Here is a 55,421-nt window from a genome sequence, read left to right as displayed (position 1 = left end):
ATCGGTGCCCTGGCCGACGTCGTCGAGGGCGAGGACGGAGAAGAGCTCTGGGTGAGGGCCGTGGCCCTCTCACCCGACGGGTCGCTCTCGGTGCGGATGTCCGCATCGGGCGACCTGGCCGACGCCGCTGGCGTCGGAGAACGATTGGCGAGCGAGATGCTCGCCGACGGGGCAGGACAACTCACATCATCAGCAGAGGTGCAGAACGCATGACGCGAGCCAAGACCGCTTCTCCTTCCGCCGCTAGCGCCGCCACGCGCGTAGCCGACAGGATCGCCCGGAGCTGGGTGTCCTTCGTCGGAAGCGGGCCGGGTGACCCCGACCTGTTGACCGTCAGAGCCGTCGACCTGCTCCGTCAGGCCGACGTCGTGATCACCGAGGTGCCCGAGCACGCCGCGATGGTGCGTCATCTGCTCGGCCTGCCGGAGCCGGTCCCCGCGACCGAGGCCTCCGAGGAGGCCGACGGCGCCGACGCGGAGGCCGCCGCCGACGTCGAGCCCGTGGGCCCCGAGTTCGTGGACGGCGGGTTCGGCGAGGACGGCCAGCCCCTCACGCACGCCGCCCGCGCCAAGGTCGTCGTCAAGCAGGCCAAGCGCGGACTGCGGATCGTCCGCCTGCTCGCCGGTGACCCCTTCCTCTACGCCTCCGGCCCCGAGGAGGCCCAGGCCTGCGCCAAGGCCGGACTCGGCTTCGAGATCGTGCCCGGCGTCTCGTCGGTCGCCGCGGTGCCGGCGTACGCCGGGATCCCGCTGACCAACAAGGACCACCGCGAGGTCTCGGTCGTCACGTGCGGCGACAAGGTCGACTGGCGCGAGTACGCCGACAAGCGCACCCTCGTGCTGCTCTCGGCCGTCGGTCAGATCGGCGAGATCGCCGAGGCGCTCGTCGCCGCCGGCCGCGCGCCGCAGACGCCGGTCGCGATGACCCGCGTCGGCACGACGACCGAGCAGCAGACGCTGGTCTCCACCCTCGAGACCGTCGCCGCCGACGCCCGCTCGGCGCGGATGGCTCCGCCGGCGATCACCGTGATCGGCGACGTCGTCGACCTGCGCGAGGAGCTGTCGTGGTTCGAGACCAAGCCGCTCTTCGGCTGGCGGGTCCTGGTGCCGCGCACCAAGGACCAGGCCGCGTCGCTCTCGGTTGGCCTGCGCGGCTACGGCGGGGTGCCCGAGGAGGTCCCGACGATCTCGGTCGAGCCGCCGCGCAACCCGCTGCAGATGGACAAGGCCGTACGCGGACTCGTCGAGGGCCGCTACGAGTGGATCGCGTTCACCTCGGTCAACGCCGTCAAGGCGGTGCGCGAGAAGTTCGAGGAGTACGGCCTCGACGCCCGTGCCTTCTCCGGCCTCAAGATCGCCGCGGTCGGGGACAAGACCGCCGCCGCGATCGCGGCCTGGGGCCTGCGCGCCGACCTGATGCCGTCGGGCGAGCAGTCCGCCGCCGGCCTCCTGGCCGACTGGCCCGAGTACGACGAGGTCCTCGACCCGATCAACCGGGTCTTCCTGCCCCGGGCCGACATCGCGACCGAGACCCTCGTCGCCGGTCTGATCGACCTCGGGTGGGAGTGCGACGACGTCACCGCCTACCGGACGGTGCGGGCCACCCCGCCGCCGGCTCCGGTGCGCGACGCGATCAAGAGCGGCAAGTTCGACGCGGTCGTCTTCACCTCGTCCTCGACGGTGCGCAACCTCGTCGGCATCGCCGGCAAGCCGCACCCCTCGACCGTGATCGCGGTGATCGGGCCGGCGACGGCCAAGACCGCCGAGGAGCACGGCCTGCGCGTCGACGTCCTCTCGCCGAAGCCCGACGTGGACGCCCTGGTCAGCGCCCTGGCCGACTTCGGTGCCTCGCGGCGCCAGTCGATGGTCGAGGCCGGTGAGCCGGTCACCAAGCCCTCGGAGCGCAAGCCGTCGGCTCGCCGCAAGGCTCGAGCGAAGTAGTCGTGGAACCGCCCGTCGTCCGGCCGCGGCGGCTGCGCTCGACCGCTGCCGTACGACGCCTCGTCGCCGAGACCTCGCTCGAGGCCCGCCAGCTGGTGCTGCCGGTCTTCGTGCGCGAGGGCCTCTCGGACGGCGAGGGCCCCCGGCCGATCTCCTCGATGCCCGGGGTCGTCCAGCACACCCGCTCCTCGCTGCTGGCCGCGGCCACCGAGGCGGCCGAGCTGGGGCTGGGCGGGATCATGCTCTTCGGCATCCCCGAGCACAAGGACGCCGTCGGGTCCGGGGCGGTGGACCCCGACGGCATCCTCAACCGGGCGATCCGCGACGTCGTGGGCGAGGTCGGCGAGACGCTGCCGGTGATGGCCGACCTGTGCCTCGACGAGTTCACCGACCACGGGCACTGCGGGGTGCTGACGTCCGACGGGCGTGTCGACAACGACGCCACGCTGGAGATCTACGCCGAGATGGCGCGCGCCCAGGCCGCCGCCGGGGTCGACCTGGTCGGCCCGAGCGGGATGATGGACGGCCAGGTGGCCGTCGTACGGGCTGCGCTGGACGAGGCCTCGCACCAGGACGTCGCGGTCCTGGCCTACTCCGCGAAGTACGCCTCGGCCTTCTACGGTCCCTTCCGCGAGGCCGTCGACTCCTCGCTCCAGGGCGATCGACGCACCTACCAGCAGGACCCCGCCAACGCCCGCGAAGGCCTGCGCGAGGTGCTGCTGGACATCGAGCAGGGCGCCGACATCGTGATGGTCAAGCCGGCCCTGCCTTACCTCGACGTGCTGCGCCAAGTGCGCGACGCCGTCGACGTCCCGGTCGCGGCGTACAACATCTCCGGCGAGTACGCGATGGTCGAGGCGGCGGCCGCCAACGGTTGGATCGACCGCGAGGCCGCCATCCTCGAGACGCTGCTCTCGATCCGTCGGGCCGGCGCCGACGTGGTGCTGACCTACTGGGCGGCCGAGGCCGCCCGGCTGCTCGCGCGCTGACAGGTCCAGCACGCGGCCGCGGGCCCGGCCCCCGGGTGCACGACTACCCGCCGGACAGCGCCTGGCGGGTCGTGGTGGTGACGAGCGGGTCGGGCTACTTCTTGCCCGGGTTCATGTAGTCCTCGACGCACTCCGCGAGCCCGGCGACGTCGAGGGCGGGGACGCCGTCGATGGCGCACTGCACGAGGGCCTCGGCCCGGGTGAGGGCCTCGGCGACCGGCCCAGTGACCTCGTCGACAACGTCACCGACGCCGTCGACGACGTCTTCGACGGTGTCCTGCACGTCGCCGAGGCCGCCGGGCAGCTTCGGTCCGTTGCCCTTGTCGCCACCGTTGCCGTTGGGCGCGGGGGTGGGGGCCGGGGTCGGCTCGGGGGCTGGGTCGTCGGAGGCGTCGGGGCCGTCGACCTGGGGCGCGGGGTCGGCGTCGGGTGCGGGTTGGGTCGTGGGGCCGGTCTCGGCGGGTCCGTTGACGGTGAAGCCGGGCAGCGGGGTGAGGAACCCGGCTGCGGTGGTGCCGTTGGGCACGGAGGTGAAGTCGCCGGAGAGGTAGTTGTCGGCCACGGACAGGACGAGGTTCACGTAGGAGTCGGAGTGGTTGTAGCGGTAGACCGAGGTCCGCTGGCCGGACAGGGTGGAGAGGTCGTCGGTGCCGGAGCAGAGGTAGACCGCGGTGGCCAGGGAGGCGTCGTCGATGTCTTGGGGGTTGCGGACGCCGTCGGAGTCGGCGTCGACTCCGACGACCGACCAGGTCGAGGGGATGAACTGCATCGGGCCCACGGCCCGGTCGTAGGTGGTGTCGTTGTCGTACTGCCCGGCGTCGGTGTCGCGGATGACGGCGGTGTTGTTCTTCCCGTTCAGTGCGATGCCGTAGATGCCGGGGGTCGCGATGCCCTGGGCGTTGAGTGCGTTGCCGGCGTAGCGGCCGTGGTCGGACTCCACGCGGCCGATGGCGGCGATGAGCTGCCAGGACAGGTTGCAGGACTTGTCGGCGGAGTTGATCACGGCCTCGGCGCGTTGGTAGGCCGAGAGTGCGGCGGCGGGGATGCCGTTGGTCGAGGACGTCGAGACGATCTGCTCGATCTCGGCCTCGGTGCCCTCGAAGCCGGGCGAGACCTCCTCGGGGGCCGAGACCGACGCCGGAGCCTCGATCGCCCGGGACGGCACTGTCGCTCCGCTGGGGAGGGTGCCCTCCTCCGGCGTGGTCGTGGTGGCGGCGACGGTCGTCGCGGCAGGACCAAGACCCGTCAGGCTCGCGGTCCAGGCGGCCGAGAGCAGGGCCAGCGGCACGATGGTCGTGGCCTTCCGGACTCGGCCGTTGCGCGTGGCGGACATGTCAACTCCTGAGATTGCGGTGGGTCGGCACCCCTACCCCATGGCGAGCCGACACACACCTCAACGACTCGTGTGACCACGACGTTACGCGACCGACCAGAAAAATGTGACGGTCGGCACGTACTGGGACGGCCCCCGCCCGATGGTGCTTCGACGTTGGGAGACACTGAGGGGGTGACCGACATCGACGACATCGACACCGACACGTCTGCGTCGCGCGGCCTCTACGACCGGGCCCGCGAGGTGATTCCCGGTGGCGTGAGCTCCCCCGTCCGGGCCTTCAACGCCGTCGGCGGCACGCCGCGCTTCATCCGCTCGGCCGCCGGAGCCTGGCTGACCGACGCCGACGGCAACGAGTACGTCGACCTGATCTGCTCCTGGGGCCCGATGCTGCTCGGCCACGCCCACCCCGAGGTGCAGGCCGCGGTCGCCGAGGCCGTCGCGCGCGGCACGTCGTACGGCGCCCCGACGATCCCCGAGGTCGAGCTCGCCGAGGAGATCGTCGCGCGCACCCCCGTCGACCGGGTGCGCTTCGTGTCCTCGGGCACCGAGGCCTCGATGTCGGCGATCCGGCTGGCGCGCGGCGTCACCGGCCGCGACGTCGTGGTGAAGTTCGCCGGGTGCTACCACGGCCACGTCGACGCGCTCCTCGCGTCCGCCGGGTCGGGCCTGGCGACGTTCGCCGTGCCCGGCACCCCCGGCGTTCCCGCGTCGGCGACCGAGCTGACCCTCGTGCTGCCCTACAACGACCGGGCGGCCGTCGAAGCGGTCTTCGCCGAGCACGGTGACCGGATCGCGTGCCTGGTCACCGAGGCCGCCCCGGGCAACATGGGGGTCGTGCCGCCGGAGCCCGGCTTCAACCAGTTCCTCGCCGAGACGTGCAGCCGCCACGGAGCGCTGTTCGTCAGCGACGAGGTGATGACGGGCTTCCGGGCCAGCAAGCACGGCCACTGGGGGCTCGACGGCCGGTCCGAGGGCTGGGCGCCCGACCTGACCATCTTCGGCAAGGTGATGGGCGGCGGCTTCCCGGCGGCCGCCTTCGGCGGCCGCGCCGACGTCATGAGCCACCTGGCCCCCGAGGGCCCCGTCTACCAGGCCGGCACGCTCTCGGGGAACCCGGTCGCGACCACCGCCGGTCTGGCCACCCTGCGCCTGGCCACCGACGAGGTCTACGACCACCTGACGTCGGCCGGCGACACCATCAAGGCGGCCGCCACCGAGGCGCTCACGGCTGCCGGTGTGCCTCACCTCGTCCAGAGCGCCGGGACGATGTTCTCGGTGTTCTTCACCGAGGGGCGCGACGGTGCGGTGCGGGACTTCGCCGACGCCTCCCTGACCGACGCGACGGCGTACGCCGCCTTCTTCCACGCCATGCTCGAGGCCGGGGTCTACCTGCCTCCCTCGGCCTACGAGGCATGGTTCCTGTCGTCGGCGCACGACGAGCGGGCCGTCCAGACGATCCTCGACGCCCTGCCCGCCGCGGCCGCAGCGGCGGCCCAGTCCCAGTCCCGGCTCCAGTCGTCTACCAAGGAGACACCGCAGTGAGCACTCCCGACACCGTCGTCCACCTGCTGCGCCACGGGGAGGTGCACAACCCCGAGGGCGTCCTCTACGGACGCCGCGACGGCTTCCACCTCTCGGACCTCGGCGTGCAGATGGCCGAGCAGGTCGCCGACACGATCAAGACCCGCGATATCACCCACCTGCGCTGCTCGCCGCTGGAGCGGGCCCAGGAGACCGCCGCTCCACTGGCCGCTGCCCGCGGGCTGGAGATCGTCACCGACGAGCGGGTCATCGAGTCGACCAACAAGTTCGAGGGTGAGCAGTTCGGCGCCGGTCGCAACGCGCTGAGGAAGCCGAGCAACTGGCGCTACCTCTGGAACCCCTTCAAGCCGTCGTGGGGCGAGCCCTACAAGCAGGTCGCCGAGCGGATGATGGCCGCGGTGCACGATGCGCGCGAGGCCGCCGCCGGACACGAGGCCGTGGTCGTCTCCCACCAGCTGCCGATCTGGACCACCCGGCTGCACGCCGAGAAGCGCTCCTTCCTCCATGACCCCCGCAGCCGCCAGTGCACCCTGTGCTCGCTGACGTCGCTGCACTTCGTCGGAGATCGGCTGACCCAGGTCTCCTACTCGGAGCCGGCCGGCGACCTGATCCCGGCCGCCGACAAGGGCGCCACCTTCTCCGCCGGGGGAGCCCCCGAGGACAAGAAGCCCTGACATGACCCGTACGCCGTCGCGCCGTCGCGCACTGACCCCGCTGCTCCTCGGCCTCCTGGCCGTGGTGGCGGCGGCCGGTGGGTGCAGCTCGCTCGGCGGCACCGACGAGGCCAACTTCGTGGTCGGGGACGGGACGGTCGTCCAGATCCCGGCTGCGGAGCGCAGCGACCCGATCGAGATCTCCGGGCCGTCCCTGGAGGACGAGCCGATCGACCTGGCCGACCTGCGCGGCGAGGTCGTCGTCCTCAACATCTGGGGCTCGTGGTGCAACCCGTGCCTGGCCGAGGCGCCGATCCTCAAGGAGGCCTCCGAGCAGGTCGACGCCACGTTCGTCGGGATGAGCTTCCGCGAGACCTCGTTCGAGAACGCTCTCGCCGTCGAGCGCCGCTTCGGCATCGAGTACCCCACCATCGCCGACACCGGCCCCGGCGTGCTGGCGCTGGGTCGCTACGCACCCAGGTCGCCGCCCTCGACGTACGTCCTGGACACCCGGGGCCGGGTCGCCGCCGTCATCAGCGGAGCCATCACCTCGGCCGGCACGCTCGAGGACGTCGTCGAGGACGTGAAGGCCGACGATGGTTGAGTGGTTCCAGACCCAGGCCGCCGGTGGCTCGCTGGCCCTGGCCGTGCCCGTCGCGGCGGTCGCCGGCCTCGTCTCCTTCTTCAGCCCCTGCGTGATCCCGCTGCTTCCGGGCTACCTCTCCTACGCCACCGGGCTCTCCGGCGCCGACCTCGCGACCGGTGAGGCCGGACGGCGGCGGGGTCGGATGCTGGCCGGCTCGGTGCTGTTCGTGCTCGGCTTCACGGTGGTCTTCGTGCTGCTGGGAGCCGCTGTCGGAGGTGCCGGCAGCTACCTGGTCGTCTATCGCGACGAGATCACCGTCGTGATGGGCGCGCTGCTCATCGGGCTCGGCCTGGTCTTCGCCGGAGTGTTCACCCGGTTCCTCCCGGGGCTGCAGCGGGAGTGGCGCTTCCACGCCGTCCCCTCGGTCGGTCTGGGGGCGGCGCCGCTGATCGGCGCGCTGTTCGCCCTGGGCTGGAGCCCGTGCGTCGGGCCGACGTACAGCGTGATCGTCGGGCTCACCTACACCGACGCCACGGCCGGTCGCGGAGCGCTGCTCTCGGTCGTCTACGCGCTCGGACTCGGGATCCCGTTCGTCCTGGCGGGGGTCTTCTACAGCCGCAGCCTGGGCGCCATCGGCTGGGTCCGGAGGCGCCAGCAGCTCGTGATGCGGATCGGTGGCGCGATGCTGGTGGTCGTCGGGCTCCTGCTGGTCACCGGGTGGTGGGACTGGATCGTGCAGTGGCTGCAGATCCAGCTCGTCGACGGCTTCGAGGTGTCCATATGACCGACGTGCAGGAGCGCTCCCGGACCGACCCGGGGCCCGAGCGTCGCCCTGGAGAGCTCGGCGCGCGCGAGCTCGCCCGCTGGCTGTGGCGCCAGCTGACGTCGATGCGTACGGCGCTGATCCTGCTGCTCCTGCTGGCTCTGGCGGCCGTGCCCGGCTCGGTCATCCCGCAGTCCGGTGTCGACGCCCTCGACGTGTCGCGCTGGAAGGACCAGCACCCCTCGCTCACACCGATCTACGAGCGGCTCGGGCTCTTCTCGGTCTACGACTCGGCGTGGTTCTCGGCGATCTACATCCTGCTGATGGTCTCGCTGGTCGGCTGCATCATCCCGCGCACCTTCCACTACCTGCGCACGATCAAGTCGCCGCCGCCCAAGGCCCCGCGCAACCTGCTCCGCCTGCCCGACCACGCGTCGTACACCTCCTCGGACGGTGTCGACGACGTGCTCGTCAACGCGCGGGTGGTGCTGCGCAGCCGCGGCTACCGCCTGCGCCCGGCCGAGGACGGCGACGACCTGGCGGTGAGTGCGGAGCGCGGCTACCTGCGCGAGGTCGGCAACCTGGTCTTCCACGTCTCGGTGATCTTCGTGCTGGTCGGCTTCGCGATCGGCTCGCTGCTCGGTTACCAGGGCGGTGTGCTCCTGTTGCAGGGCCAGCAGTTCGCCAACGCGGGGGCGTCCTACGACGACCTCGACCCCGGCTCGCTGTTCGGGAGCGAGGACTTCGACCCCTTCCTGATGACGGTCGACAGCTTCGACATCGAGTGGCTCACCGAGGGCTCCGCCGCCGGCACCGCTCGGAAGTTCAACGCGGGCCTGACCTACCGCGAGAGCGTCGACGCCCCCGAGCAGACCTACGACCTGCGGGTCAACCATCCGCTCACCATCGGTGACACCGACGTCTTCCTGATCGGCCACGGCTACGCGCCGGTCATCACCGTGCGCGACGGCGACGGCAACGTCACCTACGACGGGCCGAGCGTCTTCCTGCCGCAGGACCCGTCGTTCTTGTCGTTCGGCGTGATCAAGCCGCCAGCCGCGGGGATCGGCTTCGACGGGTTCTTCTACCCGACGTTCGCGCTCGTCGACGGCGACCCGGTCACGGTGTGGCCCGACGACCTCGAGCCGTTGGTCTCGATGCTCGTCTACACCGGTGACCTCGGGCAGGACGACGGCAAGCCCCAGTCGGTCTACGCCCTCGACACCGAGCGCGCCGACCAGGTGCTCCAGGACAACGGCCAGCCCTTCCGCCTCGACCTGCGCCTCGGCGAGACCCAGACCCTGCCCGACGGCCTCGGCACGGTCTCCTTCGAGGGCGTCGAGCCGTGGGTGCGGATCCAGATCAGCCAGAGCCCCGGCAAGCTCGTCGCCCTCGGCGGTGTGGTCCTCGCCCTGATCGGGCTCCTCGGCTCCCTCTTCATCCGTCCACGACGGATCTGGGTGCGGGCCCGCCGCGAGGGGGATGCGACCATGGTCGAGGTGGCTGCGCTCGACCGCTCCGGCGGTGGCGACGTCGGCGAGGTCCTGGCCTCGGTCGTCGCCGAGCTCCGCGGACCACCCCCCGAGGACTCGCCGGACCCGCCCGCTGACCAGACCGACCGAGAGCAGGATGATCGACCATGACGGACACCGCGTGGGAGACCCTGAGCAACCAGGCCATCGGTGTGGCCGGCATCTTCTACTTCCTGGCCCTGATGGTGCACCTCGCCGAGTGGGCCTCGCTGCGGGCGCCCCGCTCGGTCCGTGAGGCCGCCACCACCGAGTCGTCGACGGGCGGTGGCGTCGCCACCGCGACAGGTCCTCCCGCCGGGCTCGACGAGGCCCGCAGCCAGCGTGTCGACTTCCTCGGACGCCTGGGCGTGGTCCTCACGATCATCGCCTGCGCGGGACACTTCGTCTCGCTCGTGGGGCGCGGCATGGCCGCCGACCCCAACCGGGTGCCGTGGGGCAACATGTACGAGTTCACGGTCTCGGGCAGCTTCTTCGTGGTCCTGATGTACCTCGCGCTCTACCGCAAGTACGCCCTGGCCTGGATGGCCCCGATCGTGACCGGCTTCGTGGTCACGGTCCTGATGGTCGCCGTCATCTGGCTGCACTCCGAGGTCGCCCCGCTCACCGAGGCGCTCGACTCCTACTGGCTGGTCATCCACGTCATCTCGGCCGTCATCGCGACCGGCGCCTTCACCCTCGGCGGCATCGCCTCGATCATGTACCTCGTCAAGATGCGGGTCGGCGAGACCACGACCGGCCCGATGTCGCGGGTGCCCTCCCTCGCCGTCCTGGACCGTACGGCGTACCGCGTGCACGCCTTCGCGTTCCCGGTGTGGACCTTCGCGGTCCTGATCACCGGCCCGATCTGGGCGCACGAGGCCTGGTCGCGCTACTGGAACTGGGACCCCAAGGAGGTCTGGGCGTTCATCACCTGGGTCGTCTACGCCGCCTACCTGCACGCCCGCGCCACGGCCGGGTGGAAGGGCCGCAACGCCGCGATCCTCGCGATCATCGGCCTGGCGACCCTGTGGTTCAACTTCATCGGGATCAACTACTTCTCCACCTCCTCGCAGCACTCGTACGCCGGCGCGGCACCGGAGGCGCCTGCGGTGGTCGAGGCGCGAGGCGCGCCGGCGCCGAGCCTCGAGACCCGGTGAGTCGACCGGCTACGTCACCTCGCTGACACGCGGGCGCACTATCGTCGCGGCACCATGACCTCACCCCTCCCGCAGATCCTGCAGCCGGGCGCGGGGCCGATCCGCGCCGACCACTACCTGCCCTCCACCCCCGAGCACGTCCTGTGGGGACGGCTGCCGTGCGGCGCCGACGAGGCGGTCCTGACCGTCGACCCGGGCGCCGACGTCACCTTCGACACGATCAGCCACGAGGGGATCCTCGAGGACCAGGGCCGCGACCCGCGGGCCTTCTTCGCCACCCACGGCCAGGGGCCGGACGACGTGCTGGAGGACGCCGTCGCCCTCGCTGCCGCCACCGACGGGACCCACCCGCGCACCTTCGGGGTCGACGGACCCCACGTGGTCTCGCGGCCGGTCCACGTCCGGGGCGCGCGGCCCGGTGACCTGCTCGCGATCACCGTCCTGGAGACGCTGCCCCGGGTGCCATACGGCGTGATCTCCAACCGTCATGCCAAGGGGGCGTTGCCGGGGGAGTTCCCCTTGGACGGCGCGGCCGTCTACTCCGCCTTCGCCGGCATCGTCGAGGAGGGCGTCGGCGGCCTCCCACTGGTCCCGGGCGGCGAGCCGGTCGTGCGCTTCCCGCTCGCGCCGTTCCTCGGGATCATGGGCGTCGCCGCGGCCGGTGCCGAGCGCCCGCACTCCGTGCCCCCCGGCCCGTACGGCGGCAACATCGACATCAACCTGCTCACCGTCGGCTCGACGCTCTACCTGCCCGTGCAGGTCGAGGGAGCGTTGGCCTACGTCGGTGACCCGCACTTCGCCCAGGGCGACGGTGAGGTCGCCCTGACGGCGCTGGAGGCGTCGCTGCGGGCCACGGTCCGCCTCGACGTCGTGGCACGCGAGGACGCCGTCGAGGCGTTCGGCGAGGTCGCGGGTCCGCTCGCCTCGACCGGCGACTACCTGATCCCGACCGGACTCGACCCCGACCTGGACGTGGCCATGGCCAACTGCGTGCGGCACGCGATCGCCCTGCTGCAGGCCCGCTACGGCATGGACCCCTCGCTCGCGCTGGCCTACCTGTCGGCCGCGACCGACTTCGACATCAGCCAGGTCGTCGACGTCGTCAAGGGCGTGCACGCCCGGATCCGGCGCAGCGACTTCGACGCCGTCGACCGCCCCCGGGGCAACCGGTGAGGGCCGAGGCGCCTGCCGGGCTGATGGACGCCTTCTGGGGCTACGAGCGCGCGTTGATGAGCAACGACGTCGAGGCCCTCGACCGGCTCTTCGCGCCCGGGCCCGACACGCTGCGCGGCGACGCGGTCGGCCTGCTCGTGGGGCACGACCAGATCAGCGCCTTCCGCGGCAGTCGCGGCGGCGCGCCGCAGCGGACGGTCGTGGAGACCCACGTGCAAACCGTCGACGACGACCACGCGCTCGTGGTCGCGACCACCGAGCTCGTGCGGGGCGGACGCGGCCAGCAGACCCAGCTCTGGGAGAGGCAGGAGCAGGGCTGGGTCGTCACGGCCGCCCACGTCGCCGTCCCGCCCCCGGCGTACGACGCCCGGATCTGGCGCACGCTCGGCTCGCCGTTGGCGCGCGCCACCGGCGACGGGCCGCTCGCCGGGGAGAGCGTCGCGGTCAAGGACCTGTACGCCGTCGCCGGCCAGCGCGTCGGCGCGGGCAACCCGGCCTGGGAGGCCGCCGCGGCCGTCGAGACGACCGACGCCGGCGCCGTCGCTGCCCTGCGGGCCGCGGGGGCGGAGGTGACCGGGATCAGCCGCACCGACGAGTTCGCCTACAGCCTGGCCGGGACCAACCACCACTTCGGCACCCCGCCCAACCCGAAGGCGCCACGGCGGATCTCCGGCGGGTCGTCCTCGGGCTCGGCCTCGGCCGTCGCGCTGGGCCACGTCAGCATCGGACTCGGCACCGACACGGGCGGCTCGATCCGGGTGCCGGCCGCCTACAACGGCGTCTGGGGCATCCGCACCAGTCACGACGCCGTCGACCGCACCGGGCTGCTGCCGCTCGCGGAGTCCTTCGACACGGTCGGGTGGTTCGCCCGCACGCCCGACCTCCTCGCTGCCGTGGGTGACGTGCTGCTGCCCCCGGCCGGGCCGCGTCCCGTGGGCACGGTGGGCGACCTGGTCGTCGTGCCCGAGCTCCTGGCCCTCGCCGACCCCGACGTCGCCTCCGCCGTCGGCGAGGCCGCGGACGCCCTCGGCGCGACCGAGGAGTCGTGGGACCTCTCCGCCCTGCCTGCCTGGCGCGCCGCCTTCACCACCTGGCAGGCCTGGGAGGCCTGGAAGGCCCACGGCCCCTGGCTCGCCGGCCGCCTCGACACCCTGGGCGCCGACGTCCGTGGTCGCTTCGAGATGGCCTCTCGGATCACCGAGCCCCGGGCGCTGGAGGCGTCTGCCGACCTGCTCGCCGCCCGCCAGCAGATCAGGTCCTTGGTGGGCGACCGGTTCGTCGCGCTGCCGTCCGCCTCCTCGGTCGCACCGCTGGTCGACTCCGACCTGGACGTCGTACGCGAGGCCACCCTGCAGCTGACCTGCCTGGCCGGGATCGCCGGACTGCCCGCCGTCAACGTCCCCGTCACCACCGCCGAGGGTCTCCCGGCCGGGTTGTGCCTGGTGGCCGCGCCCGGGCGGGACCGCGACCTGCTGGCGTTCGCTCCTGTGGTCGTGCTCGATCGCAGATAGTCCCTGACGAAGTGGCCCCTGATCCGGGCCAGGAAGGGCCACTTCGTCAGGGACTGTCTGCGTGGAGCCACGATGACGTCCGTCCGGAGCGTCATTCGGGGGCGTCACGCCGACGAAACCCCCGGCGGCTAGCATCCCGACGGGGGAGGACCCATGACGATCGATGACTTCAACGCGCTCACCAAGGGCGATGCCACCGAGCTCGTCGCGAGCTGCGCCGACGTCCCGGCGTGGGCGGCCGACGTGGCCGAGGCGAGGCCGTTCGTCGATGCCGAGGCGCTGCACGCCTACGCCGACGAACGCGCCGCCGCCTGGAGCGACGAGCAGGTGAGTGCGGCGCTGGCCGACCACCCGCGGATCGGCGAGAAGCACGAGGGCGAGGGGGCCTCCGCCGAGCACTCGCAGCGCGAGCAGGCCGGCGTCGACCCGCAGGACTCCGAGGTCCAGCGCCGCCTGGCCGAGGGCAACGCGGCGTACGAGGCTCGCTTCGACCGGATCTACCTGGTGCGTGCCGCCGGCCGCAGCGCCGAGGAGATCCTGGCGCTGCTCGAGGCGCGGCTGACCAACGACCCGGCGACCGAGCTGCGGGTCACCGCCGGCCAGCTGCGCGAGATCGCCGCGCTGCGCCTGCGAGGGTTGGTCGCGTGACGACGCTCAGCACCCACGCTCTCGACTCGGCACTGGGGAGACCGGCAGCCGGGATCGCCGTCGCCCTCACCGGCCCCGACGCGACCCACCTCGCCGAGGCGACCACCGACCCCGACGGCAGGGTGCGCTTCGACGTACCGATCGGAGGTGGCACCCACCGCCTCACGTTCGCGACCGGGCCGTGGTTCGCGGCCGCCGATCGCGCGACGCTCTACCCGGAGGTGGTGCTGTCGTTCGAGGTCGACGCCACCGAGGAGCACTACCACGTGGCGCTGCTGCTGGGACCCTGGTCCTACACCACCTACCGAGGGAGCTGAGATGGCGGACGGAGACATCGTGCTGGGGGCCAACCAGTACGGCAAGGCGGAGTGCCGCCTGGTCCGGGTCACCCGCGACAGTGCACGGCACGAGATCGAGGACCTCAACGTCACCAGCCAGCTGCGCGGCGACTTCGAGGCCTGCCACACCGACGGCGACAACAGCCAGGTCGTGGCGACCGACACCCAGAAGAACACCGTCTACGCCTTCGCCCAGGAGTACGGCGTGGGCTCGCCCGAGGCATTCCTGCTCCGGCTCGGACGCCACTTCACCGAGGACTTCCCATGGGTCACCGGCGGCACGTGGAGCGCCGAGCAGTACTCCTGGCAGCGCATCGTGGCCGACGGGGAGCCGCACGACCACGCCTTCGCCCGCGCCGGCACCGAGACCCGCACGGCCGTCGTGCAGGTCGACGGGGCCGACACCTTCGTCATCTCCGGCCTGACCGACTGCACGGTGCTCAAGTCGACCGGCTCGGAGTTCTCCGGGTTCCCGCGCGACAGGTACACGACCCTGCCCGAGACCGACGACCGGATCCTGGCGACGTCGGTGACCGCGTGGTGGCGACACGGTGCACCCCCTGGCGGGTCCGACCACGTCGAGGACCTCGACTTCGACGCCTCCTTCGAGGCCGTCCGTGCGGTGATGCTGGAGACGTTCGCGACCTTCCACTCCCGGGCCCTGCAGCAGACCCTCTTCGCGATGGGCAAGGCCGTGCTCGAGGCCTTTCCCGGGATCGTCGAGTGTCGCTTCTCGATGCCCAACAAGCACCACTTCCTCGTCGACCTGGCGCCGTTCGGGCAGGACAACCCGGGCGAGGTCTTCTTCGCCGCGGATCGGCCGTACGGCTTGATCGAGGCGGCGGTCGTGCGCGAGGGCGTGCCCGACGAGCCCCGCGCCTGGGCCGGCATCCCCGGCTTCTGCTGACGTGAGCCCCCAGCCCAGCAGGCAGCTCAGCGCGGTCCGGGCCCGACGCGTCCTCGTCGGCGACGAGCTGGTGCCGGCGACGATCCTGCTCGACGCGGCCCGGGTCGCGGCGATCGAGCCCTTCGACCACCCGCTGGCCGACGCCGGCGGCGAGGTGCTCGCCGTACCCGACTCCGCGGTGCTCCTGCCCGGCGTCGTGGACACCCACGTCCACGTCAACGAGCCGGGTCGTACGGCGTGGGAGGGGTTCGCGACCGCGACGACCGCCGCCGCCCTGGGCGGGGTCACGACGCTGGTCGACATGCCGCTCAACTCGATCCCGCCCACGACGACGGTGGCCGGGCTCGAGGCCAAGCGCGCGGCGGCCGCCGGCCAGCTCGCGGTCGGCGTCGGCTTCTGGGGCGGCGCCGTTCCGGGCAACCTCGGTGACCTGGCGCCGCTGCACGAGGACGGCGTCTTCGGCTTCAAGTGCTTCCTGGCGCCGTCGGGGGTCGACGAGTTCCCCCCGCTGGACCCGACGCAGTTCCGCGAGCACCTCGCCGAGATCGCGCGGATCGACGCGCTGATGATCGTGCACGCCGAGGACGCCCGTATCCTCGACGACGCCCCTGCTCCGTCGAGCCGCGCCTACGCCGACTTCCTGCTCTCCCGCCCCGACGCCGCCGAGACCGCCGCGATCCAGCAGGTGCTCGACGGCGCGCGCGCGACGGGGGCCCGGGTCCACGTGCTCCACCTCTCCAGTGCGCGCACCCTCGACCTGCTCGCCCGGGCCCGCGCCGAGGGACTGCCCGTGACCGTCGAGACCTGCCCGCACTACCTCTGCTTCGACGCCGGTGGCATCCCGGACGCGTCCCCGCAGTACAAGTGCTGCCCGCCGATCCGCGACGCAGGCAACCGCGACGCACTGTGGCAGGCGCTGGTCGAGGGGATCATCGACGTGGTCGTCACCGACCACTCGCCGGCCACGGCCGAGGAGAAGGAGCGCGGCGACGGCGACCTCCAGCAGGCCTGGGGCGGGATCGCCGGCCTGCAGGTCGGCTTCACCGCCGTCGCCGCCGAGGCCGCCCGGCGCGGGATCGGGATCGAGCACGTCAGCCGCTGGATGGCGCGCTCGACCGCCGACCTCGTCGGGCTCGGGGCGAAGGGTCGGATCGAGGTCGGTGCCGACGCCGACCTCCTGGTCCTCGACGGCGCCGCGCCGCTGCTCGTCGAGGTGGCCCGTCTGGCCCACAGGAACCCGATCTCCGCCTACGACGGCCAGCAGTACGACGCGTCGGTGACCACGACCGTGCTCGGCGGTGTCCTGGTGGACCGGGCGGCGCCCGACCTCCGGGCCGGACGGATGCTCAGCCGTCGCCGAGCGCCCTGAAACGCACCAGAAACGTTCGTTTCATAGGGTGGGGACGTGAGCGCCCCCCTCGGACCCATCGGACACCCCGGACACCTCGACCCCCCACCTCGCCTCCTCATGGGTCCGGGTCCGATCACCGCCTACCCGCGCGTGCTGCAGGCGATGGGCTCCCAGCTGGTCGGCCAGTACGACCCGTGGATGCGCACCACGATGGCCGAGACCAGCGACCTCTACCGCCAGGTCTTCCGGACGACCCACGTGCAGACGCTGCTCGTCGACGGCACCTCGCGCGCCGGCATCGAGGCGGCACTCGTGAGCCTGCTCGAGCCCGGCGACCGGGTGCTGGTGCCGGTCTTCGGCCGCTTCGGGCACCTGCTCACCGAGATCGCCGAGCGGTGCGGGGCCGAGGTGCACACCATCGAGGTGCCGTGGGGCGAGGTGTTCACCCCCGAGCAGGTCGAGGCCGCCGTCGAGCAGGTCCGGCCGAAGGTCCTCGCCGTCGTGCAGGGCGACACCTCGACCACGATGTGCCAGCCCTTGGCCGACCTCGGTGAGATCTGTCGGCGCCACGGCGTGCTCCTGTACTGCGACGCCACTGCGAGCCTCGGCGGCAACCCGTTCGAGACCGACGCCTGGGGCGTCGACGTGGTCACGGCCGGGCTGCAGAAGTGTCTGGGAGGCCCCTCCGGGTCGGCTCCCATCACGATGAGCCCCGCCGCGGTCGACGTGATCAACGCCCGCAAGGCCGTCGAGGCCGGGATCCGCGACGAGGGCGACCCGGACGTCGCGCCCGAGCGCCGGATCGCGTCGAACTACTTCGACCTGGCGATGGTGATGGACTACTGGGGGCCACGCGCCCTCAACCACCACACCGAGGCCACCACGATGCTGTACGGCGCTCGCGAGTGCGCCCGGCTCCTGGTCGAGGAGGGCCTGGAGGCGGCCGTGGCACGGCACCGCCTGCATGGCGACGCGATGCTCGCCGGGGTCCGCGGACTCGGGCTGCGCGTCTTCGGCGACGTGGCCCACAAGATGACCAACGTCGTCGCCGTCGAGATCCCCGGCGAGCTCTCGGGCGACCAGGGCAACGCCGCGAGATCGGCGATGCTCGAGGAGTTCGGGATCGAGATCGGTACGTCGTTCGGCCCGCTCGCCGGGCGGGTCTGGCGGATCGGCACGATGGGCTACAACGCCCGACGCGACGCCGTCCTGCTCACCCTCGCCGCGCTGGAGCAGGTGCTCCGCGCCGGTGGCGTGCCGCTGACCGCCGGTGGAGGCGTCGGCGCCGCGCGCGAGGTCTATGCGGGAGCCGGTCGATGAGCGCGGGTCACGACGGCCAGGGCCAGCAGGTCCACGAGGAGACCAGCGCCGGCGAGGCACTGGCCCGCTGCGCGATCCTCGACCAGTACTCCGCGCGCACCTCCGGCCTCGAACGGGTGCACCTCTCCGCCGAGCACGCGCTGGCCAACCAGGCCGCCACCCGGTGGATGCAGCGGGCCGGCCTCGACACCTGGCAGGACGCGGCCGGCAACGTGTGCGGGCGCCGCGAGGGGCGCGAGCCGGGCCTGCCCGCGTTGCTCCTGGGCTCCCACCTCGACACGGTCCCCGACGCCGGCAGCTTCGACGGAATGCTCGGCGTGGTGATGGCGATCGCCGTCGCCGAGCGCCTCGCCAGGCGCGTCGACGAGGGTGAGATCGCGCCGTTGCCCTTCGCCCTCGAGGTGATCGGCTTCAGTGACGAGGAGGGCACCCGTTTCGGCACCGCCCTGCTCGGCAGCAGCGCGGCTGCTGGGGTCTGGGACGACGACTGGTGGGACCTGCGCGATCGCGACGGCATCAGCCTGTACGACGCGTTCACCGCCTTCGGGCTCGACCCGCGCGAGGTCGGTGCCGCCGCGCGGCGTCCCGAGGACCTGGTCGGCTACCTCGAGGCGCACATCGAGCAGGGCCCCTTCCTCGAGGCCGCGGACCGGTCGCTGGGCTACGTCACCACGATCGCGGGTGCGCGTCGCTTCCGGCTCAGCGTGCTCGGCGAGGCCCGCCACGCCGGAGGCACGCCGTACCCCCGACGCAAGGACGCGCTCGTCGGCGCCAGCCTCGCGATAGCCGAGATCGAGCGGATCGCCCTGGAGTCGCAGGGCGGCAGCGACGCCATCGCCACCGTCGGCCGGATCGAGGTCGCACCCGGTGCGGTCAACGTGATCGCGGGGCGGGCCGACTTCAGCCTCGACCTGCGTGCGGCGCACGACGCCGACCGCGACGCCGTGTGGGAGGAGATCGCCGTCGCGATCGAGGCGATCTGCGAGTCCCGAGGACTGCGCTTCGAGGTGCTGGAGACCCACCGGGCTCCGGCCGCCCCCTGCGCGCCCTGGCTCCAGGACGCCGTCGTCGCCGGCGTACGTCAGACGGGCGATGCGGCCCCGATGGGGCTGTGGAGTCGCGCCGGCCACGACGCGATGGCGATCGCTGCGGTGACCGAGATCGGGATGCTCTTCGTGCGCTGCTTCGACGGCATCAGCCACCACCCCGGCGAGGACGTCCGCGAGATCGACGTCGCCCGGGGCATCGACGCCTTCGAGGCTGCCGTGCTCGCGGTGGCCGAGTCGTACGTCGCGCGGACGCCCGCGTCATGAGCACCCCCCTGAGCCGCAGCACTCGCGCGGCCGGTCTGCCGGGCATCGAGGAGCGCATCGTCGCGCGGCAGAACGAGCTCTCGCCGCAGGAGCGCCGCGCCGCCCAGACGCTGCTCGACCACCTCGACGACCTCGCGACCTACCGGGCCGCTGAGCTCGCCGCCCTGGCGGGCGTGTCGAAGGCGACGATGAGCCGGCTCTTCCGGTCATTGGGGTTCGCGGGCTTCGAGGAGGTCCGCGACCACCTGCGTGACGTCCGCACCACCGGGGTGCCCCTGCGCACCGAGGGGCTGGTCGACGTCCAGGGCCACGCCGCCCGGGAGGCCGCCGCCATCGCCGGGGTCCTGCACCGAGCGCCCATCGGGGAGGCCGTCTCGGTGCTCGCCGGTGCCAGGCGAGTGCTGGTGATCGGGTGGCGCAACTCCCATCCGGTCGCCCTGCACCTGCGCCAGCAGCTGGCCCAGGTGCGGCCCGACGTACGCCTGGCACCGTTGCCGGGCCAGGTCGTGGGCGAGGAGATCGCCGACCTGCGCAGTGGTGACGCCGTGGTGATGGTCGGCTTCCGACGGCGCCCGTCCGGCTTCGGCCCGGTGCTCGCCTCGGTCGCCGCCAGCGGGGCCGACGTCGTCCTCCTCGCCGACCCCACCGCCGCCGCGCACGCCCGTCACGCCCGCGTGTGGCTGGAGTGCCCCGTGGGTACGACGCTCGCCTTCGACTCCTACGCCGCGGCGATGAGCGTGGTCAGCGTGCTGGCCGACGGCGTGCACGCCGCCCTCGGACGCCCGGCCCGCGACCGGGTCAGCTCGATCGTCTCCAGCTACCGACGGCTCGGCGAGGTCGAGTAGCCCCCGGGCCCTCGGCGTCCGACCGGATCCGTCCGGCGGACCCGCTCTCCTCGGCGCAGAGCCGCGCCCCGCACCCCATCCGCACCCAGCACCCGCAGGAGCACCCATGACCAGCGACACCGACCAGACCTGGCTGGCCCGCGCGATCGAGCTCGCGGTCGCCAACGTCGCCGACGGCGGAGGACCCTTCGGTGCCGTGATCGTGCGCGCCGGGACCCTCGTGGCCGAGGGTCAGAACCGCGTCACCCGCGACCTCGACCCCACCGCCCACGCCGAGGTGCAGGCCATCCGCGCTGCCGGGCGAGTCGTGGGTGACTTCTCGCTCGCGGGATGCACGCTCTACGCCTCGTGCGAGCCGTGCCCGCTGTGCGTCTCGGCCTCGCTGTGGGCGCGCCTGGACCGGGTCGTCTTCGCCGCCGACCGCGACGACGCCGCGCGGGGCGGCTTCGACGACCGAGCGTTCTACGAGCTCCTCACCCAGGACCGGGCCACCTGGCCGACGGTGGTCGAGCGCGGCGTCCCGGGCGCTGACGTGGTGAGCAGCGCGCCCTTCGACGCGTGGCTCGCCGACCTGGAGCGCACCCGCTACTGAGGTCGTCGGGGGCGCACCCCCTCGACGCCCGCCGGCCCCTCGGCTCGGCCCGTCTGCTCGGCCGGTCTGCTCGGCCGGTCTGCTCGGGTCGTCTGCTCGGGTCGTGTGTGGGACACCGGTCCATGGGTAGGCCTCAGGCACACGACCCGCGCGGGCGGCCTCGACCACCCGGCCTGACTAGGCTGACGCCGCCCGACCACGGTCAGACCACGCCAACGACGACGAGGGACGCACCGCACGCCCATGGACACCCGGCAGTCAGCTCCCTCGGTGTGGGTGCGCAGCGAGCAGGGCGAGCGACGCTTCACCGGGCGGGTCGTGATCGGCCGTGAGACCACCTGCGACGTCGTGGTGAGCGACCCCCGGGCCTCACGCCACCACCTCACCCTGCAGCCGGACGGTGACGCGTGGGTCGCGGTCGACTCCAGCAGCGGAGGCACGTACGTCGCGGGGGAGCGCGCGCGACGTCACCGACTCGGCACCGCCGAGACGCTGCTGCGTCTCGGGGGCCTCGACGGCGAGAGCATCACCGTCTGGCTCACCCGGCCACCGGCTTCGACCAGCACCGATCCCGCGGCGCCCGTGGTGCCGGCAGCGCCCGCGACGTCGATCCCGCACCCGGAACCCGGCGCCCCCCAGCCCGTCGTACCGCCCGGCCAGCTGGCCCACGGTCAGACGCTGGTGCCGGCTGGTCGCCCCCGGTCCTCGGGCGGGACGTTGTCGATCGGGCGCGACCTGTCCAACGACATCGTGCTGGACGACCCCCTCGTCTCGCGCTTCCACGGCCGGCTCGAGCTCGCGACCTCGCGCACGGCAGCCGTGCTCCACGACGGCGGCAGCTTCAACGGGATCTTCGTCGACGGCCGGCGCGTCCTGGGGTCGGCGCCGTTGCGACCCGGTGCCGAGGTCGTGCTGGGCAACCAGACCTTCGTCTGGGACGGCGATCAGCTCCTCTCGACGGCGACGCGGCACGAGTTCACGCTCTATGCCGACGGCCTGTCGGTCGTGGCCAAGGGTGGCAAGCGTCTGATCGACAACCTCTCCTTCCAGCTCGACCCGTCGTCGCTGACCGCGGTGATCGGTCCCTCGGGGGCCGGCAAGTCCACGCTGCTCGGCGCCCTGACCGGGCTGTCCCCGGCGACCCAGGGGCGCGTCGTGTGGCAGGGCCACGACCTCTACGCCCACTACGACCAGCTGCGCTTCCAGATCGGCGTGGTGCCCCAGCAGGACATCCAGCACCCTCAGCTGAAGGTGCGCCAGGCACTGGGGTACGCCGCGGAGCTGCGCCTTCCGCCCGACACCCAGCCGCACGAGCGGGCCGCCCGCGTGCACACGGTCGCCGCTCAGCTCCAGCTCTCCGAGCGCCTCGACAACCGGATCGGCAGCCAGCTGTCGGGCGGGCAGAGGAAGCGGGTCTCGATCGCCACCGAGCTGCTCACCGCTCCGCCGCTGCTCTTTCTCGACGAGCCCACCTCGGGCCTGGACCCCGGTCTGGACCTCGAGGTGATGCGCCAGCTGCGCGGGCTCGCCGACGGGGGTCGGGTGGTCATGGTGGTGACCCACTCCGTGCTCGCGCTCGACGTCTGCGACGCCGTGATGGTGCTCGCCCCAGGTGGTCGGATCGCTTACCACGGCCCGCCCGACGGCGTGCTCGCCCACTTCGGCGTCGACACCTACCCCCAGGTCTTCGACCTGCTCGACGACCCGGACCTCTGGTCGCGGATCCCGCCGCCCGCACCACCCGCCGAGACCGGACTGGTCCCGTCGGTGGTCACCCCCGTGCCGGCGCCGCGGCACCAGTCCCGCGAGCGTCAGCTGTCGACGCTCATCCGGCGCAATCTCGCCGTCGTGGTCGCTGATCGCCTGCTGCTGACCATGCTCGTCGCGCTGCCGCTGGTCCTCGGGGGACTGAGCCGGCTGGTCCCCGGAGAGCACGGGCTCTCGCTCGATGCCGCGCTCGCAGCCGGCGACGGCAGCCAGGAGGTCCGCCAACGACTCACCGTGCTGGTCGTGGCGGCCTGCTTGATGGGCACCGCGTTGGCGATCCGGGAGCTGGTGGGGGAGCGCCCCGTCTTCCGCCGGGAGTACGCCGTCGGGCTCTCGCCCGGTGCCTACCTCGCCAGCAAGATCGCCGTCCTGGGTGCGTTGGCCTTCCTGCAGGGCCTGCTCGTCACGTGGATCGCGACGGCAGGACTGCCGGGACCGGACGGGTTCGCGGGGACGACGCGCCTGGCTCTCGTCGTGGGGGCCCTGTCCCTCGTGATGGTGGTCGTGGGACTGGCCCTCTCGGCGGTGGTGACCAGCACCGAGCAGGCGATGCCGGCCCTGGTCGGCGTGATCATGGTCCAGCTCGTGCTCAGCGGGACGCTGTTCGCGATCGCCGCGCGACCCCTGCTCGAGCAGGTCGCCTGGCTCTCCCCGTCGCGGTGGGCCTACGCAGCGGCAGGCTCCGCGATCGGGATCGAGCGGCCGCGCGCCAACGCGGAGGACGCCGACGTCGACTGGATCGCGCAGGCCGGGGCGGCGTACTTCCTGCTCGACCTCGTCATGCTGGCGCTCCTGCTCGCGGGGTCCTCCTACCTCGCGCTCCTCCTCGTCCGACGCAGCGCCACGCGTGCGGAATGATCACCGACGACCCACGGTTGTGCCGGAGATGACGACCGACAACCCGCCGCTCCCGCCTCGACTCCCTCGACTGTCCGTGCTCGACCTGGTGCCGGTGCGCTCCGACCAGAGCAGTGCCGATGCCGTCACCGCGGCGCTGAGCCTGGCGCGCGCCGCCGACGACCTCGGCTACGAGCGCTACTGGGTCGCCGAGCACCACAACATGCCGGCGGTCGCGGCCACCAACCCGCCCGTGCTGATCGCCATGCTGGCCGGCGCCACCGAGCGGATCCGCGTGGGCAGCGGCGGCGTGATGCTCCCCAACCACGCCCCGCTCGTCGTCGCCGAGCAGTTCGCGCTGCTCGAGGCCGCCTACCCCGGCCGCATCGACCTCGGGATCGGCCGCGCTCCGGGGACCGACCCGGTGACCAGCTGGGCGTTGCGCCACGGCGCCGGGGGCGTGAGCGACGACAACGTCACCCGCTTCCCGGAGTACGTCGACGACGTCTTGTCGATGATGGAGCCGAGCGGTGTCGGACTCCAGCTGCGCGGGAGCGTGCACACCCTGACCGCTACGCCCCGGGCAGCCTCCGTGCCGACGATCTGGCTGCTGGGCTCCTCCGACTACTCCGCTCGCCTGGCGGCGGAGAAGGGGATGCCCTACGTCTTCGCCCACCACTTCTCCGGCCAGGGGACCGCCGAGGCGCTCGAGCTCTACCGCAGCAACTTCCGTCCCGCGCCCGACGGCTCCGGCCTGCGCGAGCCGCAGACGTTCCTGACCGTCAACGCCTCGGTCGCCGAGACCGCCGAGGAGGCGCGTCGCCTCGCCGCCCCCCAGCTGCAGATGATGCTGGCCCTGCGCAGCGGTTCGCCCCTCACCGCCCAGCACCTCGTCGAGGAGGCCGAGAAGCGGGACCTGCCCGCCGACCAGCACGACCTGATGGACGCGATGGCCCGGCGCTGGGTCATCGGCGACCCCGAGGGCGCCCGGACGCAGGTGCGCGAGCTGGCGGCGACGTACGGCGTCGACGAGGTCATGGTCAACCCGGTCTCGGGCGCGTGGGTGGGCACCGACCCGTCGACGGCCCCCTCCCGCGAGCAGACCCTGCGCCTCCTCGCGTCCTGAACGGCGTCCTGAACGGCCGCGCGTGCGGGCGCCGGGGCTTCGATTCGTGTTTCGACGGCCGACGACCCTAGACTGGTGTGTCGGCCCAACGTGGGTCTGTTTCGTGACGCCTCGCGGCTGCTCGGATCGCCGCTGACCACCTCTCGCACGAGAGCTCAGCGCCGTGTCGGGGAAATGAGGATCACGAGACTGCCGCACGAGGTCCACCGGTCACCTGACCGGGAGGTTCCCGGGCCGGCCGGTAGCAGCACTACGTCAGTCGAAGTCAGTTGAAGTCGAGCAGAGATTGTGAGGACATGCCGAAGAAAGAAGGCGTGATCGAGATGGAGGGCACCGTTGCGGAAGCCCTCCCCAACGCGATGTTCCGCGTGGAGCTGTCCAACGGCCACAAGGTGCTCGCTCACATCAGCGGCAAGATGCGCCAGCACTACATCCGGATCCTCCCCGAGGATCGGGTCGTGGTGGAGCTCTCGCCGTACGACCTCACCCGTGGGCGCATCGTCTACCGCTACAAGTGAATCGGCACGAGCGTGTCGCTCCTTCGTCGCGCCACGCTGCCGTGCTCGCAGTCCACGTGATCGCCGGTTGAGGCGGTCGGGCGGCTTGCGGAAGATTCGTTCCAGCCGAATACGAACAAGAAAGGGCTGACATGAAGGTCAACCCGAGCGTCAAGAAGATCTGTGACAAGTGCCAGGTGATCCGTCGCCACGGTCGCGTCATGGTGATCTGCTCCAACCCGCGTCACAAGCAGCGGCAAGGCTGAAGCCACCGCGACGAAGGAGCGGTGGCGTCTCAGCCGCAGATCGAGTAAGCCCCCCTCCTGCCGAGCTTGCGAGGCAGGAACGGGCGCATCGAGATCCGGCGAGACGAACGAATCGCTCAACCACACCGCTCCACCACAACTGAACAACCCACACAAACGTGATCGCTAGGCCTCGCACGCGAGGCTGAAGCACCTCCGGAGCAGAAGGCCGGGGCCGTAGGCACTACGGACGCATCACGTCGGAAACCTCTGCAGAACCGAAAGGCCATCACATGGCACGCCTCGTCGGCGTCGACCTCCCGCGCGACAAGCGCGTCGAGATCGCGCTCACCTACATCTACGGCATCGGCCGTACCCGCTCCCAGAAGCTCCTCGAGCTCACCGGTGTGGACCCCAACCTGCGGGTCCACGAGCTGGGAGATGACGAGCTGGTCAAGCTCCGCGACGCGATCGAGGACCAGGAAATCAAGATCGAGGGCGACCTCCGTCGTGAAGTCCAGGCCGACATCCGCCGCAAGATCGAGATCGGCAGCTACCAGGGGCGCCGTCACCGCCAGGGCCTCCCGGTCCGCGGTCAGCGCACCAAGACCAACGCGCGCACCCGCAAGGGCCCCAAGCGCACGGTTGCCGGCAAGAAGAAGACGAAGTAGCTCTTCCTCCCCCGCCGGGGGTTTCGAGGCTCGCGAGCTCGCACCTCGACCACCGGTCCTCGACCAGTCACTCGTCTCAAAGGAGATAACCGATGCCTCCCAAGGCTCGCGCGGGCGCCAAGAAGGTGCGCCGCAAGGAGAAGAAGAACATCGCTCAGGGCGAAGCCCACATCAAGAGCACGTTCAACAACACCATCGTCACCATCACCGACCCCACCGGGGCCGTGATCTCGTGGGCCTCCGCCGGCACCGTCGGCTTCAAGGGCTCGCGCAAGTCCACGCCGTACGCCGCCCAGATGGCCGCCGAGGCCGCCGGGCGCCGAGCGATGGACCACGGCATGAAGAAGATCGACGTCTTCGTCAAGGGTCCGGGCTCGGGTCGCGAGACCGCGATCCGTTCGCTGGGTGCCATCGGCCTCGAGGTCGGCACCATCCAGGACGTCACCCCCGCCCCGCACAACGGATGCCGCCCGCCCAAGCGCCGGCGCGTCTGACCGACCCGAGACAGTAAGGAGACCCACCATGGCCCGTTACACCGGACCCATGACCCGGAAGTCGCGCCGTCTCGGTGTCGACCTCGTCGGTGGAGACGCAGCGTTCGAGAAGCGTCCCTACCCTCCCGGCCAGCACGGCCGCGCCCGCATCAAGGAGAGCGAGTACCGCTCGCAGCTGCAGGAGAAGCAGAAGGCCCGCTTCACCTACGGCGTGATGGAGCGTCAGTTCCACAACTACTACGTCGAGGCCTCTCGGCGCACCGGCAAGACCGGTGACAACCTGCTCCAGCTCCTCGAGTGCCGCCTGGACAACGTGATCTACCGCGCCGGGTTCGCGCGCAGCCGTCGCCACGCGCGTCAGCTCGTCGTCCACGGCCACTTCCAGGTCAACGGGCACAAGGTCGACATCCCGTCGTTCCAGGTCAGCGCCTACGACATCATCGACGTGCGCGAGAAGTCGCTCGAGATGACCCCGTTCATCGTGGCTCGTGAGACCCACGGCGAGCGTGTCGTCCCGGCCTGGCTTCAGGTGCTGCCCAACCGGATGCGGGTCCTGGTCCACCAGGCGCCGATCCGGGAGCAGATCGACATGCCCATCCAGGAGCAGCTCATCGTCGAGTTCTACTCGAAGAAGTAGTTCTCCCCGGTCGGGGGCGGCGCCCCGTCCCCGACCAGCCTCACCTTCCTTTTCACCTCTGCAGTTCGGGTCCGTCAAATAGCGGGTGGGCCCGGAAAGGAAAACAACAGTGCTCATCGCACAGCGCCCCACCCTGTCGGAAGAGACCGTCGACGAGTTCCGCTCGCGGTTCGTCATCGAGCCTCTCGAGCCGGGCTTCGGCTACACGCTCGGCAACTCGCTGCGCCGTACGCTGCTCTCGTCGATCCCCGGTGCCTCGGTCACGAGCATCAAGGTCGACACCGTCCTCCACGAGTTCTCCACCATCGAGGGAGTCAAGGAGGACGTCACCGAGATCATCCTGAACCTCAAGGGCCTCGTCGTCTCCTCCGAGCACGACGAGCCGGTCACCATGTACCTGCGCAAGTCCGGTGCCGGTGACGTCACCGCCGCCGACATCGCGCCGCCGGCCGGGGTCGAGGTCCACAACCCCGACCTGAAGATCGCCACGCTGTCCGACAAGGGCAAGCTGGAGATGGAGCTCGTCGTCGAGCGCGGCCGCGGCTACGTGTCGGCCGTGCAGAACAAGGGCGCCGACAACGAGATCGGCCGGATGCCCGTCGACTCGATCTACAGCCCCGTGCTGAAGGTCACCTACAAGGTCGAGGCCACCCGAGTCGAGCAGCGCACCGACTTCGACAAGCTCGTCATCGACGTCGAGACCAAGCCGTCGATCCTGCCCCGCGACGCCATCGCGTCGGCCGGAAAGACGCTGGTCGAGCTCTTCGGCCTCGCCCGTGAGCTCAACGTCGAGGCCGAGGGCATCGACATCGGGCCCTCGCCCGTCGACGAGCAGCTCGCCGCCGACCTCGCCCTCCCGGTCGAGGACCTGCAGCTGACGGTCCGGTCCTACAACTGCCTCAAGCGTGAGGGCATCCACACCGTGGGTGAGCTCATCAGCCGCTCGGAGCAGGACCTGCTCGACATCCGCAACTTCGGCGCCAAGTCGATCGACGAGGTCAAGGCCAAGCTGGTCGAGATGGGGCTGTCCCTCAAGGACTCCGCGCCCGGCTTCGACCCGGCCACCGCCCTGGCGGCCTACGGCGACGACGACGACGATGCCTTCGTCGAGGACGAGCAGTACTGATTGATGGTGCGAGCGCGTCGCAGACGCGCGTGTGTCCAGCTTCGCTGGTCCCACGGCGTCTGCGCCGCGCTGCCGCACTCGGAGTCGGTGTAGGCGGTGGTCCGTGCAGGATCGCCGTCTCGCCGCCTCCTACCGCTGGTCACCGTGTGGTGGTCGGTGTCATTCGTAGAACACCTCTAACCCGAGTACCTGACACGGCCCGGGAGAATCGAGAAGCACCATGCCGCAGCCCAAGAAGGGTGCCCGCCTCGGCGGAAGCCCGGCGCACCAGCGCCTGATCCTGTCCAACCTCTCGACGCAGCTGTTCGAGCACGGTCGGATCACCACCACCGAGGCGAAGGCCCGCACCCTGCGGCCGCACGCCGAGAAGCTCATCACCAAGGCCGTCAAGGCCCACAACGGCGAGAACCCGCTCCACCAGCGTCGCGAGGTCCTCAAGACCATCCGCGACAAGGGTGTCGTGCACATCCTCTTCACCGAGATCGCGCCGACCTTCGCCGAGCGTCCGGGTGGCTACACCCGGATCACCAAGCTCGGGCCGCGCAAGGGCGACAACGCCCCCATGGCGGTCATCGAGCTCGTGACCGAGGAGTACTCGCCCAAGGCCGCCTCCGCGCCGAAGACCACGGCCGCTGCTCCGGCGCCGGTCGAGGAGTCCGTCGTCGAGGAGACCGTGGAGACCGAAGGCGCCGAGGAGTCCGAGGCGCCCGCCGTCGAGGCCGACGTCGACACCGAGGCGTCGGCCGAGGCCGACCTCGAGTCCGAGGCCCCGCAGGCCGAGGCAGAGGTCGCCGAGGCAGAGGTCGCCGAGACCGAGTCCGGCGAGTCCGAGGACGAGCCCAAGGCCTGATCCGGCTCACCCGCCGGGTTCAGCACTGCAGCGGCCCGCCACCCCCACCCGGGGTGGCGGGCCGCTGCGCGTGTCGGGCCGGCGCCTGAGTCAGCCGAGCCGTGCGAGGAAGCCGGCCGGGTCGGGGGCCGCCGCTCCCCGAGCCAGCGCCAGCACGGTGGCCTGGAGCAGTGCGTTGGCGGGCGTGGCGACACCGTGCAGCCGGCCGAGCAGCACGATCTCCCCGGCGCGGTAGTCGATCTCCGACTCCAGCCCGCGAGTGAGGCTCTGGCGCAGCGAGTTGCCGGGGAACGAGGCGATGTCGGCCCGCGGCTGCAACGTGGAGCCACGCCGTACGTCGTCCTGCTCACCGCTGACGGCGTCGATCCCGGCCGCCACCAGGACCGCCTCGCCCTCGGCGCCCACCCGGGTGCGGATCTCGTCGACCTCCGGGCCGGAGCCCAGCACCGCAGCGACGTCACCGACGGCGTTCACCAGGAGCTTGCGGTACTTCCAGGCCATGATGTCGTCGCGGGCCACCGACTCGAACCCGGCGGCGCACAGGTCCGCAGCGATCGCCTCGGCGGTGGCGTCGATCCCGCGCGGGAACCGACCGAGGTCGAGAATGCCCGGTGTCGGTCCGCACTTCTCCACCACGACGCCGGGCTCCAGGTGCAGCGACGGCAGCATCACGGTCAGCCCGTAGGCAGCCACGAAGCGACGCAGCACCTCGGCCTCGTTGGCGACACCGTTCTGCGCACACACGATCGGTGTGGCGGCGGGAGCGTGCGCCGCGAGGTCCGCCAGCGCGCCCGCGGTCTGGTGTCCCTTGACGCACAGCAGGACGACGGTGTCGTCGGACCACGTGACGTCAGCCGCGGTGTCCGTGCCCGGGACCGGCACCGGCCGACGGCCGTCGGCGGTGTCCAGGACGAGACCGACCTCCCGGATCCGGCGCAGGTGCTCTCCGCGGGCGATGAGCGTCGTCGGCAGCCCGGCCAGGTGGAGCCTGGCGCCGATCACCCCGCCCACGGCGCCGGCGCCGTACACGACGTACCTCATGAGTCTCCTCGAGACGGGCAACCATTGTCGGCCACCGGATGGTCCAGGAGTACATGATCAACACGACGGCACGCGACTCGGCGGTGCCCGGAGCCAGGACGGAGCCACGCATGGGCGAGACGCCTGACTTCGACGAGTTCGTCGCGGCACGCTCCGGTGCCCTGCTCCGCACCTCCTACCTCCTGACCCACGACCACGGCCTGGCCGAGGACCTCCTGCAGACCAGCCTGACGAAGGCGTGGTTCGCCTGGGGCCGGATCTCGGACAGCCCGGAGGCCTACGTGCGCAAGGTCCTCTTCAACACCTATGCCACGTGGTGGCGACGCAAGTGGAACGGCGAGACCGCCACCGAGGACCTGCCCGAGGCCGGCGAGGACGACCGCACCGACGCGAGCGGTGAGGTCATCGACCTCTGGTCCGCGATGGAGCGGCTCCCGCGCCGTCAGCGGGCCGTGGTGGTGCTGCGCTACTTCGAGGACCTCACCGAGGCGCAGACCGCGGAGCTCCTCGGCTGCTCGGTCGGCACCGTGAAGAGCCAGTGCAGCAAGGCGCTGGCCAAGCTGCGGATCGACCCGGCGCTGGCCGCCGACACCACCCCCGACCCGACCCCCAGGAAGGACGCGTCATGAACAGCCTCGACGACCTCCGCGCCACCCTCGATGCGCACGCGACCGACCTCGACGCCGGAGCCGGTGCCAGCACGACCCGAGCGGCTTCCGTGCACGGCCGGGTCCGCGTCGTACGACGTCGCCGCCGGGTGGCTGCCGCGGGCGCTGCCGCCGCGGTCCTCGTCGCAGTCGGTGCGGTCACGCTGCTGCCCACCGGGTCCGAGCGCGCCGTCGCTCCGGCGACGGTCGTGGGCGTCCGGGTGCCGACGACGATGACCGCCCTCGGGTTCGGCTACGACCTCGCCGCGGGCATCGACGGCCAGGATGGGAAGGTCAGTGTCGAGCTGGCGGCGTCCGACGAGCCGCGTCTGGTGTCGTGGGCGACGTCCGGGGCCGACCGCGGGGTCGTGGTGCGCTCGGCCGAGACGGAGCGCCCCGTCTCCTACCGGGTCGACGACTTCGGCGACTACGTCTACATCGCACCCGGCAACGACGCCGAGGTGACGGTTCGCGCCGACGCGGGCGATCCGGGGCTGGCCGTCTACACACTGGGGGAGGGCCGTCCCGAGGGCTACACCAAGGGTGGCGTGACGTACCCCCGGAGTGCGGCGGCCGGCGATCTGGCCGGGGCCGTCGTGGGAGACCCGGGGCAGAGCGACGTCTCGCTCGAGGCCGTCGCGCCGCAGACCAGCGCGGGGGTCGGGTACTACCTCTTCTGCGTCGACGGCCCCGAGGACGTCTTCCTCGAGCTGGAGGTGGGTGGGAAGCCCGCCAGCTCCGTCGGCACCTCGTGCGACGGGCCCCTCGACCCCAACGGCTCCGCGACTCGTGACATCGGCTTCCGGATCAAGCCCGGGGAGGACCTGAGCGCACGCTTCTACGCCACCGACGGCGATGGTGGGCCGGTGCTGCAGGACGACGACATCGTCCTCGGCGTCGGGGTCTACACGACCGAGACCTACTCCAGCGACATCGGCTCCGATGAGTCACGCCGCCTCGTCGTCGACGAGGCGGGGCACCGCTGGGAGCAGACCGAGACGGTCCGGCTCGAGTCCTTCCAGGGGGGTGATCGCACGGTGAGGGTCGTCGTGCCGGACGCCCCCGGCCCGGTGCTGGCGATCGTGCAGGCGAAGGTGGCCGGTTCGACCGTGACCGAGTACGGCGACGACGGCGCCCGCATCGAGCAGGGGCGGGGCAACATCTCCTCGACGAGCACGGTGACGAGCGGCGAGGTGATCTCGGTGAAGAAGGGCAACGGCGAGCTCGTGGCGGGAGACCAGGTGGCCGTCACCTACTACGTCCACGCGGACCGTTGACCACACGGCTTGGCCGGGTCCCAGGCCCGGCCCAGCCGGGTCGCGAGGCTGGAGCTGAGGGCGTCAGCCCGTAGACTCGCCCCCATGAGCATCGATCTGGGCAGCCCTGCCGTCCTGAGCCCCGAGGAGGCCGAGAAGGCCGTCCTGCTGGCGGCGCCACGCGGCTACTGCGCCGGCGTCGACCGGGCGGTGGTCACGGTCGAGAAGGCGCTCGACCTCTACGGCTCACCGGTCTACGTGCGCAAGCAGATCGTGCACAACAAGCACGTCGTCTCGGACCTGGAGTCACGCGGCGCGATCTTCGTCGAGGAGCTGGCCGAGGTGCCCGAGGGTGCCACCGTCGTCTTCTCCGCCCACGGGGTCTCGCCCGAGGTGCACCGCCAGGCCGAGGAGCGCGCGCTCAAGACCATCGACGCGACCTGCCCGCTGGTGACCAAGGTCCACCACGAGGCCAAGCGCTTCGCCGACGACGACTTCGACATCCTGCTCATCGGTCACGAGGGCCACGAGGAGGTCGAGGGCACCGCCGGTGAGGCCCCCGACCACATCCAGCTGGTGCAGAGCCCCGCCGACGTCGCGGGCATCGTCGTACGCGATCCGAAGCGGGTGGCGTGGCTGTCGCAGACCACGCTCTCGGTCGACGAGACCCTGGAGACGGTGGCCGCGATCCGCGAGCGCTTCCCCGACCTGCTGGACCCGCCGAGCGACGACATCTGCTACGCCACCCAGAACCGCCAGCTGGCGGTCAAGGAGATCTCCCCGACCGCCGACCTGGTGATCGTGGTCGGCTCGGGCAACTCCTCCAACTCGGTCCGCCTGGTCGAGGTCGCCCTGGAGGCCGGAGCCAGGTCGTCCTACCGCGTCGACGACGCCAGCGAGATCGACGAGGCCTGGCTCGAGGGCGTCTCGACCGTGTCGGTCACCTCCGGTGCCTCGGTGCCCGAGGAGCTCGTCGAAGGGGTCCTGTCGTTCCTCGCCGAGCGTGGCTACCCGGACGCCCAGGCGGTGCACTCTGCCGAGGAGTCGCTCATCTTCTCCCTGCCCAAGGAGCTGCGCCGCGACCTGAAGGCGGCCGGGCGCAACTGACTGCGCCGCGGTCGATCAGGGACCGGCGTCGGGGTCCTCGGGATCACGACGCTTGCGGTCGAGGTCGCGCAGGAAGTCCTCGTCGTCGTCCGGGGCGACCATCCTCTTCGGCGCCTGACGCTTGGGGAGGTTGGGCCTCTCCGGCATCAGGCCGCGCTGCTGGAAGACGCGGATGAGGAGATAGGTCGCCACCGCGAACAGGATCAGCACGAACAAGAACCGCAGCACCCCTCCAATGTAATCCCCTGGTGGTCACGACATACCCTGAACCCTGTGAAGGAGTTCTGGGTCTACACGCTCGCCCGTCTTGCCCTGTTCGTCGTGACGTGGGTGGCGGTGACCGGCATCGCCGCCCTGGTGACCGGCGAGCCCTACCCGGTCGTGACCCTGCTCATCGCGTTCCTGATCAGCGGCGTCGGGTCGTACGTCGTGCTGCGCGGTCCGCGCGAGGCGTTGGCCCGCAAGGTCGAGGAGCGGGCCGGACGCGCGTCGGCCCGCTACGAGCAGATGCGCTCCAGCGAGGACGTCGACTGACCGAGCTCGGCCGGCTACTTCTTGCGACGGTCGATCTGGCGCTGAATCCGACTCTCGGGCTGTCCGAGGATCTTGGCCATCAGGGGCACGCGGAAGCGCCACACGACGAAGCCGACGACGATGAGCACGACCAGGATCTTGAGCATGGGTCCGAGCCTACGTCGGGCAGCAGACTCTCCGCTTCAGTGGAGGAGCTGCCTCACGCCACCACCAGGGCACCCGCCACCAGCACCGCCCACACCAGCTCGGCGACACCCGTCTGCTGCAGCACCGGGATGAGTCCGGGCCCGACCGCTCCGCCCAGCACGGTGCGCAGCCCGGGCAGAGCCGGCACGAGGAAGCCCAGGCCGACCAGCGCCCAGCCGGTCGTGGACACCGCCACCAGGGCGACGCAGAACGCCGCGACCAGCACCAGGCCCGCGTAGAGCAGGCGGGTGCGGGGCGCTCCGAGGCGCACGGCGAGGGTGCGTTTGCCGGCCTCGGTGTCGGTCGGGATGTCGCGCAGGTTGTTGACCACGAGGATCGCGCAGGCCAGCGCACCGATCCCGATGCCGGCGTACAGGGCAGGCGTCGACCACTGCTCGACCTGCACGTAGGCGGTGCCGATCACGGCCACCAGTCCGAAGAAGACGAAGACCATGACCTCGCCGAGGCCGAGATAGCCGTACGGCGTGGAGCCGCCGGTGTAGTACCAGGCGGCGACGACGCAGATCGCTCCCACGGCCACCAGCCACCACGCGGTGGTGGCGGCCAGCACCAGGCCGGCCACCCCTGCGACACCGAAGGCGAGGAAGGCGGCGCGCTTGACCGCACCGGGCGCCGCGACCTTGGACCCGACGAGGCGCATCGGGCCGACGCGGACGTCGTCGGTGCCGCGAATGCCGTCGGAGTAGTCGTTGGCGTAGTTGACCGCGACCTGCAGCGCGAGGCTCACGACGAGGGCCAGCAGAGCCTTCCACCACACGGCGGCGTCGGCGTACGCCGCGACGCCGGTGCCGGCGAGGACTGGCGCCACCGCTGCGGGGAGCGTGCGCGGACGCGCCCCCTGGACCCACTCTGCCGCTGTCGCCACAAAGGGTGATTCAAGCAGGGGTCGGCGGCGGGGAGGCCGTCCGGTCCCTCGGCGGCGGGTCTAGCCTGCGTCCTGTGAGTGTGTCCGACCTGCGCGAGTGGCTCGCGTGCGCCGAGGAGCCACGACCCTGGGTGGTCGAGACCTCCGGCTCGTCGGGGCGCCCGAAGCGCGTGGTGCTCTCGCGCGCGGCGGTGCTGGCGTCGGTCGCCGCCACCGAGGCGCGACTCGGAGCGGCGGGTCCCTGGGTGCTCCGACTGCCGGAGTCGTACGTCGCCGGGCTCAACGTCCTGGCTCGCTCCCTGGTCGCGGGTCACGAGCCGGTCCTCGCCCACGAGCCCTGGCCAGCGGGCGACGGGTGGTTCACCTCGTTGGTGCCGACCCAGCTGGTCCGGATGCTCGACGCGGTGTCGGCGGGCGACCAGGAGGGCGACCAGGAGAGCGACGTGGTCGCGCTGCGCCGCGCCCACACGGTGCTCCTCGGTGGCGGCCCCGTCGACGCCGGTCTGCGGAAGCGGGCGGCGGCCGCCGGCATCACCGTGGTCGCCACCTACGGGTCGGCCGAGACCAGCGGCGGCTGTGTCTACGACGGCGTGCCGCTCGACGGCGTGGAGGTGGCAGCCGACGACGACGGCCGGCTGCGCATCCGCGGCCCGATGCTCTTCGACGGCTACGAGGGCGACCCCGATCTGACCGCGCAGGCCCTCGTCGACGGCTGGTTCCTCACCGCCGACGCGGGTGAGGTGCGGCCCGACGGGAGCCTGCGCGTGCTCGGACGCCTCGACGACGTCGTGGTCAGTGGCGGGGTCAACGTGCCCGGCCCGGCTGTCGCGGCGCGGCTGCGCGCGCACCCGCAGGTGTCCGCGGCCGAGGCGATCGGTGTGCCCGACGCCGAGTGGGGCAACCGTCTCGTCGCCTTCGTCGTCGGCTCGCCCGGTGCCGAGGCCCCCGACCCCGAGACGTTGCGAGCCTGGGTGACCGCAGCGCATCCCCGCGCCTGGGCACCGCGCCAGGTGGTCGCCGTACGGGAGATCCCGCTGCTGGCCAACGGCAAGCCCGACCGGCTCAGGCTCCAGGACCTGGCGCGTGCGGATGACTGAGACCAGTGACCTGCAGGTGCTCTCGATCCCGCTGCGCACGCGCTTCCGCGGGATCACCGTCCGTGAGGTCGCCCTGCTGCGTGGTGGGGCGGCCGGTTGGGGGGAGTGGAGCCCCTTCCTCGAGTACGACGCCGCGGTCGCTGCGCCGTGGCTGGCCTGCGCCCGCGAGGCCGCCGTCGGGGACTGGCCCGCACCCGTGCGCGCGACGATCCCGGTCAACGTGACGGTCCCCGCGGTCGGACCGGAGCAGGCACACGCGATCGTGCTGCGCGGAGGGTGCCGGACCGCGAAGGTGAAGGTCGCCGAGCCGGGACAGAGCCTCGCCGAGGCCGAGGCCCGTCTCGAGGCCGTGCGCGACGCGCTCGGTCCCGACGGCCGGATCCGCGTCGACGCCAACGGGCTGTGGGACGTCGATGAGGCGGTGACGGCGATCGGGGCGCTCGACCGCGCGGCCGGTGGTCTCGAGTACGCCGAGCAGCCGGTCGCCTCGGTCGAGGACCTCGCCGTCGTACGGCGTCGGGTGGCCGTACCGATCGCGGCGGACGAGTCCATCCGTCGGGCCGCCGACCCCTACCGCGTGCGCGACCTCGAGGCGGCCGACGTCGCGGTGCTCAAGGTGCAGCCCCTCGGCGGCGTGCGGGCCTGTCTCCGGATCGCCGAGGACATCGGGCTGCCGGTGGTCGTCTCCTCGGCGCTGGAGACCTCCGTGGGGATCGCGGCAGGCCTGGCGCTGGCTGCCGCGCTGCCCGAGCTGCCCTACGCGTGCGGCCTGGCCACCGTGCAGCTGCTGACCGACGACGTCGCGGTCGCGCCCCTCGTCCCGGTCGGCGGGCTGCTCCCGGTCGGGGCTGCCGCGGTCGACGAAGCTGCGGTGGCCCGCCTGGCGGCATCGCCCGACCGGGTCGCGCACTGGCAGGCACGCCTGGCGGAGGTCGACCGATGACGGCCACCGGGCTCGCCCGTGCCGTCGTCCAACGCCTGCTCGACGCCGGTGTCACCGAGGTCGTCGTCGCGCCCGGCAGCCGCAACGCACCGCTCTCCTTCGCCGCCTTCGCCGCCGCGGAGGCCGGTCTGGTGCGTCTGCACACCCGCCTCGACGAACGCTCCGCCGGGTTCCTCGCCCTCGGGCTGAGCAAGCAGGGCAACCGCGCTGCCGTCCTCTGCACCTCCGGCACCGCCGTCGCCAACCTGCACCCGGCGATGCTCGAGGCCGTGCACGCCGAGGTGCCCCTGGTCGTGGTCAGCGCCGACCGACCGGTGCGGCTGCGGGGCACCGGCGCCAACCAGGTCACCGACCAGGTCGGGGTCTTCGGCGGCCTGGTGGTCACGCACGACGTCGTCGAGGCGCTGCCGGAGGACACCCTGGCAACGAGGGGTCCGGTGCACCTCAACGTCCAGCTCGACGACCCGCTGCTGCCCCCCGCCTCCGATGCCGGCTGGCAGCCCGCTTCCGGGTCCGGCGCCACGGACGCCTCGCGTGTCCGGGAGGAGCGACCCGCAGCCGTGGAGCTGCCGCTGGGTCCCCGGACCGTCGTCGTCGCCGGGGACGGCGCGGGACCGCCCGCACGCGGCCTCGCCGAGAGGGCGGGCTGGCCGCTGCTCGCCGAACCCTCCAGCGGGTCGCGCACCGGTGAGCTGGCGCTGCGCTGCTACCGGCTGCTGCTCGGCGGCTCCCTGGGAGCCGAGATCGAGCGGATCGTCGTCCTCGGCCGACCGACCCTCTCGCGGCCCGTGACCCAGCTCTTGGCGCGCCGGGACGTCGAGGTCGTGGCGGTGCCCACCCCGGGCGTCTGGGCACGGCGACCGTTCCCCGTGGCGTCGAGTGCGGCTCACCCTGTCGTGACCGGCCCCGACCGCGACAACGCCGACTGGCTCGAGACGTGGCGCGAGGCCGACCGCACGACCGGACGCCGGCTCGACGCGCTGCTCGCCGCCGAGCCCGACCTCACGCCGTACGAGGCGGTGGGGGCGGTCAGTCGTGCGGTGCCTCCCGAGGGCCTGCTCTTCGTGGGGCCGTCGAGCCCGATCCGCGACCTGGACCTGATGGCGCGCCCGACCCCGGTGGGCTCACGCCGCAAGACCGTGTCCAACCGTGGCCTGTCCGGCATCGACGGCGTGGTCTCGACCGCGATCGGGGTGGCGCTCGCCCGCGACGCGCAGCGGGGGAGCAGCCGGAGCCTGGCGCTGCTGGGTGACGTGACCTTCCTGCACGACAGCAACGGCCTGGTCCTCGGCCCCGGCCAACCCACGCCGGACCTCACGATCGTGGTCGTCAACGACGACGGTGGCTCGATCTTCACGATGCTCGAGCAGGGCGCTCCCGAGCACGCCGACCGCTTCGAGGCACTCTTCGGGACCCCGCACGGCGTCGACATCGGCTCGTTGTGCGCTGCTACCCGCACCCCCCACCTGCGCGTGACGAGCCTGCCCGAGCTGGAGCAGGCGCTGGCCTCGCCCAACGGCGGCATCGAGGTCGTCGAGGTCGTCGTACGACGCGACAACCGGCGCGACCTCGACGAGCGGATCCGGGCACTCGGCTCTGCTTGATCGGGTCCCGACCGGGACGTCGTCGCGTGCCAGGGTGCTACTTCTCAGGGGTCTCCTGACGTTCTCAGGGGAAGTTCTCCCTGAGAACGTCAGGAATCCCCGGTGAACCGGGTACTCCTTCCCCCCCGCGCCCCCGGAATCGGCCGGTTGCGCTGACCGCGAACGAGCTCGCCGACGACGTCGTACGACGGGCATGATCCTCCCGTGGAGATAGCGGTCCTGCTGGTGGTGCTCGCCGTCGGCGTCCTGGCGGTGACCGCGGTCGCCGAGCGGATCGGCATCCCCGCGCCCCTGGTCCTGATCGTGGCGGGCGTCGCGGCCTCCTACGTGCCAGGGGTCCCGGAGATCACCCTCGAGCCCGAGGTGGTCCTGCTCGGGCTGCTGCCGCCGCTGCTCTACGCGACGGCCATCCAGACGTCGCTGGTCGACTTCAACGCCAACCGCCGCTCGATCCTCCTGCTGTCGGTGGGGCTGATCATCTTCACCACCGTGGGCATCGGCGTGCTGGTGCACCTGCTGATCCCCAGCGTCGGCTGGCCGGCGGCCTTCGCGATCGGGGCGGTCGTCGCGCCCCCGGACGCCGTCGCCGCCACCGCCGTCGGACGGCGCATCGGCCTGCCGCGACGGATCGTGACGATCCTGGAGGGCGAGTCGCTGCTCAACGACGCCACTGCGCTGGTCTCGCTGCGGACGGCGATCGCCGCCAGTGGCGCGGCAATCAGCTTCGAGGAGGTCGGCGTCGACTTCGTCGTCGCCGCCGGCGGGGGCGTCGCCGTCGGCGCGGTGATCTTCGTCGTGGTCGCCCAGCTGCGCAAGCGCCTCGACGACCCGCTGATGGACACCGCCATCTCGCTGATCGTGCCGTTTGGGGCCTACATGGCCGCCGAGGAGCTCGAGGCGTCGGGCGTGATCGCGGTCGTGGTGGCGGGCCTGCTGCTCGGCCACAAGGCACCCATCATCCAGACCGCGCAGTCCCGGATCGCCGAGCGGATCAACTGGAGCACCATCGCGTTCGTGCTGGAGAACGTCGTCTTCCTGCTGATCGGCCTCCAGGCCGCCCGCCTCTTCGACGACGTCGGCAACAGCGAGCTCGGAGGAGGTCGGATCGCGGCCGTCTGCCTGCTGTCCCTGGTCGGCGTGATCGTGCTCCGCCTGGTGTGGGTCTTCCCGGCGCGCTACCTGCTGGTGCGACCCCGGGCGGGCGCCGCAGCTGCGGCCCCCGCGTCGTACACGTTCCTGCTGGGGTGGGCCGGGATGCGCGGCGTCGTCACGCTCGCGGCAGCGTTCATCATCCCCGAGGAGACCCGGCACCGTGAGGTGCTCCTGCTGATCGCCTTCACGGTCGTGGCCGGGACGCTCCTCATCCAGGGGTTGAGCCTCCCGTGGCTCGCGCGACGGCTCGACGTGCCCTCGCCCGACCCGATGGACGACGCCCTCGCCCGCGCCACCTTGCTGCAGCAGGCCTCGAAGGCGGGGCTCCACGAGCTGGAGCAGCTCGAGACCGACGACCTGCACGGTGTCGCCGACTCGATCCGGCAACGCCTCGACCAACGCAACTTCGCCGCGTGGGAGCGACTCGGCACCACCGCCGACGAGGAGACCCCCAGCGAGCTCTACTCACGCCTGCGGCTGTCGATGATCGAGGCCGAGCGCGCCCGGGTCCTCGAGATCCGCTCGTCGGGCAGCGTGCCGTCGGAGGTCGTGGCCGAGGTCCTCTCGATGCTCGACATCGAGGAGTCGATGCTCGATCGCGCCAGCGCGTCGCGCGCCGAGCTGCGCAGCAGCACCGGCGTGCGTCGTCCCGGTGAGGAGTGCGAGCACCTCGCGGCAGCGCCGCACGTCGAGACCGGGGGCGACGGCACGTGCGCCGCCTGTCTGGCCGACGGGACCCGCTGGGTCGCCCTGCGGGAGTGCCTGGCGTGCGGGCACGTGGCGTGCTGCGACTCGTCCCCGAAGCGGCACGCGACGGCGCACTTCCACGAGTCGGCCCACCCGGTCATGCAGTCCGCCGAGCCGGGGGAGGACTGGCGCTGGTGCTACGTGCACCACGTCACCGCCTGAGCCGGACCATCCTGGACCAGTCCCGGACCGCCCGGCCGACCAGGACTACCCCGGGGCGAGCGCCTCCTCCAGCGTCCGCGCCCGGTGGCCGGTCAACCGCGCGACGTCGTCGGTGACTGGCTCGCACGAACCGTCGGCGATGGCCGTGTAGGTGCTCACCCAGGCGTCGAGCTGCCAGTCGGCGGCGTCGGGGTACGTCGCCCGACGCGATGCGTAGGCCTCCTGCTGGGTCTCGTCGACGTAGGTGAGCCGACGCCCCGTCGCGACGCCGGCCCGCTCGGCCACGTCGTGGAAGGACAAGGCCTCTGGTCCGGTGAGCGTGTACGTCGCGTCGACGTGGGCTCCGGGGTCGCGCAGCACCGCGACGGCGGCGTCCGCCACGTCGGCCCGGGCGACCGCGGCCACCCGACCGGCCCCGGCCGGACCCCGGATGACTCCTGCCTCGTCGGCGAACATGGGCAGGATGTCGAGGTAGAAGTTGTCGCGCAGGAACGTGTAGGCCATCCCGCTCTCGACGATGGCCGCCTCCGCGTCGTGGTGGTCGCGCCCGAGAGTGAAGGTCGCAGCCGGGTCCGCCCCGCTGAAGGAGGTGTAGACGATGTGCCGGACGCCGGCCCGCGCGGCGGCGGTGATGAACGACCGGTGCTCCGTGCGCCGATCGGCCGACTCGGCGGCCGAGACCATGAACAGCACGTCGACCTCGCTCAGGGCCGCCTCGGCCGCGCCGGCGTCGCCGTACGACGCCTGGTGCACCGGCAGTCCCAGGTCGGGGGCCCGCGACGGGTCGCGCACCACCAGTCGCGGCCCGAGGTCGACGAGGGCGGGGGCGACGAGGCCCCCCAGGGCTCCGGTGACGCCGGTCAGCGCGATCATGAGCAGATCGTCCCACTGGCCCGGTCGCGCCCGGCCCGACTGCCGGGCGTCCGGACCATCCGCACGTGTCGTCCGGCCGGCTGCTCCTCGGTGACGCCGTCGGGGCGGTAGCCCCGGCGCTCGTAGAAGGCCCGCGACCGGTCGTTGCCCTGCAAGGTCCACAGGTAGGCGTCCCGGGCCCCGACGGCGATCTCGTGCAGGCAGTGCCCCACCCCGGTTCCCCACTGCGAGGCCCGCGCGTACAGGGCGTACAGCTCGTGAGCCGCGGGCGGCTCGGCCAGGCGCGCCGGCCCGGAGGACGCGAAGCCGACCAGCTCACCACCCCGCTCCGCCACCCACGTCGACCGCCCGGCAGCCGCCTGCTCCAGCCGTCGTACGACGTGCGCGTCGCGGTCCGCGAAGACCTCGTCGATGAAGCCGGGCGGCATCAGGTCGGCGTACGCCTCGCGCCAGCAGGCCTCGTGCAGGGTGACCAGCGCCTCGGCATCGTCCGCGTCGCTGCGCCTGAGCCGGACGCCCGCCGGGCCACCGACCCCACCCGCACCAGGATCAGGCATCAGGCGCACCCGCGCCCGGGGAGAAGATGATCGGGAATCGCACCGCGCCGGTGTTGCCCGACACGGGCAGCCACTGCCCCGGCCCGTCGGGGCGCGCACCGGGCATCCGGCGGGCGAGCAGCGGCAGCGCGACGGCCATGTCGGTCCGGGCGACGAAGTGGCCCAGGCAGTGGTGGATCCCGGCGCCGAAGCCGTGGTGGGGCGGGCGCTGGGCGGTGATGTCGAACGACGGGTCGGGCATCGCCGACGGGTCGGTGCCGGCGGCGTGGGAGAGGACCTGCACGATGCCGCCGCGCGCGATCCGCAACGGCGGCCCGCCTCCCGGGTCCTCGAGGACGAGGTCCTCGAGCGCCTCGCGCGTCACCCAGGTCACCGTCGGGTTCACGCGCATCACCTCCTCCACGGCTCGCGGCCCCAGGTCGGGACGCTCGCCCAGGAGGCGCCACTGGTCGGGATGGTGCAGCAGGGTCTGCAGCGCCAGTCCCAGCTGGTTGCGGGTGGTCTCCATCCCGGCGAAGGCGAGGAACACCAACGCGACGTTCAGCTCGCGCTCGGAGAGCCCGCCGGGCTCGGCCAGGGTGGCGGTCAAGGTGGAGACCAGGTCGTCGCGTGGTCGACGCCTCCGGTCGACCACCACCTGCTCGACGTACGCCGACAGGCCGGCCAGCGCCGCCTCGATCCGTGGCACCTGTCGTCCGACGTCGATGGAGAACGACGCGCCCAGGTCGTCGGCCCAGTGCGCCACCTCGGGCCATGCGGACTCGTCGATGCCGAGGAGCAGGCAGATGATCCGCGCCGCGTACGGCTCGGCGAACTCGGAGATGAACTCCACCGAGCCGCTCGGCGCGAAGCCGTCGACGAGCTCGTGTGCCAGCGCGGTGAACCGCGGGGTCATCGCCGCGATCGACTTGTTGCGGAACGCCGGCACGAGCAGCCGCCGTGTCCGGGCGTGGTCGTCGCCCTCGAGACTCAGCAGTGTCTCGTGCCACCAGGAGGAGAACGGTCCGTGCGGTACGCCGTTCTGCTCGGGCCAGCGGGCGTTGCCCTGGCGGAAGCGGCGATCACGCAGCACGGCGGAGGCCGCCTCGTAGCGCAGGACGGCGTGCCCCCAGGGCGTCTCGGCGTACCAGCTCTGCTCGCGCGCGGCGTGCACCTCTGGCGAGGTGACGTCGAGCGTCGGATCGGACAGGTCGAGTCGCACCCCCCGACGGTATCCCTCACGCCCAGCATGCCGTCCGGCTCACCTGCGGATGTCGGTGCCCGGTGGGAGACTGACGCCATGCTGCAGTTCCGCACCGCCGCCGCGAGTCACGTGGGGCTGGTGCGCTCCCACAACGAGGACTCCGGGCTGAGCGGCCCCAGCCTCGTGGTGGTGGCCGACGGGATGGGGGGAGCGGCGGCGGGAGAGGTGGCCTCCTCCACGTCGGTCCGGATCGCCGAGGACGCGCTGCGCGACGGCAGCGACCTCGCGCCGGCCGACCTGCTCGAGCAGGTGGTCGACCGGGCCCGCGCCGAGATCCGCGAGGCCGTCACCGCCGACCCGTCGCTCGCCGGGATGGGCACCACCTTCACGGCCGTGCACACCGACGGCACGCGCACGGCGATCGCGCACCTGGGTGACTCGCGGGCCTACCTCTGGCGCAGGCAGGTCCTCGAGCAGGTGACGCACGACCACACCCTCGTGCAGGCGATGGTCGACGCCGGCAAGCTCAGCCGTGCGCAGGCTCGTCGCTCCGCCCACCGACACATCGTGATGCGATCACTGGGCGGGGGCGGGCTGTCGGAGCCCGACCTCAGCGAGATCGAGGTGGTCCCCGGTGACCGGCTGCTGATGTGCAGCGACGGGCTGAGCGACCTCGTGGACGACGCCACCCTTGCGCTGATCCTGGCGGTGCCCCACGCCGAGACCGTGGTCGAGCTGCTGGTGGCGGCCGCGCTGGACGCCGGTGGCGTCGACAACGTGACCTGCCTCGTGGTCGACGTGGTCGACGCCACCGCCGAGCCTGCGGCACGGTCCGGTCCGGTCGAGCGGTGGGGCGCGGTCGCCGAGCTCGGGGTCGAGACCCTGCCGGAGCTCAGGAAGAGCTGATCTCGACGGACTCGCCGACCTCGGCCACGGCCAGGGCCGCCGCGAGATCGCCGCGCCCGGAGATGGCGAGCTTGCGAAAGATCCGCGCCAGGTGGTTGTCCACCGTGCGTGCCGACAGGTCGAGCTGCTCGGCGATCTCACGGCTGCGGACGCGAGCGGCAGCCAGGCGGGCGATCTGCAGCTCGCGCGGCGTGAGCACCACCGCGTCGGCGTCGTCGGGCCACAGCGAGGCTCCGTGCTCGGAGGCGAGCACCGTGGCCTGGTGCCGGTAGGAGCGTGAGGCGGCCTCGCTGCCCGACTCCCTGGTCAAGGACGCGGCCTTCGCCGCGCTCCAGCCGGCGCGCCCGGGCATGCCGGCGGCCATGAGTGACCGCGAGGCCTCGATGATCGTCTGCGCCTTGCCGCTGCGCACGGCCTCGACCCGGGCGACGAGGAGCGCGGCCAACCCCGTGGGGGGTGCCACGGACGTCAGCTCCGCGGCGCGCTCGGCGCTCGGGTCGACCATGAACGCCTCGTCCAAGGCCAGCACGGCCAGGTGGAGGTGTGCCTCCTCGACGGCGCGACGCGCCGCCACGGCCAGGACCTCCGCGGCACCGGCCCGGTCGCCGGAGACCAGGGCCGCCTCGGCCCGGACCCGCGCGACGTGGAGCTCGACCTTGATGTCGGCGCGATGCTCGTCGGTGACCTCCGACAGCAGGTCGAGCGCCGTCGAGGGTCGACCGGTGCGCGCCATCAGGGCTGCATCGAGAGCGACCGCCGTGGGGCGCAGCCCGGTGAAGTCGCGCCAGGCGAGGTGTCGCCGCGCTCGCGACGCGAGCTCGACCCCGAGGGCGTAGCGACCGACGTGGAGGGCCACCTCGGCGGTCGCGAACTCCCACATGCCCAGGGACTCGTCCGCGGCTCGGGCGGCGGCGTTGCGTCGCAGCGTCGCGAACTCCTCCGCCGCCACGACCCGGCCGTCGAAGACCTCGGCCAGGAAGCTCGACAGGTCGAGCAGATGGGGGGCGAAGGTGAGGGCCGCGTCAGTCTCCAGAAGGCCTCGGCGGCCGAGCTCGACGTGTCGGCGGGCCTCGGGGAGCGATCCTCCCAGCACCTCGATCATCGCTGCGATGAGCGCGCCGTTGACCGCGGCCGCAGCATCGAGACTGGCGCCGACACCGGGGAGCGCGAGGGTGACGTCCGTCGCCGGGTGCCCGGCCATCATCCGCCACTTGGCCAGGTCGGTGAGCAGGACGGCTCGGCACTCGGGGTCGTTGATCCCCGACGCGATCGCCTCGACCGTGCTCACCGCCGTGGCCGGGTCCGAAGCTCGTACGGCGTGCAGCAGGCCGAGCTGTTGGCCGAGGTCGCGGCGCTCGAGGTCGGTCCCGGCATCGGCCAGGCCCTTCTCGAGCACCTCGCGCGCCTCCGTCAGGGCCCCCTGGGCCGAGAGCGCCGCCCCCAGGAGGACTGCGAGACGAGGCTCCAGGGACTGGTCCCGGCCGTCATCTGCGAGGCAGGCGCGCAGGAGCTCCATCGCCTCGGTGGGTTGCCCGGCGGAGAGCGCACGTCGGGCGCCCAGCTCGAGACGCCGGGGGTCGGGGCCGCGGCCGGCTCGGACCGCGGCCAGCGTGGCCACGCCGGTCCACCCGGGCAGGGGCTCGAGGGCATCGGCCAGCTCGCCGGCCAGGCGCCGGCGGGCCAGGGGAGTGAGCGTCTCGGTGACGACGTCGTCGAGCAGCGGGTCGACCAGCGAGACGATCTCCTGCTGCTCGTGGCGTGTGCAGTCCACGAGACCCTGTCGCTCGAGCTCCTCCACCCCCGCCAGGTCCAGCACGTCGAGCGGGAGCGGACCGGCGAGGCAGAGCAGGCGCAGCAGGTGGAGCTGGTCGTCGCTGACGCGGGAGAGGTCGACGAGGTCGCGGATGACCGGCGTCAGGATCAGGGTCCCGAGGTCGATGCCGGCCGTGGTCGACGACATCCCGGTCGCCGAGCGGACGAGCTCGAGGGCGATCCGGGGGTTGCCGCGGGCGTGGGAGAGCAGCAGCGCCGCAGACTGGGGTGAGAGCTCGTCCCCGAGCTGGGCGGCCGCGAGCGCGAGCACCTGGTCGTCGGCCAGAGGCTCGAGCTCGTAGGTGGGCCAGCCCGATCGCTCCCGCGCGTCGCGGAACGAGGGCGGCAGCAGCGACGGCGAGCTCGTCGCGAACGCCATCGGCACCCCGGCCCGGGCGCTCTGCGAGAGCAGGGCGGCCGAAGCCAGGTCGAGATGATCGGCGTCGTCGACGAGCACGACGACCTCGGCCGAGAGCAGCACCTTGGGGAGGGTGGCGTAGAGACGCAACGGCTCGGCGTCGACGTCTCCGAAGGACGAGACCAGCTCCGAGCAGGCGGCCAGCGGGATGCCCGAACGGCCCTCGCTGCCACGCACGACGTACGCGCGGCCCCCGACCAGCCGGGCAGCCTCCTCGACCACGCTGGTGCGGCCGCTGCCGCGGGGTCCGGCCAGGACCAGTGAGCTGCCCGAGGCCAGGGTCCGGCGTACCTGCACCGCCGTGTCCAGGCGCTCCTTGAGCAGCACGGCGTCACTGTACGCCGAGGGGTCACCCTTGTGGGCGGGGAATGTGCGCTTGTGACCGACCTCGTGCGGCGGCGGACCCCGAGCGGGTACGGCGGGTAGTTTCGTGGCATGCGGATCACCAAGTTCGGTCATGCGTGCGTGCGGGTCGAGCACGCCGGGGTGCGGCTCGTGCTGGACCCGGGCGGCTTCACTGCCCGAGGGGCGGTCGAGGGTGCCGACGTCGTGCTGATCACGCACGAGCACGCCGACCACTACGACGCCGAGCACCTGCGCGCCGTCGACGCGCCGATCGTGACCATCGACGCCGTCGCGCAGGTCATCGCCGAGCACGCGCCCGACCTGAGCGAGCGGGTGCGTGTGGTGAGCCCCGGCGACCTGCTCGACCTGGGCCTCCCGGTGCGGGTGGTGGGCGAGAGGCACGCGGTCATCCACCCCGACTACCCGCGGTTCGACAACTCCGGCTACCTGCTCACGTGCGGGGACCAGAGCGTCTACCACCCGGGTGACGCGCTCACGCCGCCCGGAGAGGCGATCGACGTGCTGCTCGCGCCGATCTCGGCGCCGTGGCTGAAGATGAGCGAGGCGGTCGACTTCGTCCGCGACGTGGGAGCTCCGCGCAGCCTCGGGATCCACGACAAGGTCTACAGCGACCTCGCGCTCGGGATGGTCGACACCCACATGGCCAACCTCATCGGCGAGCTGTCGTTCGTGCGCGTGCCCGACGGTGCGGACCTGGAGTAGCGCGCGTGGGAGCGTTGGTCGACGGCATGGCTCCAAGGATCGCGGCGAGATCGACCGTCGCCGCCGCGGCGCCGCTGCCTGGGGACGAGGCGTCTCAGTAGTTCTTGCTCTCGTGGTAGAACTCGCCCGGCGTCGGTGAGTCGGTCAGGTCGGGTCGCGCCGGCCAGAGCCAGTTCTTCGCGATCGCGTTGTCCATCCAGCCCCGGATAGGCGTGCTGAGGTTGGTCTCGACGTTGTCCCAGTTGTCGCGGTAGCGGTCGACGATGTCGTCGAACCCACGGGTCAGCTGCTCGAGCACGTCGCTGGAGTAGGCCACCTCGATCGTCTGCTCCTCGGCGTCGGCGTTGTCCGCCAGGCGGGCACCGAACTGCAGCAGGCCGTTGCTCGCCCCCGCGACCGCCACCGTGGCGCTCAGCGCGCCGACGGACCCGCCTCCCGTCGGCACCGCCGCCACGAGGGCGACCACGGTCGCGGCGGCCAGCAGCCAGGTGCCGGTGCTCCACCCCTTCGGCTCGTGGGTCTCCTTGCGCTGGTTCAGCTGGTCGTCGAGGATCGCGTCGATCGTCGAGGTCAGCTGGTCGAGTGACTGCTGGGCGTGGCTGACGGTCACCTGTCCGGCCAAGATGATTGCCCTGATGCCCTCGGCCAGGAACACCTGCTGGTGCGACGCGGCCTGCATCCGGTTGTGGAAGTACGTCGCGAACTGGTCGGCGGCGTCTCCCTCCCAGTCGACGACCGACTTCTGGAGCCCCGCGAAGTCGTCGACCACCGCAGACTTGAGCGCCAGCTCGACGTCGGCGTTGATGTCGTCGGAGGCGGAGGTGAACTCGTGGCTGCGGGCATCGAGGATCGAGGCGAGGGACTCGAGCCAAGGCAGGATCTCCGACTTCGCCTTCTCGATGCCCTCCTCGATCTTGTCGCGGGCGTAGTCCTCGGCGATCTCGCGCCGATAGCTCCACGAGTAGCCCAACGGCGTCTCGTCGGGTCCCACGATCGATCCGGGGACGTAGATGTGCTCGTCGAAGGGGGCGGTCCGGCCGATCTCGATCCTTGCGGAGAACCCCACCGTCTCCTCGTTCTCCTGCTGCTCACGCAGGAAGGCGGAGTAGAACTGGCCGTCCCACTTCTCCTTCAGCACCTGGTCGATGCCCCAGAGCTCGCCGAGCTTGTCGCAGATGTCCTCGACCCGCTTGCGGACCGCGCCTGCGTCGAAGGCATCGTCGCTCACGGCTGACCTCCCGAGGTCGGGGTGAGGTCGTCGCCCCACGGTTGCTCGTCGCCGCCGTTGCTCGCGCCGTCCTCCTCGGGTGGCTCTCCGTCGGTGAGGTCCTCCCACCAGCTGCTCAGGCCGCCGCCCACCCGGTCGCCCAGGTCCTTGAGCTGGTCGAGCAGGCTCGGCGGCTCCGGAGGCACGTAGGTGGGCGTCGGCTCCGAGGGGCTGATCGGGGGCGTCACGGGCGGAGTGGGAAGGCCGAGCTCGTCCGACCGGATCCGGTTGAGCCGGTTGAACTCCTTGCAGGCGACCTCGTCGGTCGACGCATAGTCCGTCGCGATCGAGACGAGGGCCTGGCCGCTGTCGGCCAGGGCCAGGCTGGTCCGGTACAGCGCCACGGCGAGCTCGTCGGCCATGGCTGCTGCCGCGCTCATCGCCGGCGGGTTCTGCACGGAGTCCGCGAGGTACTGCACGCGGGCCCGATGCTGGTGCGAGGCGTCGCTCATCGTCACGAACTGCTGGGCCAGCGCGGGCAGGTGGGTGCGCCCGGCCAGGTACAGGGCGTGAAGGTCGGCACCCAGCTCCTTGCCGTGCCCGACGTCGCGGTGGTCGCCGGGGTCGAACTCCGCCCGGTATCCGGGTTGGTCCCGCGGGTCGAGGTGGGGGCCGCTCATGGGGAGCTCTCCGTTCTGGTGAGGTCGGGGACGCGCTCGAGGAGCGCCTCGGCGATGGCGACTCCTCGCTGCTGCAGGGACGCGATGTCGTCCGCGTCGACCAACGTCTCCTGGACGAGGACGAAGGCGCACAGCTCGCCTCGGCGCACCACCTGGGAGACGCTGGCGTTGCCGATGCGCTCGGGGACCCGGCCGGCCGAGCTCCCCGAGTCGGACGTGTCGGAGCGTCGTTGGAGGAAGCCTTCGTCCCACCAGCCGTCGACCGGCTCCGTCGACTCGATGCCGGTGCCTTCGGACAGGCCTGCCTCGAGGGGTGTCCAGCAGTCCAGCCCCACGTCCAGGCCGACGCTGACCACAGGGTCGCCGGGCACGGTCACGGGGCGCCAGGTGGGGGCGGCCGGGTCATCGCCGGTCAGCGCGCAGGTGAGTCGGACGGTGCCCGCGTCGCTGGAGGACGGGGACACCGTCCACGTCACGGCCGGCGCGGCGTCCGCGAGCGTGGCTTGCGGATCCAGCTCGGGACAGAGGTCGGAGCGGAGGCTGACGACGTCGTCCTCCTGCCGGTCCTCATCGTCGGTCTGGCAACCGGTGAGGATCAGCGCCACAGCGCTGGCGCAGGCTGTGATGCTCAGCGCCCGGTGGCGACGACGGCGCAGTGACATGCGTCGGTCCTTCCACGGTGGGGGTCGCGGCAAACCAGCGGCGGCGATTCCCCTGCGCCTGGATCCGGGGTGAGCGAGACCTGTCAGCCGCTGAGGGCGTCGCGCACCGGCACGAACTTCGCCTGCGTCTCGGCCAGCTCGGAGGCCGGGTCGGAGTCGGCCACGATGCCGCACCCGGCGAAGAGTCGGACGGTGGCGCCGGAGATCTCGGCGGAGCGCAGGGCGATGCCCCACTCCCCGTCGCCGCTGGCGTCCATCCAGCCGACCGGACCGGCGTAGCACCCGCGCGCCATGCCCTCGAGCTCGGTGATCAGGTGCTGAGCCGCGTCGGTGGGCGTGCCCCCGACCGCGGCGGACGGGTGCAGGGAGGCCACCAGCTGCAGCGAGGAGACCGTCTCGGCGTCGTGCACGACGCCGGCCACGTCGCTGGCCAGGTGCATCACGTTGGGCAGGTGCAGCACGAACGGCGCCTCGGGGACGTTCATCGAGGAGCAGTGCGGCTCGAGGGCGTCGGCGACCGAGCGGACGGCGTACTCGTGCTCGGCGAGGTCCTTCGACGAGCGGGCCAGCGTCGCAGCCAGAGCCAGGTCGCGCCCGTCGTCGCCGGTACGTCGGATGGTGCCGGCGAGCACGCGTGAGGTGACCAGGCCGCGCTCGCGACGCACGAGCAGCTCGGGGGTGGCGCCGAAGAGCCCGGCGACGTGGAACGTCCAGCACGTGGGGTAGAGCTCGGTGAGACGCCGGAGCGGCCACCGGACGTCGACGGGCTCGTCGGCGGTGGCGATCAGGTCCCGGGCGAGCACGACCTTCTCGAGGTCGCCGGAGACGATCCGGTCGACGGCGTCGGCGACGGCCTTCATCCAGGTGTCGCCGTCCAGGGCGCCGTCGGCGAAGCGCACGCCCCGAGGAGCCTCCGGGGGGTCGGCCTCGGCGACGGCCACGTCGAGGAGGTCGAGGCCCGTGGTGGAGGCGGTCGTGATCCAGGCGTCGTCCCCGCGTCGTCCCACGACGACCTGGGGGACCACGAGGTGGGAGTCCCCGGGTTCGTCGGCGAAGGCGAAGGTGCCGAAGCAGATCAGGCCGGTCCCCGGCTCGGCGAGGTCGCTGCGGACGACGGCTCGCGCGGTCAGCCGGCTCCACCAGTCGTCGGCGTCGGCGAAGCGGTCCGCGCCCCGTGTGCGGACCTGGGCGGCCACGCCCCATCCCACGACACCCTCGCCGCGCCGCAGCCAGGCGACCGGGTCGGTGTCCGGGAGCAGGTCCACGAGTGCTGCTGCGGTGTCGAGGTCCAGCCGGGTGGTGCGGACGACGAGCGGCGCAGCCTGCTCGTCGGTCATCGCACCCATGCTCACCCTGCGAGCCTACCCAGCCTCGTGCGGGCTGCTGCTCACCCGGCTGTCAGACTCGAATCCATGAGCACCTCGAGCCGCCCGTCCTCCACCCGCACCGCCCTCGCCGCCGCTGGAGGCGGCGTCGTCCTGCTCGCCGCGGTGGTCGGCTTCGCCGTGGGACTCCCCGAGGTCGCCGGTGCCGAAGACGCCGAGGGTGGTCAGGGACCCGGCGTCGAGGCGCTCGCACCGCTCCCCGAGTCCCTGCCGGGAGACCTGGTCTCGCTGACCAGCCCGGAGATGCCCGCCGAGATCGTCGAGCAGTCCGGTGGTGCCGAGGCGCTGGCCGACATCGTGGACTCGGGCGCGGCCAACGTCGCCGAGCTGTACGGCGAGCCCTCGGCCTTCGGCATCTACGGCCGCACCGACGGCTCGGTCCTGGTGACGGTGACGGTCGGACCCGGCGAGCCCGGTCTGTTCGTGCCCGACGGCACGCCCATCTCGCCCGAGGTGCAGGGCGTGGCGCGCTCGACCCTGGACTTCGTGGAGACCGACAACGGCGTCTGCTCGGTCATCTATGCCCAGCCGGTCGCAGCCGGTCAGGCGGCGGACCCGGCTGAGCTGCCCCAGCGCGTCCATTGCCAGTCCGGTGCCGACGGGCTGCTGTACGACGTCACGTCGCAGGGCCTGACCATCGACGAGACCGTCGAGGCCGTCGACACGCTGCTGGAGGTCGAGGAGGGCTGAGCCTCCCACGGCCCGGTCGGGGCGTCGCGGTCACGAGCGGTAGACGACGACCCTGTCGCCGACCTGGACCTGGTCGAACAGCGCGGCCACGGCGTCGTAGTCGCGCACGTTGACGCAGCCGTGCGACGCGCCGTTGTAGCCGACCGAGGCGAAGTCGGACGAGTAGTGCACCGCCTGGCCGCCGGAGAAGAACATCGCGAACGGCATGGGGCTGCCGTAGAGCGACGAGACGTGGTCGCGACTCTTGAAGCTCACCGAGAACACACCTTCACGGGTCGGGGTGTACTCCGCGCCGAACCGGACGTCGACGGTCGTGCGGACGGTGCCGCCGACGACCCAGCGCAGCGTCCGGCTGGACTTGTCGATGCACAGCACGCGCCCTGTCGAGCAGCGCGCGTCGAGTGCGCCGGGGACGTTGGCCCCTGGAGCCGTGTCGAGGCGGTTGGCGAGCTCGTCGGCGGTGGGCTCCGTCGTCATCGCCACGAGCCGGTCCATCGTCTCCTGGTCCACGTAGCCGGTCACCGGGATCTCCCGCTTGGCCTGAAAGCCGGAGACGGCCTCCGCCGTGACGTCGCCGAAGAGGCCCGTCACGTCGGTGTTGAACCACTGGATCTGACGCAGGCGGGCCTGCAAGGACCGCACGTCCGGACCACGGTCCCCGGGGGAGAGCAGGGCGGGTCCGCCCCGCGGCTCCGGCTCAGGAGTGGGTGTCGCAGCGGGAGAGGGGGTCGGTGCCGGTGTGGGGTCGACCGTGGGCTCTGGGCCGGGTGTCGCCGTCGCAGGGCGCCCGGGCTTCTCGGCGGACTCCCCGCCGGGGCTGCTCGGGGCGGCCTCGGGCTCGATGCCGGCGGCCCGCTGGGTGGCCTCGCGCATCCCGTTGACGTCGAGGGCGTACCCCATCGCGACGCCGGCGACGGCGAGCAGGGCGGCGACCACGAGGGTCACCGTGAGGCGGCGGACGAGACGCATGATGGGCAGCTCCTGAACGGTGTGACGCGTGTGGCTGATGATGCCAGTGGTGCGTCGGGAAATCGGCTAACAGTGAGGAGACGCACCGGAGCGCGGATTGGTTGCAGATCGGTGGGGCCCTCGCCGGGAGACGTCTGGCCGCCTGCACATAGGCTCGGCCGCGTGCCCCGTGCAGACCTCGACAAGCAGCCGACCGACGTCCAAGGCATGTTCGACGCGGTCGCGCGTCGCTACGACATCACCAACGACATCCTGTCCCTGGGGCAGGACCGCCGGTGGCGCCACGACGTGATCGAGGCCGTCGACCCGCAGTACGGCGAGCGCGTGCTCGATCTGGCGGCCGGCACCGGCACGTCGAGCCAGCCCTTCGACGACCGTGGCGCCGTGGTGGTGCCGTGCGACTTCTCCATCGGGATGCTGCGGGTGGGCAAGCAGGCGCGCCCGCACCTGCCCTTCACCGCCGGCGACGGCACCCGGCTGCCCTTCGCCGACGCCACCTTCGACGCGGTCACGATCTCCTTCGGCCTGCGCAACATCGTCGACCCGCTGGCCGGGCTGCGCGAGCTGCGCCGGGTGACCCGGCCCGGGGGGCGTCTCGTCGTGTGCGAGTTCAGCCAGCCGACGTGGGGGCCGTTCCGCACGGTCTACCTCGAGTACCTCATGAAGGCGCTGCCGTCGGTGGCGCGCGCGGTCTCCTCCGCGCCGGACGCCTACGTCTACCTCGCCGAGTCGATCCGGGCCTGGCCGGACCAGCACGGGCTGGCCGCCCTCATCGGTGAGGCCGGTTGGGAGCGCCCCGAGTGGCGCAACCTCACGGGTGGCATCGTCGCCCTGCATCGCGCCACCGCGTCCTGACCTGTGCGCCACCGTGCGCGCGCGGCGCACGGTGGTAATTACACAACGTCATCGTGTGCTAAATGCCCAGGTGAGACGCCGTTTGCGAGGGTCGAACCCGGGTGTGACGCGGGCCGCGGGGAGTGGCAGTATGACGCGTGCGCCACTCGTGATTCAGTTCACAAAGCCACAAAGAGTCACCGCCGGGTGACGACCGACGGCTGGGTCGCAGGGTGCGTCGGACCTGCGGAAGGAACCCTGATGGAGCTCTACACCCCCGTACTCGCCCTCGCTGGGCTGGCCGCGCTCTTCGCGATCGGCTCCATCGTGACCAGCATGGTGGTCGGGCCAAGCCGCTACAACCGGGCCAAGGTCGACAGCTACGAGTGCGGCATCGAGCCGACGCCGCAACCACTGGGCGGGGGCCGCTTCCCGGTGAAGTACTACACGGTGGCGATGACGTTCATCATCTTCGACGTCGAGATCATGTTCCTCGTGCCGTGGGCCGTGCACTTCGACCAGCTCTCGTGGGCGGGCCTGATCGCGGTGTTCCTGTTCCTGTTCAACATCACCCTCGCCTACGCCTACGAGTGGCGTCGCGGTGGCCTCGACTGGGACTGACGGGGCGTTCACCACCACGTCCCGCCACCCCAGAGACAGCACGAGCTAAGGAAGACAGCATGGGTATCGAAGAGAAGCTCCCCAGCGGCGTCCTGCTGACCTCGGTCGAGGGCCTCGCCGGCTACATGCGCAAGGCCTCCTTCTGGCCGGCGACGTTCGGCCTGGCCTGCTGCGCGATCGAGATGATGACGTCGGGTGGACCCAAGTACGACCTGGCGCGCTTCGGCATGGAGGTCTTCCGCGCGAGCCCGCGCCAGGCCGACCTGATGATCGTGGCCGGTCGGGTGAGCCAGAAGATGGCCCCGGTCCTGCGCCAGATCTACGACCAGATGGCCGAGCCCAAGTGGGTGCTCGCGATGGGCGTGTGCGCCAGCAGCGGCGGCATGTTCAACAACTACGCCGTGGTGCAGGGCGTCGACCACGTCGTGCCCGTCGACATGTACCTCCCCGGCTGCCCGCCGCGCCCCGAGATGCTGATCGACGCGATCCTCAAGCTGCACGACCAGGTCCAGCACACCAAGTTCGGCGCCAACCGCCAGGCTCAGATCGTCGACCTGGAGAACGAGGCCCTGCGCGCCCTGCCGACGTCCGAGCAGCGAGGACTCCTGAGATGAGCGACGAGGACAAGACCACCGGCCCCGACCAGGTGCCCGTGAGCACCGATCCCGAGGTCAAGATCGTCGGCACCCGCACCGGCATGTTCGGTGCCCACGGCACCGGCGACACCAGCGGCTTCGGCGGACTCGTCGCCCCGATCGTCTACCCCGGTGCGGCCGAGCGTCCCTTCGGGGGCTGGTACGACGAGGTCGCCGACGCCCTCGAGCCGGCCTTCACCGCACCGTGGAGCGTGGTGGTCCACCGCAAGGAGATCACCTTCCACGTCCGTCGTGAGGACCTCCTCGCGGTGATGAAGCTGCTGCGCGACGACCCCAAGCTCCGCTTCGAGCTCTGCACGGGCGTCAGCGGGGTGCACTACCCCGAGGACACCGGCGCCGAGCTGCACGCGGTCTACCACCTGCTCTCGATGACCCACAACCGTCGGATCCGGGTCGAGGTCTCCGTGCCCGACTCCGACCCGCACCTTCCGTCGACGATCGCGACGTACCCGACCAACGACTGGCACGAGCGCGAGACCTACGACATGTTCGGCCTGATCTTCGACGGTCACCCGGGTCTGACCCGGATCCTGATGCCGGACGACTGGCCCGGCCACCCGCAGCGCAAGGACTACCCGCTCGGCGGCATCCCGGTCGAGTACAAGGGCGGCACGATTCCGCCGCCCGACGAGCGACGGAGCTACCACTGACATGAGCGAGACAGACGACATCTACGCCGGCAGCACGGAGACCACCGACGGCAAGGTCTTCACCGTCAGCGGGCGCGACTGGGACGACATCGTGGAGGGCCTGGCCGGCGCTGACGGCGTCGAGGAGCGGGTCGTGGTCAACATGGGCCCGCAGCACCCCTCC

Annotated in this window: 58 protein-coding genes (2 of these 58 only partly in view); 44 read left to right on the top strand and 14 right to left on the bottom strand. The window is 72.0% G+C overall.

The genetic code is table 11. The features are described 5' to 3' along the window. The 3 genes in view from hemC to hemB are tightly spaced (at most 2 nt apart) and all read left to right on the top strand, a layout consistent with a single transcriptional unit that may run on beyond the window. On the top strand, positions 1-213 hold the final stretch of the coding sequence (hemC, locus tag Q1K33_RS05245; protein WP_300401368.1) for a hydroxymethylbilane synthase. 738 nt of this gene lie to the left of the window's left edge; only the last 213 of its 951 coding nucleotides appear in the window; its start codon lies off the left edge, out of view; the stop codon is at positions 211-213. Then, a complete protein-coding gene (locus Q1K33_RS05240; RefSeq protein ID WP_300401366.1) occupies positions 210-1,940 on the top strand; it encodes a uroporphyrinogen-III synthase in 1,731 nt (576 codons plus the stop codon). The genes hemC and Q1K33_RS05240 overlap by 4 nt, the downstream gene beginning before the upstream one ends. A gap of 2 nt (positions 1,941-1,942) precedes the next feature. Then, a complete protein-coding gene (gene hemB, locus Q1K33_RS05235) occupies positions 1,943-2,929 on the top strand; it encodes a porphobilinogen synthase (protein WP_300401364.1) in 987 nt (328 codons plus the stop codon). 94 nt (positions 2,930-3,023) lie between these two features. On the opposite strand, the gene Q1K33_RS05230 is transcribed toward hemB, so the two are convergent. Continuing rightward, positions 3,024-4,262, bottom strand: a complete 1,239-nt coding sequence (locus tag Q1K33_RS05230) for a lytic murein transglycosylase (RefSeq protein ID WP_300401362.1) — start codon at positions 4,260-4,262, stop codon at positions 3,024-3,026. Between the two features lie 174 nt (positions 4,263-4,436). On the opposite strand from Q1K33_RS05230, the gene hemL reads away from it, so the two are divergent. The 25 genes from hemL to rplQ all read left to right on the top strand — a co-directional run bounded on the left by hemL (position 4,437) and on the right by rplQ (position 28,725). Further along, positions 4,437-5,807: a glutamate-1-semialdehyde 2,1-aminomutase gene (hemL, locus tag Q1K33_RS05225; protein WP_300401361.1), complete on the top strand. Its 1,371-nt coding sequence runs from the start codon at positions 4,437-4,439 to the stop codon at positions 5,805-5,807. Further along, entirely contained in the window at positions 5,804-6,481 is a 678-nt protein-coding gene (locus Q1K33_RS05220; RefSeq protein ID WP_300401360.1) for a histidine phosphatase family protein, read from the top strand. Before hemL ends, Q1K33_RS05220 begins: the two co-directional genes overlap by 4 nt. Position 6,482: 1 nt before the next feature. Then, positions 6,483-7,064, top strand: a complete 582-nt coding sequence (locus Q1K33_RS05215) for a TlpA disulfide reductase family protein (RefSeq protein ID WP_300401358.1) — start codon at positions 6,483-6,485, stop codon at positions 7,062-7,064. After that, positions 7,057-7,830: a cytochrome c biogenesis protein CcdA gene (locus Q1K33_RS05210; protein WP_300401356.1), complete on the top strand. Its 774-nt coding sequence runs from the start codon at positions 7,057-7,059 to the stop codon at positions 7,828-7,830. The genes Q1K33_RS05215 and Q1K33_RS05210 overlap by 8 nt, the downstream gene beginning before the upstream one ends. Then, positions 7,827-9,452, top strand: a complete 1,626-nt coding sequence (locus Q1K33_RS05205) for a cytochrome c biogenesis protein ResB (protein ID WP_300401354.1) — start codon at positions 7,827-7,829, stop codon at positions 9,450-9,452. The genes Q1K33_RS05210 and Q1K33_RS05205 overlap by 4 nt, the downstream gene beginning before the upstream one ends. Further along, the gene (gene ccsB, locus Q1K33_RS05200; RefSeq protein WP_300401352.1) at positions 9,449-10,477 is read left to right on the top strand and encodes a c-type cytochrome biogenesis protein CcsB; all 1,029 of its coding nucleotides are present in this window, start codon (positions 9,449-9,451) and stop codon (positions 10,475-10,477) included. Before Q1K33_RS05205 ends, ccsB begins: the two co-directional genes overlap by 4 nt. Positions 10,478-10,531: 54 nt before the next feature. After that, on the top strand, positions 10,532-11,650 hold the full coding sequence (locus Q1K33_RS05195; protein ID WP_300401350.1) for an acetamidase/formamidase family protein: 1,119 nt from the start codon (positions 10,532-10,534) through the stop codon (positions 11,648-11,650). Beyond that, positions 11,647-13,161, top strand: coding sequence for an AtzH-like domain-containing protein (locus Q1K33_RS05190; RefSeq protein ID WP_300401348.1), 1,515 nt, complete (start codon positions 11,647-11,649; stop codon positions 13,159-13,161). The genes Q1K33_RS05195 and Q1K33_RS05190 overlap by 4 nt, the downstream gene beginning before the upstream one ends. A gap of 153 nt (positions 13,162-13,314) precedes the next feature. Next, entirely contained in the window at positions 13,315-13,809 is a 495-nt protein-coding gene (gene uraD / locus Q1K33_RS05185; RefSeq protein WP_300401346.1) for a 2-oxo-4-hydroxy-4-carboxy-5-ureidoimidazoline decarboxylase, read from the top strand. Next, complete coding sequence (gene uraH / locus Q1K33_RS05180) at positions 13,806-14,126, top strand: hydroxyisourate hydrolase (RefSeq protein ID WP_300401344.1); 321 nt, start codon at positions 13,806-13,808, stop codon at positions 14,124-14,126. Before uraD ends, uraH begins: the two co-directional genes overlap by 4 nt. Position 14,127: 1 nt before the next feature. Further along, positions 14,128-15,054 carry a factor-independent urate hydroxylase gene (pucL, locus tag Q1K33_RS05175; protein ID WP_300401342.1) on the top strand — a complete coding sequence of 309 codons (927 nt, stop codon included), beginning with the start codon at positions 14,128-14,130 and terminating at the stop codon, positions 15,052-15,054. A 1-nt stretch (position 15,055) separates the two neighbouring features. Further along, positions 15,056-16,423 (top strand): allantoinase AllB, encoded by a 1,368-nt coding sequence (gene allB, locus Q1K33_RS05170; protein WP_300401340.1) that lies wholly within the window; start codon positions 15,056-15,058, stop codon positions 16,421-16,423. Between the two features lie 36 nt (positions 16,424-16,459). Then, positions 16,460-17,725 carry an alanine--glyoxylate aminotransferase family protein gene (locus tag Q1K33_RS05165; RefSeq protein ID WP_300401338.1) on the top strand — a complete coding sequence of 422 codons (1,266 nt, stop codon included), beginning with the start codon at positions 16,460-16,462 and terminating at the stop codon, positions 17,723-17,725. Beyond that, a complete protein-coding gene (locus tag Q1K33_RS05160) occupies positions 17,722-19,038 on the top strand; it encodes an allantoate amidohydrolase (protein ID WP_300401336.1) in 1,317 nt (438 codons plus the stop codon). Before Q1K33_RS05165 ends, Q1K33_RS05160 begins: the two co-directional genes overlap by 4 nt. Next, the gene (locus Q1K33_RS05155) at positions 19,035-19,883 is read left to right on the top strand and encodes a MurR/RpiR family transcriptional regulator (RefSeq protein ID WP_300401334.1); all 849 of its coding nucleotides are present in this window, start codon (positions 19,035-19,037) and stop codon (positions 19,881-19,883) included. The genes Q1K33_RS05160 and Q1K33_RS05155 overlap by 4 nt, the downstream gene beginning before the upstream one ends. Positions 19,884-19,989: 106 nt before the next feature. After that, positions 19,990-20,475, top strand: coding sequence for a nucleoside deaminase (locus Q1K33_RS05150; protein ID WP_300401332.1), 486 nt, complete (start codon positions 19,990-19,992; stop codon positions 20,473-20,475). Positions 20,476-20,718: 243 nt separating this feature from the next. Next, the gene (locus Q1K33_RS05145) at positions 20,719-23,100 is read left to right on the top strand and encodes an ATP-binding cassette domain-containing protein (protein WP_300401330.1); all 2,382 of its coding nucleotides are present in this window, start codon (positions 20,719-20,721) and stop codon (positions 23,098-23,100) included. 28 nt (positions 23,101-23,128) lie between these two features. Beyond that, positions 23,129-24,205, top strand: coding sequence for an LLM class flavin-dependent oxidoreductase (locus Q1K33_RS05140; protein WP_300401328.1), 1,077 nt, complete (start codon positions 23,129-23,131; stop codon positions 24,203-24,205). A gap of 296 nt (positions 24,206-24,501) precedes the next feature. After that, positions 24,502-24,723, top strand: coding sequence for a translation initiation factor IF-1 (gene infA / locus Q1K33_RS05135; RefSeq protein ID WP_300401326.1), 222 nt, complete (start codon positions 24,502-24,504; stop codon positions 24,721-24,723). A 131-nt stretch (positions 24,724-24,854) separates the two neighbouring features. Next, a complete protein-coding gene (gene rpmJ / locus Q1K33_RS05130) occupies positions 24,855-24,968 on the top strand; it encodes a 50S ribosomal protein L36 (protein ID WP_028660644.1) in 114 nt (37 codons plus the stop codon). 272 nt (positions 24,969-25,240) lie between these two features. Continuing rightward, positions 25,241-25,618: a 30S ribosomal protein S13 gene (rpsM, locus tag Q1K33_RS05125; RefSeq protein ID WP_300401322.1), complete on the top strand. Its 378-nt coding sequence runs from the start codon at positions 25,241-25,243 to the stop codon at positions 25,616-25,618. A 92-nt stretch (positions 25,619-25,710) separates the two neighbouring features. After that, positions 25,711-26,112, top strand: a complete 402-nt coding sequence (gene rpsK / locus Q1K33_RS05120; RefSeq protein ID WP_300401320.1) for a 30S ribosomal protein S11 — start codon at positions 25,711-25,713, stop codon at positions 26,110-26,112. Between the two features lie 28 nt (positions 26,113-26,140). Continuing rightward, positions 26,141-26,749 (top strand): 30S ribosomal protein S4, encoded by a 609-nt coding sequence (gene rpsD / locus Q1K33_RS05115; protein WP_300401318.1) that lies wholly within the window; start codon positions 26,141-26,143, stop codon positions 26,747-26,749. 109 nt (positions 26,750-26,858) lie between these two features. Beyond that, complete coding sequence (locus tag Q1K33_RS05110) at positions 26,859-27,875, top strand: DNA-directed RNA polymerase subunit alpha (RefSeq protein ID WP_300401316.1); 1,017 nt, start codon at positions 26,859-26,861, stop codon at positions 27,873-27,875. 220 nt (positions 27,876-28,095) lie between these two features. After that, positions 28,096-28,725, top strand: coding sequence for a 50S ribosomal protein L17 (gene rplQ, locus Q1K33_RS05105; protein WP_300401314.1), 630 nt, complete (start codon positions 28,096-28,098; stop codon positions 28,723-28,725). Between the two features lie 90 nt (positions 28,726-28,815). Here the strand turns inward: rplQ and Q1K33_RS05100 are convergent, their stop codons facing one another. Then, complete coding sequence (locus Q1K33_RS05100; RefSeq protein WP_300401312.1) at positions 28,816-29,766, bottom strand: 2-dehydropantoate 2-reductase; 951 nt, start codon at positions 29,764-29,766, stop codon at positions 28,816-28,818. 110 nt (positions 29,767-29,876) lie between these two features. Here Q1K33_RS05100 and Q1K33_RS05095 point away from each other — a divergent pair, with 110 nt between their 5' ends. From Q1K33_RS05095 to Q1K33_RS05085, 3 genes are all read left to right on the top strand, one after another. Next, positions 29,877-30,395: a SigE family RNA polymerase sigma factor gene (locus Q1K33_RS05095; RefSeq protein ID WP_300401310.1), complete on the top strand. Its 519-nt coding sequence runs from the start codon at positions 29,877-29,879 to the stop codon at positions 30,393-30,395. After that, a complete protein-coding gene (locus tag Q1K33_RS05090; protein ID WP_300401308.1) occupies positions 30,392-31,690 on the top strand; it encodes a hypothetical protein in 1,299 nt (432 codons plus the stop codon). The genes Q1K33_RS05095 and Q1K33_RS05090 overlap by 4 nt, the downstream gene beginning before the upstream one ends. Positions 31,691-31,774: 84 nt before the next feature. Next, entirely contained in the window at positions 31,775-32,776 is a 1,002-nt protein-coding gene (locus tag Q1K33_RS05085) for a 4-hydroxy-3-methylbut-2-enyl diphosphate reductase (protein ID WP_300401306.1), read from the top strand. A 15-nt stretch (positions 32,777-32,791) separates the two neighbouring features. Here Q1K33_RS05085 and Q1K33_RS05080 read toward each other — a convergent pair whose 3' ends face one another. Then, a complete protein-coding gene (locus Q1K33_RS05080; protein ID WP_300401304.1) occupies positions 32,792-33,004 on the bottom strand; it encodes a hypothetical protein in 213 nt (70 codons plus the stop codon). Between the two features lie 45 nt (positions 33,005-33,049). Between Q1K33_RS05080 and Q1K33_RS05075 the strand changes: the two genes are divergently transcribed. Next, positions 33,050-33,310 (top strand): DUF4229 domain-containing protein, encoded by a 261-nt coding sequence (locus Q1K33_RS05075; protein WP_300401302.1) that lies wholly within the window; start codon positions 33,050-33,052, stop codon positions 33,308-33,310. A gap of 14 nt (positions 33,311-33,324) precedes the next feature. On the opposite strand, the gene Q1K33_RS05070 is transcribed toward Q1K33_RS05075, so the two are convergent. Continuing rightward, entirely contained in the window at positions 33,325-33,456 is a 132-nt protein-coding gene (locus Q1K33_RS05070) for a hypothetical protein (protein WP_300401300.1), read from the bottom strand. Between the two features lie 53 nt (positions 33,457-33,509). Beyond that, positions 33,510-34,382, bottom strand: coding sequence for a 1,4-dihydroxy-2-naphthoate polyprenyltransferase (locus Q1K33_RS05065; RefSeq protein WP_300401298.1), 873 nt, complete (start codon positions 34,380-34,382; stop codon positions 33,510-33,512). Between the two features lie 74 nt (positions 34,383-34,456). Between Q1K33_RS05065 and Q1K33_RS05060 the strand changes: the two genes are divergently transcribed. The 4 genes from Q1K33_RS05060 (at position 34,457) to Q1K33_RS05045 (ending at position 40,087) form a co-directional block, all read left to right on the top strand. Next, positions 34,457-35,479 (top strand): AMP-binding protein, encoded by a 1,023-nt coding sequence (locus tag Q1K33_RS05060; protein ID WP_300401296.1) that lies wholly within the window; start codon positions 34,457-34,459, stop codon positions 35,477-35,479. Next, positions 35,472-36,422 carry an o-succinylbenzoate synthase gene (locus Q1K33_RS05055; protein ID WP_300401294.1) on the top strand — a complete coding sequence of 317 codons (951 nt, stop codon included), beginning with the start codon at positions 35,472-35,474 and terminating at the stop codon, positions 36,420-36,422. Before Q1K33_RS05060 ends, Q1K33_RS05055 begins: the two co-directional genes overlap by 8 nt. Continuing rightward, entirely contained in the window at positions 36,419-38,026 is a 1,608-nt protein-coding gene (gene menD, locus Q1K33_RS05050; RefSeq protein WP_300401292.1) for a 2-succinyl-5-enolpyruvyl-6-hydroxy-3-cyclohexene-1-carboxylic-acid synthase, read from the top strand. Before Q1K33_RS05055 ends, menD begins: the two co-directional genes overlap by 4 nt. A gap of 204 nt (positions 38,027-38,230) precedes the next feature. Beyond that, on the top strand, positions 38,231-40,087 hold the full coding sequence (locus Q1K33_RS05045) for a Na+/H+ antiporter (RefSeq protein WP_300401290.1): 1,857 nt from the start codon (positions 38,231-38,233) through the stop codon (positions 40,085-40,087). A gap of 45 nt (positions 40,088-40,132) precedes the next feature. On the opposite strand, the gene Q1K33_RS05040 is transcribed toward Q1K33_RS05045, so the two are convergent. From Q1K33_RS05040 to Q1K33_RS05030, 3 genes are read right to left on the bottom strand one after another with little or no spacing between them, the layout of a single operon-like run. Then, the gene (locus tag Q1K33_RS05040) at positions 40,133-40,960 is read right to left on the bottom strand and encodes an NAD(P)H-binding protein (RefSeq protein WP_300401288.1); all 828 of its coding nucleotides are present in this window, start codon (positions 40,958-40,960) and stop codon (positions 40,133-40,135) included. Further along, complete coding sequence (locus Q1K33_RS05035; RefSeq protein WP_300401286.1) at positions 40,957-41,517, bottom strand: GNAT family N-acetyltransferase; 561 nt, start codon at positions 41,515-41,517, stop codon at positions 40,957-40,959. The genes Q1K33_RS05040 and Q1K33_RS05035 overlap by 4 nt, the downstream gene beginning before the upstream one ends. Beyond that, positions 41,510-42,718, bottom strand: a complete 1,209-nt coding sequence (locus tag Q1K33_RS05030; RefSeq protein WP_300401284.1) for a cytochrome P450 — start codon at positions 42,716-42,718, stop codon at positions 41,510-41,512. The genes Q1K33_RS05035 and Q1K33_RS05030 overlap by 8 nt, the downstream gene beginning before the upstream one ends. A 78-nt stretch (positions 42,719-42,796) precedes the next feature. Here Q1K33_RS05030 and Q1K33_RS05025 point away from each other — a divergent pair, with 78 nt between their 5' ends. Further along, the gene (locus Q1K33_RS05025) at positions 42,797-43,606 is read left to right on the top strand and encodes a protein phosphatase 2C domain-containing protein (RefSeq protein ID WP_300401282.1); all 810 of its coding nucleotides are present in this window, start codon (positions 42,797-42,799) and stop codon (positions 43,604-43,606) included. On the opposite strand, the gene Q1K33_RS05020 is transcribed toward Q1K33_RS05025, so the two are convergent. Continuing rightward, positions 43,593-46,163, bottom strand: coding sequence for a LuxR family transcriptional regulator (locus Q1K33_RS05020; RefSeq protein WP_300401280.1), 2,571 nt, complete (start codon positions 46,161-46,163; stop codon positions 43,593-43,595). The genes Q1K33_RS05025 and Q1K33_RS05020 overlap by 14 nt on opposite strands. Before the next feature lie 108 nt (positions 46,164-46,271). Between Q1K33_RS05020 and Q1K33_RS05015 the strand changes: the two genes are divergently transcribed. Continuing rightward, positions 46,272-46,904 carry an MBL fold metallo-hydrolase gene (locus Q1K33_RS05015; protein ID WP_300401278.1) on the top strand — a complete coding sequence of 211 codons (633 nt, stop codon included), beginning with the start codon at positions 46,272-46,274 and terminating at the stop codon, positions 46,902-46,904. Between the two features lie 94 nt (positions 46,905-46,998). Here the strand turns inward: Q1K33_RS05015 and Q1K33_RS05010 are convergent, their stop codons facing one another. The 4 genes from Q1K33_RS05010 to Q1K33_RS04995 form a co-directional block, all read right to left on the bottom strand. Beyond that, positions 46,999-48,132 carry a hypothetical protein gene (locus Q1K33_RS05010; protein ID WP_300401276.1) on the bottom strand — a complete coding sequence of 378 codons (1,134 nt, stop codon included), beginning with the start codon at positions 48,130-48,132 and terminating at the stop codon, positions 46,999-47,001. Beyond that, positions 48,129-48,791, bottom strand: coding sequence for a hypothetical protein (locus Q1K33_RS05005; protein WP_300401274.1), 663 nt, complete (start codon positions 48,789-48,791; stop codon positions 48,129-48,131). The genes Q1K33_RS05010 and Q1K33_RS05005 overlap by 4 nt, the downstream gene beginning before the upstream one ends. After that, complete coding sequence (locus Q1K33_RS05000; protein WP_300401272.1) at positions 48,788-49,453, bottom strand: hypothetical protein; 666 nt, start codon at positions 49,451-49,453, stop codon at positions 48,788-48,790. The genes Q1K33_RS05005 and Q1K33_RS05000 overlap by 4 nt, the downstream gene beginning before the upstream one ends. An 83-nt stretch (positions 49,454-49,536) precedes the next feature. After that, positions 49,537-50,790 (bottom strand): isochorismate synthase, encoded by a 1,254-nt coding sequence (locus Q1K33_RS04995; RefSeq protein WP_300401270.1) that lies wholly within the window; start codon positions 50,788-50,790, stop codon positions 49,537-49,539. A 75-nt stretch (positions 50,791-50,865) separates the two neighbouring features. Here Q1K33_RS04995 and Q1K33_RS04990 point away from each other — a divergent pair, with 75 nt between their 5' ends. Then, the gene (locus Q1K33_RS04990) at positions 50,866-51,528 is read left to right on the top strand and encodes a hypothetical protein (RefSeq protein WP_300401268.1); all 663 of its coding nucleotides are present in this window, start codon (positions 50,866-50,868) and stop codon (positions 51,526-51,528) included. A gap of 30 nt (positions 51,529-51,558) precedes the next feature. On the opposite strand, the gene Q1K33_RS04985 is transcribed toward Q1K33_RS04990, so the two are convergent. Further along, on the bottom strand, positions 51,559-52,497 hold the full coding sequence (locus Q1K33_RS04985) for a L,D-transpeptidase family protein (protein WP_300401266.1): 939 nt from the start codon (positions 52,495-52,497) through the stop codon (positions 51,559-51,561). Between the two features lie 162 nt (positions 52,498-52,659). Between Q1K33_RS04985 and Q1K33_RS04980 the strand changes: the two genes are divergently transcribed. From Q1K33_RS04980 to Q1K33_RS04960, 5 genes are all read left to right on the top strand, one after another. Next, the gene (locus Q1K33_RS04980) at positions 52,660-53,352 is read left to right on the top strand and encodes a demethylmenaquinone methyltransferase (RefSeq protein ID WP_300401264.1); all 693 of its coding nucleotides are present in this window, start codon (positions 52,660-52,662) and stop codon (positions 53,350-53,352) included. Positions 53,353-53,592: 240 nt separating this feature from the next. Next, positions 53,593-53,952: an NADH-quinone oxidoreductase subunit A gene (locus tag Q1K33_RS04975; protein WP_300401262.1), complete on the top strand. Its 360-nt coding sequence runs from the start codon at positions 53,593-53,595 to the stop codon at positions 53,950-53,952. A gap of 59 nt (positions 53,953-54,011) precedes the next feature. Beyond that, positions 54,012-54,566, top strand: coding sequence for an NADH-quinone oxidoreductase subunit B (locus tag Q1K33_RS04970; protein WP_300401261.1), 555 nt, complete (start codon positions 54,012-54,014; stop codon positions 54,564-54,566). Continuing rightward, positions 54,563-55,258: an NADH-quinone oxidoreductase subunit C gene (locus tag Q1K33_RS04965; protein WP_300401259.1), complete on the top strand. Its 696-nt coding sequence runs from the start codon at positions 54,563-54,565 to the stop codon at positions 55,256-55,258. The genes Q1K33_RS04970 and Q1K33_RS04965 overlap by 4 nt, the downstream gene beginning before the upstream one ends. Before the next feature lies 1 nt (position 55,259). After that, positions 55,260-55,421, top strand: the beginning of a protein-coding gene (locus Q1K33_RS04960) for an NADH-quinone oxidoreductase subunit D (RefSeq protein ID WP_300401258.1). Its footprint extends 1,185 nt past the window's final position; 162 of the gene's 1,347 nt are visible here — the first part of the coding sequence; the start codon lies at positions 55,260-55,262; the stop codon falls past the right edge of the window.

Origin of the sequence: Nocardioides sp. (assembly GCF_029937575.1) — a bacterium.
Lineage (GTDB): Bacteria > Actinomycetota > Actinomycetes > Propionibacteriales > Nocardioidaceae > Nocardioides.
This window is presented reverse-complemented; position numbering and strand designations above follow the sequence as displayed.

Excerpts from the sequence above, each read along its gene's own strand:
- Q1K33_RS05160 (WP_300401336.1), top strand. The coding sequence starts at position 17,722 with ATGAGCGCGGGTCACGACGGCCAGGGCCAGCAGGTCCACGAGGAGACC.
- Q1K33_RS05005 (WP_300401274.1), bottom strand. The coding sequence starts at position 48,791 with ATGAGCGGCCCCCACCTCGACCCGCGGGACCAACCCGGATACCGGGCG.
- ccsB (WP_300401352.1), top strand. The coding sequence starts at position 9,449 with ATGACGGACACCGCGTGGGAGACCCTGAGCAACCAGGCCATCGGTGTG.
- Q1K33_RS04970 (WP_300401261.1), top strand. The coding sequence starts at position 54,012 with ATGGGTATCGAAGAGAAGCTCCCCAGCGGCGTCCTGCTGACCTCGGTC.
- Q1K33_RS05025 (WP_300401282.1), top strand. The coding sequence starts at position 42,797 with ATGCTGCAGTTCCGCACCGCCGCCGCGAGTCACGTGGGGCTGGTGCGC.
- Q1K33_RS05015 (WP_300401278.1), top strand. The coding sequence starts at position 46,272 with ATGCGGATCACCAAGTTCGGTCATGCGTGCGTGCGGGTCGAGCACGCC.
- Q1K33_RS05230 (WP_300401362.1), bottom strand. The coding sequence starts at position 4,262 with ATGTCCGCCACGCGCAACGGCCGAGTCCGGAAGGCCACGACCATCGTG.
- Q1K33_RS05085 (WP_300401306.1), top strand. The coding sequence starts at position 31,775 with ATGAGCATCGATCTGGGCAGCCCTGCCGTCCTGAGCCCCGAGGAGGCC.
- Q1K33_RS04965 (WP_300401259.1), top strand. The coding sequence starts at position 54,563 with ATGAGCGACGAGGACAAGACCACCGGCCCCGACCAGGTGCCCGTGAGC.
- Q1K33_RS05035 (WP_300401286.1), bottom strand. The coding sequence starts at position 41,517 with ATGCCTGATCCTGGTGCGGGTGGGGTCGGTGGCCCGGCGGGCGTCCGG.
- rpsM (WP_300401322.1), top strand. The coding sequence starts at position 25,241 with ATGGCACGCCTCGTCGGCGTCGACCTCCCGCGCGACAAGCGCGTCGAG.
- Q1K33_RS05000 (WP_300401272.1), bottom strand. The coding sequence starts at position 49,453 with ATGTCACTGCGCCGTCGTCGCCACCGGGCGCTGAGCATCACAGCCTGC.
- Q1K33_RS05140 (WP_300401328.1), top strand. The coding sequence starts at position 23,129 with ATGACGACCGACAACCCGCCGCTCCCGCCTCGACTCCCTCGACTGTCC.
- Q1K33_RS05210 (WP_300401356.1), top strand. The coding sequence starts at position 7,057 with ATGGTTGAGTGGTTCCAGACCCAGGCCGCCGGTGGCTCGCTGGCCCTG.
- rplQ (WP_300401314.1), top strand. The coding sequence starts at position 28,096 with ATGCCGCAGCCCAAGAAGGGTGCCCGCCTCGGCGGAAGCCCGGCGCAC.
- rpsK (WP_300401320.1), top strand. The coding sequence starts at position 25,711 with ATGCCTCCCAAGGCTCGCGCGGGCGCCAAGAAGGTGCGCCGCAAGGAG.
- Q1K33_RS05195 (WP_300401350.1), top strand. The coding sequence starts at position 10,532 with ATGACCTCACCCCTCCCGCAGATCCTGCAGCCGGGCGCGGGGCCGATC.
- Q1K33_RS05040 (WP_300401288.1), bottom strand. The coding sequence starts at position 40,960 with ATGATCGCGCTGACCGGCGTCACCGGAGCCCTGGGGGGCCTCGTCGCC.
- Q1K33_RS05095 (WP_300401310.1), top strand. The coding sequence starts at position 29,877 with ATGGGCGAGACGCCTGACTTCGACGAGTTCGTCGCGGCACGCTCCGGT.
- rpmJ (WP_028660644.1), top strand. The coding sequence starts at position 24,855 with ATGAAGGTCAACCCGAGCGTCAAGAAGATCTGTGACAAGTGCCAGGTG.
- Q1K33_RS05100 (WP_300401312.1), bottom strand. The coding sequence starts at position 29,766 with ATGAGGTACGTCGTGTACGGCGCCGGCGCCGTGGGCGGGGTGATCGGC.
- Q1K33_RS05090 (WP_300401308.1), top strand. The coding sequence starts at position 30,392 with ATGAACAGCCTCGACGACCTCCGCGCCACCCTCGATGCGCACGCGACC.
- uraD (WP_300401346.1), top strand. The coding sequence starts at position 13,315 with ATGACGATCGATGACTTCAACGCGCTCACCAAGGGCGATGCCACCGAG.
- Q1K33_RS04975 (WP_300401262.1), top strand. The coding sequence starts at position 53,593 with ATGGAGCTCTACACCCCCGTACTCGCCCTCGCTGGGCTGGCCGCGCTC.
- Q1K33_RS04990 (WP_300401268.1), top strand. The coding sequence starts at position 50,866 with ATGAGCACCTCGAGCCGCCCGTCCTCCACCCGCACCGCCCTCGCCGCC.
- Q1K33_RS05145 (WP_300401330.1), top strand. The coding sequence starts at position 20,719 with ATGGACACCCGGCAGTCAGCTCCCTCGGTGTGGGTGCGCAGCGAGCAG.
- Q1K33_RS05070 (WP_300401300.1), bottom strand. The coding sequence starts at position 33,456 with ATGCTCAAGATCCTGGTCGTGCTCATCGTCGTCGGCTTCGTCGTGTGG.
- pucL (WP_300401342.1), top strand. The coding sequence starts at position 14,128 with ATGGCGGACGGAGACATCGTGCTGGGGGCCAACCAGTACGGCAAGGCG.
- Q1K33_RS04995 (WP_300401270.1), bottom strand. The coding sequence starts at position 50,790 with ATGACCGACGAGCAGGCTGCGCCGCTCGTCGTCCGCACCACCCGGCTG.
- menD (WP_300401292.1), top strand. The coding sequence starts at position 36,419 with ATGACGGCCACCGGGCTCGCCCGTGCCGTCGTCCAACGCCTGCTCGAC.
- Q1K33_RS05150 (WP_300401332.1), top strand. The coding sequence starts at position 19,990 with ATGACCAGCGACACCGACCAGACCTGGCTGGCCCGCGCGATCGAGCTC.
- infA (WP_300401326.1), top strand. The coding sequence starts at position 24,502 with ATGCCGAAGAAAGAAGGCGTGATCGAGATGGAGGGCACCGTTGCGGAA.
- Q1K33_RS05205 (WP_300401354.1), top strand. The coding sequence starts at position 7,827 with ATGACCGACGTGCAGGAGCGCTCCCGGACCGACCCGGGGCCCGAGCGT.
- Q1K33_RS04985 (WP_300401266.1), bottom strand. The coding sequence starts at position 52,497 with ATGCGTCTCGTCCGCCGCCTCACGGTGACCCTCGTGGTCGCCGCCCTG.
- rpsD (WP_300401318.1), top strand. The coding sequence starts at position 26,141 with ATGGCCCGTTACACCGGACCCATGACCCGGAAGTCGCGCCGTCTCGGT.
- Q1K33_RS05240 (WP_300401366.1), top strand. The coding sequence starts at position 210 with ATGACGCGAGCCAAGACCGCTTCTCCTTCCGCCGCTAGCGCCGCCACG.
- Q1K33_RS05055 (WP_300401294.1), top strand. The coding sequence starts at position 35,472 with ATGACTGAGACCAGTGACCTGCAGGTGCTCTCGATCCCGCTGCGCACG.
- Q1K33_RS05215 (WP_300401358.1), top strand. The coding sequence starts at position 6,483 with ATGACCCGTACGCCGTCGCGCCGTCGCGCACTGACCCCGCTGCTCCTC.
- Q1K33_RS05155 (WP_300401334.1), top strand. The coding sequence starts at position 19,035 with ATGAGCACCCCCCTGAGCCGCAGCACTCGCGCGGCCGGTCTGCCGGGC.